General features: G+C 53.6%; 47 protein-coding genes, 2 pseudogenes and 1 riboswitch (1 of these 50 running past the window's edge). Of the genes and pseudogenes, 29 read left to right on the top strand and 20 right to left on the bottom strand.

Annotated features, from left to right (window positions below; all coding sequences use genetic code 11):
* The first annotated feature begins 293 nt into the window (after positions 1–293).
* A riboswitch (TPP riboswitch) is annotated at positions 294–390 on the top strand.
* Positions 391–424: 34 nt separating this feature from the next.
* The 3 genes from thiM to NNO04_RS12920 are packed head-to-tail and all read left to right on the top strand — an operon-like array spanning position 425 to position 2,800.
* Entirely contained in the window at positions 425–1,213 is a 789-nt protein-coding gene (gene thiM / locus NNO04_RS12910) for a hydroxyethylthiazole kinase (RefSeq protein WP_271444995.1), read from the top strand.
* Positions 1,210–2,010 carry a bifunctional hydroxymethylpyrimidine kinase/phosphomethylpyrimidine kinase gene (gene thiD / locus NNO04_RS12915; RefSeq protein WP_271444996.1) on the top strand — a complete coding sequence of 267 codons (801 nt, stop codon included), beginning with the start codon at positions 1,210–1,212 and terminating at the stop codon, positions 2,008–2,010. Before thiM ends, thiD begins: the two co-directional genes overlap by 4 nt.
* Before the next feature lie 43 nt (positions 2,011–2,053).
* The gene (locus NNO04_RS12920) at positions 2,054–2,800 is read left to right on the top strand and encodes a GntR family transcriptional regulator (protein ID WP_271444997.1); all 747 of its coding nucleotides are present in this window, start codon (positions 2,054–2,056) and stop codon (positions 2,798–2,800) included.
* Here the strand turns inward: NNO04_RS12920 and NNO04_RS12925 are convergent.
* From NNO04_RS12925 to NNO04_RS12935, 3 genes are read right to left on the bottom strand one after another with little or no spacing between them, the layout of a single operon-like run.
* Positions 2,774–3,739: a PfkB family carbohydrate kinase gene (locus tag NNO04_RS12925; protein WP_271444998.1), complete on the bottom strand. Its 966-nt coding sequence runs from the start codon at positions 3,737–3,739 to the stop codon at positions 2,774–2,776. The genes NNO04_RS12920 and NNO04_RS12925 overlap by 27 nt on opposite strands.
* Complete coding sequence (locus tag NNO04_RS12930) at positions 3,736–4,740, bottom strand: ADP-ribosylglycohydrolase family protein (RefSeq protein ID WP_271444999.1); 1,005 nt, start codon at positions 4,738–4,740, stop codon at positions 3,736–3,738. The genes NNO04_RS12925 and NNO04_RS12930 overlap by 4 nt, the downstream gene beginning before the upstream one ends.
* Entirely contained in the window at positions 4,737–6,014 is a 1,278-nt protein-coding gene (locus NNO04_RS12935; RefSeq protein ID WP_271445000.1) for a nucleoside permease, read from the bottom strand. The genes NNO04_RS12930 and NNO04_RS12935 overlap by 4 nt, the downstream gene beginning before the upstream one ends.
* Positions 6,015–6,266: 252 nt before the next feature.
* Between NNO04_RS12935 and fbaB the strand changes: the two genes are divergently transcribed.
* Complete coding sequence (gene fbaB / locus NNO04_RS12940) at positions 6,267–7,319, top strand: class I fructose-bisphosphate aldolase (RefSeq protein WP_271445001.1); 1,053 nt, start codon at positions 6,267–6,269, stop codon at positions 7,317–7,319.
* 48 nt (positions 7,320–7,367) lie between these two features.
* On the opposite strand, the gene yegS is transcribed toward fbaB, so the two are convergent.
* A complete protein-coding gene (gene yegS / locus NNO04_RS12945) occupies positions 7,368–8,267 on the bottom strand; it encodes a lipid kinase YegS (RefSeq protein WP_271445002.1) in 900 nt (299 codons plus the stop codon).
* A gap of 281 nt (positions 8,268–8,548) precedes the next feature.
* On the opposite strand from yegS, the gene NNO04_RS12950 reads away from it, so the two are divergent.
* The 3 genes and pseudogenes from NNO04_RS12950 to NNO04_RS12960 form a co-directional block, all read left to right on the top strand.
* Entirely contained in the window at positions 8,549–9,307 is a 759-nt protein-coding gene (locus tag NNO04_RS12950) for a hypothetical protein (protein ID WP_271445003.1), read from the top strand.
* Between the two features lie 78 nt (positions 9,308–9,385).
* A complete protein-coding gene (locus NNO04_RS12955; protein ID WP_271445004.1) occupies positions 9,386–9,814 on the top strand; it encodes a WapI family immunity protein in 429 nt (142 codons plus the stop codon).
* A gap of 33 nt (positions 9,815–9,847) precedes the next feature.
* Positions 9,848–9,967, top strand: a pseudogene (locus NNO04_RS12960) (tail fiber assembly protein); the annotation flags it as partial.
* A gap of 57 nt (positions 9,968–10,024) precedes the next feature.
* Here NNO04_RS12960 and NNO04_RS12965 read toward each other — a convergent pair.
* From NNO04_RS12965 to NNO04_RS13025, 13 genes and pseudogenes are all read right to left on the bottom strand, one after another.
* Entirely contained in the window at positions 10,025–10,339 is a 315-nt protein-coding gene (locus tag NNO04_RS12965) for a DUF1493 family protein (protein WP_271445005.1), read from the bottom strand.
* Positions 10,336–10,765 (bottom strand): annotated as a pseudogene (locus tag NNO04_RS12970) (STM2901 family protein). Before NNO04_RS12970 ends, NNO04_RS12965 begins: the two are co-directional and overlap by 4 nt.
* A 447-nt stretch (positions 10,766–11,212) precedes the next feature.
* Entirely contained in the window at positions 11,213–12,574 is a 1,362-nt protein-coding gene (trhP, locus tag NNO04_RS12975; protein ID WP_271445007.1) for a prephenate-dependent tRNA uridine(34) hydroxylase TrhP, read from the bottom strand.
* Positions 12,575–12,687: 113 nt separating this feature from the next.
* Complete coding sequence (locus NNO04_RS12980; protein ID WP_271445008.1) at positions 12,688–14,799, bottom strand: DUF4034 domain-containing protein; 2,112 nt, start codon at positions 14,797–14,799, stop codon at positions 12,688–12,690.
* An 11-nt stretch (positions 14,800–14,810) separates the two neighbouring features.
* On the bottom strand, positions 14,811–15,524 hold the full coding sequence (locus tag NNO04_RS12985; protein ID WP_442870735.1) for a DUF1266 domain-containing protein: 714 nt from the start codon (positions 15,522–15,524) through the stop codon (positions 14,811–14,813).
* Between the two features lie 2 nt (positions 15,525–15,526).
* Positions 15,527–16,726 carry a PcfJ domain-containing protein gene (locus NNO04_RS12990; protein ID WP_271445009.1) on the bottom strand — a complete coding sequence of 400 codons (1,200 nt, stop codon included), beginning with the start codon at positions 16,724–16,726 and terminating at the stop codon, positions 15,527–15,529.
* A gap of 26 nt (positions 16,727–16,752) precedes the next feature.
* Positions 16,753–17,511: a tetratricopeptide repeat protein gene (locus NNO04_RS12995; RefSeq protein WP_271445010.1), complete on the bottom strand. Its 759-nt coding sequence runs from the start codon at positions 17,509–17,511 to the stop codon at positions 16,753–16,755.
* Complete coding sequence (gene baeR / locus NNO04_RS13000) at positions 17,492–18,214, bottom strand: two-component system response regulator BaeR (protein WP_271445011.1); 723 nt, start codon at positions 18,212–18,214, stop codon at positions 17,492–17,494. Before baeR ends, NNO04_RS12995 begins: the two co-directional genes overlap by 20 nt.
* Positions 18,211–19,614 (bottom strand): two-component system sensor histidine kinase BaeS, encoded by a 1,404-nt coding sequence (gene baeS, locus NNO04_RS13005; RefSeq protein WP_271445012.1) that lies wholly within the window; start codon positions 19,612–19,614, stop codon positions 18,211–18,213. Before baeS ends, baeR begins: the two co-directional genes overlap by 4 nt.
* Positions 19,614–21,026 (bottom strand): MFS transporter, encoded by a 1,413-nt coding sequence (locus NNO04_RS13010; RefSeq protein ID WP_271445013.1) that lies wholly within the window; start codon positions 21,024–21,026, stop codon positions 19,614–19,616. Before NNO04_RS13010 ends, baeS begins: the two co-directional genes overlap by 1 nt.
* Positions 21,027–21,030: 4 nt before the next feature.
* On the bottom strand, positions 21,031–24,108 hold the full coding sequence (gene mdtC, locus NNO04_RS13015; RefSeq protein ID WP_271445014.1) for a multidrug efflux RND transporter permease subunit MdtC: 3,078 nt from the start codon (positions 24,106–24,108) through the stop codon (positions 21,031–21,033).
* Positions 24,109–27,231 carry an MdtB/MuxB family multidrug efflux RND transporter permease subunit gene (locus tag NNO04_RS13020; RefSeq protein ID WP_271445015.1) on the bottom strand — a complete coding sequence of 1,041 codons (3,123 nt, stop codon included), beginning with the start codon at positions 27,229–27,231 and terminating at the stop codon, positions 24,109–24,111.
* Positions 27,231–28,478 carry an MdtA/MuxA family multidrug efflux RND transporter periplasmic adaptor subunit gene (locus NNO04_RS13025; protein ID WP_271445016.1) on the bottom strand — a complete coding sequence of 416 codons (1,248 nt, stop codon included), beginning with the start codon at positions 28,476–28,478 and terminating at the stop codon, positions 27,231–27,233. The genes NNO04_RS13020 and NNO04_RS13025 overlap by 1 nt, the downstream gene beginning before the upstream one ends.
* A 277-nt stretch (positions 28,479–28,755) precedes the next feature.
* Here NNO04_RS13025 and NNO04_RS13030 point away from each other — a divergent pair, with 277 nt between their 5' ends.
* On the top strand, positions 28,756–28,815 hold the full coding sequence (locus NNO04_RS13030) for a type I toxin-antitoxin system Ibs family toxin (RefSeq protein ID WP_203361243.1): 60 nt from the start codon (positions 28,756–28,758) through the stop codon (positions 28,813–28,815).
* A 101-nt stretch (positions 28,816–28,916) separates the two neighbouring features.
* Here NNO04_RS13030 and yegD read toward each other — a convergent pair whose 3' ends face one another.
* A complete protein-coding gene (gene yegD / locus NNO04_RS13035; RefSeq protein ID WP_271445017.1) occupies positions 28,917–30,269 on the bottom strand; it encodes a molecular chaperone in 1,353 nt (450 codons plus the stop codon).
* A 134-nt stretch (positions 30,270–30,403) separates the two neighbouring features.
* Between yegD and alkA the strand changes: the two genes are divergently transcribed.
* Complete coding sequence (gene alkA, locus NNO04_RS13040; RefSeq protein WP_271445018.1) at positions 30,404–31,273, top strand: DNA-3-methyladenine glycosylase 2; 870 nt, start codon at positions 30,404–30,406, stop codon at positions 31,271–31,273.
* On the opposite strand, the gene NNO04_RS13045 is transcribed toward alkA, so the two are convergent.
* Positions 31,241–34,570 carry a diguanylate cyclase gene (locus tag NNO04_RS13045; RefSeq protein WP_271445019.1) on the bottom strand — a complete coding sequence of 1,110 codons (3,330 nt, stop codon included), beginning with the start codon at positions 34,568–34,570 and terminating at the stop codon, positions 31,241–31,243. The genes alkA and NNO04_RS13045 overlap by 33 nt on opposite strands.
* Positions 34,571–34,910: 340 nt before the next feature.
* Between NNO04_RS13045 and udk the strand changes: the two genes are divergently transcribed.
* The 3 genes from udk to asmA all read left to right on the top strand — a co-directional run bounded on the left by udk (position 34,911) and on the right by asmA (position 38,105).
* Complete coding sequence (udk, locus tag NNO04_RS13050; RefSeq protein WP_271445020.1) at positions 34,911–35,552, top strand: uridine kinase; 642 nt, start codon at positions 34,911–34,913, stop codon at positions 35,550–35,552.
* Between the two features lie 91 nt (positions 35,553–35,643).
* Positions 35,644–36,225, top strand: coding sequence for a dCTP deaminase (dcd, locus tag NNO04_RS13055; protein ID WP_162379963.1), 582 nt, complete (start codon positions 35,644–35,646; stop codon positions 36,223–36,225).
* A gap of 26 nt (positions 36,226–36,251) precedes the next feature.
* The gene (asmA, locus tag NNO04_RS13060) at positions 36,252–38,105 is read left to right on the top strand and encodes an outer membrane assembly protein AsmA (protein ID WP_271445021.1); all 1,854 of its coding nucleotides are present in this window, start codon (positions 36,252–36,254) and stop codon (positions 38,103–38,105) included.
* Positions 38,106–38,149: 44 nt separating this feature from the next.
* Here asmA and NNO04_RS13065 read toward each other — a convergent pair whose 3' ends face one another.
* A complete protein-coding gene (locus tag NNO04_RS13065; RefSeq protein ID WP_271445022.1) occupies positions 38,150–39,736 on the bottom strand; it encodes a TerC family protein in 1,587 nt (528 codons plus the stop codon).
* Positions 39,737–40,422: 686 nt separating this feature from the next.
* On the opposite strand from NNO04_RS13065, the gene NNO04_RS13070 reads away from it, so the two are divergent.
* The 17 genes from NNO04_RS13070 to wzxC all read left to right on the top strand — a co-directional run.
* A complete protein-coding gene (locus NNO04_RS13070; protein ID WP_271445023.1) occupies positions 40,423–41,562 on the top strand; it encodes a polysaccharide export protein in 1,140 nt (379 codons plus the stop codon).
* Positions 41,563–41,567: 5 nt separating this feature from the next.
* A complete protein-coding gene (gene wzb, locus NNO04_RS13075) occupies positions 41,568–42,017 on the top strand; it encodes a low molecular weight protein-tyrosine-phosphatase Wzb (RefSeq protein ID WP_271445024.1) in 450 nt (149 codons plus the stop codon).
* Positions 42,014–44,176: a tyrosine-protein kinase Wzc gene (gene wzc / locus NNO04_RS13080; RefSeq protein ID WP_271445025.1), complete on the top strand. Its 2,163-nt coding sequence runs from the start codon at positions 42,014–42,016 to the stop codon at positions 44,174–44,176. Before wzb ends, wzc begins: the two co-directional genes overlap by 4 nt.
* Positions 44,177–44,301: 125 nt before the next feature.
* On the top strand, positions 44,302–45,144 hold the full coding sequence (gene wcaA, locus NNO04_RS13085; RefSeq protein WP_271445026.1) for a colanic acid biosynthesis glycosyltransferase WcaA: 843 nt from the start codon (positions 44,302–44,304) through the stop codon (positions 45,142–45,144).
* 2 nt (positions 45,145–45,146) lie between these two features.
* Positions 45,147–45,635 (top strand): colanic acid biosynthesis acetyltransferase WcaB, encoded by a 489-nt coding sequence (wcaB, locus tag NNO04_RS13090; protein WP_271445027.1) that lies wholly within the window; start codon positions 45,147–45,149, stop codon positions 45,633–45,635.
* Positions 45,632–46,849: a colanic acid biosynthesis glycosyltransferase WcaC gene (gene wcaC, locus NNO04_RS13095; RefSeq protein ID WP_271445028.1), complete on the top strand. Its 1,218-nt coding sequence runs from the start codon at positions 45,632–45,634 to the stop codon at positions 46,847–46,849. Before wcaB ends, wcaC begins: the two co-directional genes overlap by 4 nt.
* On the top strand, positions 46,824–48,035 hold the full coding sequence (gene wcaD, locus NNO04_RS13100) for a colanic acid polymerase WcaD (protein ID WP_271445029.1): 1,212 nt from the start codon (positions 46,824–46,826) through the stop codon (positions 48,033–48,035). The genes wcaC and wcaD overlap by 26 nt, the downstream gene beginning before the upstream one ends.
* Before the next feature lie 32 nt (positions 48,036–48,067).
* Positions 48,068–48,814, top strand: a complete 747-nt coding sequence (gene wcaE / locus NNO04_RS13105) for a colanic acid biosynthesis glycosyltransferase WcaE (protein ID WP_271445030.1) — start codon at positions 48,068–48,070, stop codon at positions 48,812–48,814.
* Positions 48,815–48,829: 15 nt separating this feature from the next.
* Positions 48,830–49,378: a colanic acid biosynthesis acetyltransferase WcaF gene (wcaF, locus tag NNO04_RS13110; protein ID WP_271445031.1), complete on the top strand. Its 549-nt coding sequence runs from the start codon at positions 48,830–48,832 to the stop codon at positions 49,376–49,378.
* 29 nt (positions 49,379–49,407) lie between these two features.
* A complete protein-coding gene (gene gmd, locus NNO04_RS13115) occupies positions 49,408–50,529 on the top strand; it encodes a GDP-mannose 4,6-dehydratase (protein ID WP_271445032.1) in 1,122 nt (373 codons plus the stop codon).
* 2 nt (positions 50,530–50,531) lie between these two features.
* Positions 50,532–51,497 carry a GDP-L-fucose synthase gene (fcl, locus tag NNO04_RS13120; RefSeq protein ID WP_271445033.1) on the top strand — a complete coding sequence of 322 codons (966 nt, stop codon included), beginning with the start codon at positions 50,532–50,534 and terminating at the stop codon, positions 51,495–51,497.
* 2 nt (positions 51,498–51,499) lie between these two features.
* Positions 51,500–51,979 (top strand): GDP-mannose mannosyl hydrolase, encoded by a 480-nt coding sequence (locus tag NNO04_RS13125; protein ID WP_271445034.1) that lies wholly within the window; start codon positions 51,500–51,502, stop codon positions 51,977–51,979.
* Entirely contained in the window at positions 51,976–53,199 is a 1,224-nt protein-coding gene (wcaI, locus tag NNO04_RS13130) for a colanic acid biosynthesis fucosyltransferase WcaI (protein ID WP_271445035.1), read from the top strand. Before NNO04_RS13125 ends, wcaI begins: the two co-directional genes overlap by 4 nt.
* A 3-nt stretch (positions 53,200–53,202) precedes the next feature.
* Positions 53,203–54,639, top strand: a complete 1,437-nt coding sequence (gene cpsB / locus NNO04_RS13135) for a mannose-1-phosphate guanyltransferase (protein ID WP_271445036.1) — start codon at positions 53,203–53,205, stop codon at positions 54,637–54,639.
* A gap of 127 nt (positions 54,640–54,766) precedes the next feature.
* On the top strand, positions 54,767–56,137 hold the full coding sequence (cpsG, locus tag NNO04_RS13140; protein WP_271445037.1) for a colanic acid biosynthesis phosphomannomutase CpsG: 1,371 nt from the start codon (positions 54,767–54,769) through the stop codon (positions 56,135–56,137).
* A 62-nt stretch (positions 56,138–56,199) separates the two neighbouring features.
* Complete coding sequence (wcaJ, locus tag NNO04_RS13145) at positions 56,200–57,594, top strand: undecaprenyl-phosphate glucose phosphotransferase (RefSeq protein WP_271445038.1); 1,395 nt, start codon at positions 56,200–56,202, stop codon at positions 57,592–57,594.
* 9 nt (positions 57,595–57,603) lie between these two features.
* Positions 57,604–57,671: the start of a colanic acid undecaprenyl disphosphate flippase WzxC gene (wzxC, locus tag NNO04_RS13150; protein WP_271445045.1), read on the top strand. Its footprint extends 1,411 nt past the window's final position; the window shows 68 of its 1,479 coding nt (coding positions 1–68); the start codon lies at positions 57,604–57,606; the stop codon falls past the right edge of the window.

Consider the following 57,671-nt stretch of genomic DNA (forward strand, 5'->3'; position numbering starts at 1 on the left):
GTTCCATTAGATGACTTAAAGTAGGGTAAGTGATATTGATATGTAAAAAATATGCATAACATTAATCACGGATAGTATGCTCAATAACGTCATCGTTACGCTTTAACGAATGCCACAGGGTGTGATCCGGATGAAATATTGACGGTAAAAATGGGCATGATGCGTGCTGGCGTCATTTACCGTTTATGCTTTCTTGCTGACCCTGAAGCAGGGCTGGATATCAGCCTGCCAGCGAGTACTTGCAATCGCAAACTGCTTTCCTTACTCTATTAATATTAAAGAGATTTGTACTACTCAACGACTCGGGGTGCCCTTCTTTGTGAAGGCTGAGAAATACCCGTACTACCTGATCTGGATAATGCCAGCGTAGGGAAGTCTGACACTGCTCGTGTCTCATCTTCTTCACGCGGGCAGGAGCTGAACCATGCAGCCTGACCTGCACAGCCGCGCTCTGGCGGCTCACACCTTGCACCAATTTCGTATATTTTCTCCCCTTACACACTGTATGACCAATGATGTCGTACAGACGTTCACGGCAAACACCTTGCTGGCGTTAGGCGCTTCTCCTGCCATGGTGATTGAACCTGAAGAGGCGGGCCAGTTTGCCGCCATTGCCAGTGCGCTTCTGATCAATGTCGGAACACTGACACAGGCGCGCGCTGAAGCCATGCGTGCGGCAGTGGAGCAGGCGCGCACTGCCAATACCCCCTGGACGCTTGACCCTGTCGCCGTGGGCGGACTTGATTTCCGTCGTCGCTTTTGTCTGGCGCTGTTGGCGCTGCAACCTGCTGCCATTCGCGGTAATGCGTCTGAAATTCTTGCGCTTGCCGGGATGTCTGCGGGCGGACGTGGAGTGGACACGACCGATACAGGCGCCTCGGCGATACCCGCAGCACGTGCCCTGGCGCGTCAGTACGGAAGTGTCGTGGTGGTGACGGGAGAGGTGGATTATGTCACCGACGGCCAACGTATCGTCAGTGTCACCGGTGGTTCACCATTGATGACGCGCGTCGTGGGTACGGGGTGTGCTTTATCCGCCGTGGTTGCCGCCTGCTGTGCGTTACCGGGGAATACGCTGGATAACGTTGCTTCCGCCTGTAGCTGGATGAAGCAAGCCGGACAAATGGCAACCGCACGCAGTCAGGGACCAGGCAGTTTTACTCCCGCTTTTCTTGATGCTCTTTATAACCTGCACACAGAGGAATACGCATGAAACGAATCAATGCCTTAACGATTGCGGGTACGGATCCCAGCGGCGGAGCGGGAATCCAGGCCGATCTGAAAACATTCTCGGCGCTCGGTGCGTATGGTTGCTCTGTTATTACCGCACTGGTGGCGCAAAATACGCGCGGGGTTCAGTCGGTCTATCGAATCGAACCTGATTTTGTCGCGGCGCAGCTTGATTCGGTGTTCAACGATGTGCGAATTGATACCACCAAGATCGGTATGCTGGCAGAAACGGATATTGTTGAGGCGGTGGCCGAACGTTTACAGCGCCATCAGGTGAAAAATGTGGTGCTGGATACCGTTATGCTGGCAAAAAGCGGCGATCCGCTGCTTTCGCCTTCCGCCATTGAGACGTTGCGAACCCGCTTGCTGCCGCAGGTATCGATCATTACGCCAAATTTACCTGAAGCCGCAGCGCTGCTGAACGCTGACCATGCGCGAAGCGAGCGGGAAATGCTGGAACAAGGTCGCGCGCTGCTGGCAATGGGCTGCGGCGCGGTGCTCATGAAAGGTGGGCATCTGGACGATGCGCAAAGCCCGGACTGGCTGTTTACGCGTGAAGGCGAGGTGCGGTTTACCGCCCCCAGAGTAAACACCAAAAACACGCATGGCACGGGCTGTACGCTGTCGGCGGCGCTGGCCGCGCTTCGTCCTCGTCATCAAAATTGGGCAGAAACGGTGCAAGAGGCAAAAACCTGGCTTTCTGCGGCGTTGGCTCAGGCAGATACGCTGGAAGTGGGCGAGGGGATTGGTCCGGTACATCATTTCCACGCGTGGTGGTAAAGGTAGTATACTGGCGACAGACTCGTCTGCCTGGAAAAGATAAATGGAACAATCGCATACCCGGCTGATTGCGCAACTGAACGAACGAATTTCAGCGGCGGATAATACGCCGCTGTACATGAAGTTTGCAGAAACGGTCAAGAATGCTGTGCGTAGCGGTATTCTTGAACATGGCAATATTTTGCCTGGTGAGCGTGATCTTAGCCAGTTGACTGGCGTTTCGCGAATTACGGTTCGTAAAGCGATGCAAGCACTGGAAGAAGAAGGGGTAGTAACCCGTGCGCGCGGGTACGGAACGCAAATCAACAATATCTTTGAGTACTCCCTCAAAGAGGCGCGTGGTTTTTCTCAACAGGTGGTTTTGCGCGGTAAAAAGCCCGATACACTGTGGGTCAATAAACGCGTCGTCACCTGTCCGGACGATGTGGCGCAACAACTGGCGATTGCGAGCGGAAGTGATGTCTTCCTGCTAAAACGCATTCGCTATGTGGATGAAGACGCGGTTTCCATCGAAGAGTCATGGGTACCGGTGCATCTTATTCATGATGTGGATGCCATTGGCGTCTCACTGTATGACTATTTCCGCAGCCAGCACATTTTTCCCCAGCGTACGCGTTCTCGCGTTAGCGCCAGCATGCCGGATGCTGAGTTTCAGTCACATATTCAGATGGACAGCAAAGTGCCGGTGCTGGTGATAAAGCAGGTGGCGCTTGATCAACAACAGCGGCCCATTGAGTACAGCATCAGCTATTGTCGAAGCGATCTATACGTTTTTGTGTGCGAGGAGTAGTTCTTCGCGCCGTGGCGCGCAGTCTCCCCCGCGATGCCCAACCACCCAGGATGCCACTGCGTTGCCGAGCAGCACGGCATCCGCCAATGACCAGCCGGATGACAGTCCGGCCAGCACACCTCCGGCATGGCTGTCTCCTGCGCCGATAGTGTCTACAACCTCAACCGGAAACGCCGGGATGCAGTCCGCAGCGTGCTCGCTGAAATACCATGCGCCGTCTTTATCGTGGCGCACAACAACCGGTGCGGAAAACCGTGCCAGCCAGGCTGCGCCAAAGGCGGTCATTTCTGTACTGAGTTCAAAACGTTCGGCAGCGATTTCCGCCTCCTGGCGATTGAGAGATACCAGAGGACGCAGCGCCATAATCCGTGACATTAATGCGTCGGGAATATCGCCGATGCGTGGACCGAAATCGATAAAAGGTGTCACGTCATCTAAACTTTCCAGCCAGCATACCAACCGTTCACCACACGGAGAGGCGAGCTGATAGCCGGAAAGATAAAGCAAACTCTGGCGGGGGATGGATAACTGCGCCAGCCAGTCGCTATTCCACTGGTTTTCTACGCCGCTGAACGACATAAAGGTGCGTTCGCCATCAGGCTCCACCAGGGCCAGGCACCAACCGTTGTCGCCTTCGGCATTGTCGATCAGGCTCTGCAACCCCTCTTTTGCCATTCGGTTACGGATAATATCGGCCCATACACCCTGGCCCAGCGGCAGGGCATTGCTGGCTTCAATCCCCAGCCGTTTTAAGGCCACGGCGATATTCAGCGCGCAGCCGCCGACATGCACGCCTTGTTGCTTTAGCTCAATGTCGCAGCCGCGCCAGGGCAGAGTCCAGGCATCGGCAATCACGTCAATGACTGCCGCACCTACCACGGTGACAGGGCGGCGGGTGGTCAGGGTCGGTAACAGATCTCGCAGGTGCGCAGCATTCATGATACCTCCCGTCGTTGACGCAAACGCACCAGCCCGGTGGCGTAGCGAGCAAAATCCAGCTGATTAACGGCATCCAGTTCTTGTTTCAGGTTCGGGGAGATAGCCCCAACACCGTGAATAGCGCCGCAAATGGCGGTCGCCATCGCGCCAATGGTGTCGGTATCGCCACCGAGGTTGGCGCAGAGAATCGCGCAACGATTCGGGTCGGTCTGCGCCAGCTCCACCATCGCGATGGCGCAGGGGACGGATTCAATGGTGCTGGTCCCCGCCCCGACGACCTGATAGAGCTGTTCGCTGGCGGATTCAACGCCGTTGGCTTCACGAACGATCTTCAGCGCCAGTTCCAGGCGGGCCGAGAGCGAAGCGCTAAAGGTGGTGATGCGTTTTTGCTGGGCGTGATAGGCAATGGCAGGCAGTGAGTCGACAATTCCCTCCCAGGGCTCGCCATCAATCGCCCGGGAAATCGCCCACGCGACCACCACGGCGCCCGCCACCGCGAGATCGGACTTGTGCGTTGGACTGGAGGCCAGCGCCACCTCATCGATAAAGGTATCCAGAGAATGCGTCGGCAGCAGACAGCCTAACGGTGAAACGCGCATCGCAGCACCGTTAGTGACGCCGTTGTTCTCAAGTTCAGCCACCGGTTTACCGTCGCGGATGGCGTTAAGGGCAATTTTGGAGGTCGGGCCCAGCACGTTTTTGTTGAAAGCGTCGAAGCGTTCCGCCCACGCCAGAATGTTGCGTCCGATCACCTCAGGATTAATTTTCCCGTCACATTCGAGCAAGGCATCCGCCAGACACAACGCCATGGACGTATCGTCAGTAAACTCCGCCCTTCCAAAATAACAGGCGGCGTTGTTCTCCTCCGGACCTGCCAGGAAACGGTCAATCCAGCCAAAATGTGCTTTCACGCGCGTTCTTGGCCACAGTTCCGACGGCATTCCCATCGCATCTCCTAATGCTTGCCCGTAAAGCGCGCCGAGAATACGTTCAGCTTTCATTTTACTTCCCCTTTTGTCAGTGCAATATCGCGGTCGTCCACGTTAATCGCGGTGATTTCCTTATCGGATTCGCGAAAGAAAATCATAAACAGGACAGCAATCACCGCGATCATCACCGCGCCAAATGTCCACATACCCGCCCAGTTGAAGGTGAGGCCGTTGACAGGTTCTTTATACGCATACATCTTTTCCATCATCATGCCGCCAAGTCGATAACCCAGCAGACTGCCAAACCCCTGACAGCAGAGCGTAATCAGACCCTGAGCTGCCGTACGCATATGAACGGGCGCTTTTTTGTCGACATAGATGTAAGCCGTTACGTAGTAGAAGTCGTAACTCACCCCATGAAGCAGAATGCCGAGGAACAGCAGGGCGTAAGTGAAGTATTCCTCTGCGCCGCCGTAAATAAAGAATCCATAGCGAATGGCGGCGGTGATAAGACCCAGTAATAGAACCTTTTTAATACCAAAGCGTTTGGTAAAGAAAGGCAATGCCAGCATAAAGAAGATTTCAGAGAACTGTCCAAGCGTCATCCAGCCGGTCGCATTCTGCATCCCCACTTCCGTCAGATAGCCATTGGCGAAGATGTAGTAAAACGCCAGCGGCATGGCAAACAGGAATGAACAAAAGAAGAAGACCAGAAAGTTTTTATCACGCAGCAGGATAAGCGCGTCCAGACCCAGCATCACTTTGATATCCAGCTTGCCGGTGCTTTTTGGCGGCGTATCCGGCAGGAAGAGGGCAAAGACGCCCAGCAGTGCCGAGCTGGCAGCGGTGATAAGCAACGGAATATTGGTCGGCGAGATATCGCTGTAACCCAGCATCTGCGGTAAGAATCCGCAGGCCAGGCCGGAGGCAATCCAGCCAATCGTCCCCATGACGCGGATGCGCGGAAAGTCGCTTTCAACGTCCGGTACGTTGGCAAACGCAATGCTGTTGGTTAACGCGATGGTCGGCATATAGGTGAGCGAGTAGGCCAACAGCAGCGGGAAGAAACCGGAAAATGTTGTCTGCTGCGCGGCGAAATACATCAACACGGCGCCTGCAAACATCAGTACCGCTAACACTTTTTGTGCGGAGAAAAAGCGGTCAGTTAACGAACCGACGAGGATAGGGGAAAGGATGGCGGCGATGGCAGTACAGGCGTAAGACCAGCCGATTTCTCCGGCGGTAAAACCACTTTTACTCAGCCACAACCATAAAGGGACGAACCAGGCGCCCCAGATAAACCACTCAACAAACATCATGAACGACAGCTTCACTGTAGTTTTCATCTTTAAATCCTTCATGACAGGTAAGGTACGCTCAAACACTACCATTAAATAATACCTTTAAAATACCTTTGGGCTGCAAATTTGACCGTTGTAACACTTTTTCGTACGTGAATCGTGCCAGCAGATAGCGCTGAAAAGTGCCTTAAAGTTGGAAAAAATGCCCACCTGATACCAGGCTTATGGCTGCCCGCAAAAAGGCGGGTCAGGAAAATACACACTCCGATACGCAATCGGAATGACGGGAGCATAGCTATGACTGATATTGCGCAGTTGCTTGGCAAAGACGCCGACAGCCTTTTACAGCATCGTTGTATGACCATTCCTTCTGATCAACTTTATCTGCCCGGACAGGACTACGTTGACCGCGTGATGGTGGATAATAATCGCCCGCCCGCCGTCCTTCGTAACATGCAGACGCTGTACAACACCGGACGTCTGGCAGGGACCGGGTATCTTTCTATTTTACCTGTCGATCAGGGGGTAGAACACTCTGCCGGGGCGTCCTTTGCGGCGAATCCACTTTATTTTGATCCGAAGAATATTGTGGAACTGGCTATTGAGGCGGGCTGTAACTGTGTGGCCTCCACTTACGGCGTTCTGGCGTCGGTGTCACGACGTTATGCCCACCGCATACCGTTCCTCGTGAAACTCAACCACAACGAGACGCTGAGCTACCCCAACACCTTTGATCAAACGCTGTATGCCAGCGTCGAGCAGGCATTCAATATGGGCGCGGTAGCGGTTGGCGCAACCATCTATTTTGGTTCACCAGAGTCGCGCCGCCAGATTGAAGAGATCTCAGCCGCCTTTGAGCGTGCGCATGAGCTGGGAATGGTGACCGTGCTCTGGGCGTATCTGCGCAATTCAGCCTTCAAGAAAGATGGCGTAGATTACCATGTCTCTGCCGATCTGACCGGGCAGGCTAACCACCTGGCGGCGACCATTGGCGCGGACATCGTCAAACAGAAAATGGCGGAAAATAACGGTGGCTATAAAGCCGTTAACTTCGGCTATACCGATGACCGTGTTTACAGCAAGCTGACCAGCGATAACCCCATCGATTTGGTGCGTTACCAACTGGCGAACTGCTACATGGGGCGTGCAGGGCTGATTAACTCTGGCGGTGCCGCCGGCGGGGAAACCGATCTCAGTGATGCCGTACGTACTGCGGTTATCAACAAACGTGCAGGCGGCATGGGCCTGATTCTGGGGCGCAAAGCCTTTAAGAAATCGATGGCGGACGGCGTGAAATTGATCAATGCCGTACAGGATGTCTATCTGGACAGTAAAGTGACTATCGCCTGATGTCACTCATTCCTCTCTCATTACGGGAGAGGAATGTTTACCCTGACTTCAGCGAAGTAGAGGACAGTCTGGCGGCAACCGACAACGCAACGCGGCGGGCAGGATCTCAATGTGAAACTGTTGACCGCTGAGCGGTTCGCCATCCAGATTAAAGGTGATTTCATGGGGAGCCTGAATATCAAACCAGGATGACGCGCCGTCGATGATGTTCGGGTTTTCCTCGGGTTGCTTCAGTGTCGATAACAACGCAGGGAGGAGTTCTTCGCCCGTGAAAATCCGCAGCTGCAAAAGACCATCATTAATAAGCGCATCCGGGCAGAGCTGTTGTCCGCCTCCAGCCTGACGGCCATTTCCAATGCCAATGACCAGTGCGTCGCCTTGCCATTGAAAGTTTTCGCCACGGATTTCGCAACGGTCTGGTTTGAGGGTATCCATTCGCATCAACCCATGAATAAAGTACGACACGCCGCCCAGCGCCGCTTTCAGTTTTTCTGGCGTTTCGGTCGTGATCCGTGTACCGAATCCGCCGGTCGCCATATTAATAAAACAGGTTTTATCATTAACCTGTGCCATATCGATTTCCACCGCAGTACCGACGATGGCTAGCTTGAGAGCGTTGTCCAGCGCGTCAGGAATCCCCACGCTGGTGGCGAAATCATTGGCGGTGCCCAGCGGTAAAATGCCAAGGGCAGGGACGTTTGGTGTCTGACACTGGATAAGCGCGGTAGACACTTCATTAATCGTGCCGTCGCCTCCCCCCGCGATAACAGTCTCAACGCCTAACTGGCGGGCCTCTTCAACAAAACGTTGCGCGTCGCCTTTTTCCCAGGTAACACGGACGTGAATCACCACGCCTTCGTTACGCAGCAACGCAATGGCTTCGCGCAGAAGTGGGTTATCCGCACTTTTGCCATTCAATATCAGTAAGCTGGCGGGGAATTTTTCCATCCGTTATCTGCTCTTTTCATTAATCTGCTGAAAGTGTAGAGCAGAACGGGAAAGAGAGGTTCAGAACAGGATGAAATGCAGGATCAATTCATCGTAAAGGTCTGCTTGGCAGTAGTCGCAATCAGCAGCGCAATGCGGGTTATTCGGGTTTTAGCTCTTAGAGCGCTGGGCAATCAGCATCAGGAAACTGATATTCCCTTTTGTTACTCGTTGCCAATGCGACAACTTTTTCCGATACATGACCTAAACTCCCATCATATACGCCAGCGGTACGAAACCGATTGGCGCAGCAACTGGCTTTCGGTGCCAGTGATGATGAACAACGAGCGAGGCATTCGCAGATTGAAAATCGTCAATTACAGATATGTAAAGTGGATGAATGCAATAATGTCTATTATGATGCCCTGAAGGTAAAATCAAAAAAGGGAATTAAAGCAATGACTGTTGGATTAACGTCAGATGAGCCGGGATACAATTATACCTTCCAGTCAAAATTGCAGCCGGGAGAATATTTTGAATTCCGCCCCCGGAATCCTCCTCTGAATTCAAAACCCATCGTAGATGATGAAAGCGGTATGTGCATTGGCTATTCCGTCGTTCAGGCTGCGGGATTATGGCAAATTTATGATGCTGATGGTGTGTTCATCCGACTGGAAGAAGCACCGTTAGAAGCCCCTCTTATTGACCCAACAGACCTCGCCTTAATTGCGTTTGGTGCTTTTCGCCTTTTTCGGGCAGGTAGAGCAATGTTGGAGAGTGGTGTCAAAACTGCTCTGACAGTGAAACTCAGCGAGGCTACCGTCAGCATTTTGCGCGGTCGTCTTAAAATGGGATTATCAGCACGTACTCTAAAAATGACTGGAACGTCTGCAAAGCATATGCTCAATGCTGGGCGCTACGTCCCTTTGCAAATACAGGAGAAGGTTATTCGTTACGGTAAAAGAATGCCAGATCCGCGTAATGTTCATGGTTTTTTTCGTTACGAATCAGATTTGTATAAGCTTGTTGAGAATCGAGCAGAAAAAGGTACGTATATTTAAAAAATATAAAATTGAGGTTGTTGTTCGTGAAAGAGACTGGACGATAACTCACTTTTTATGCAAGTGATGGGGTGGGATATGGTTGAAATAGTCAACGATAGAAAAACATTACGAGTTACACCTTTCGACAGGGAAAATACACCCGATGCTCCAGAATATGACTGGATAAAGACTTATGTCGAGTACGAACTACCGGAGCTTAAAGCTCAATACCAGGCATCTTTCAACGTTGGCGAACTTAATACCCTGAAAGAAGAACTCAGAAATTTGCATGCTAATTTAGTTAATGGCGGTAAAGCTAAAGAGGTGGTTTTCGATAGTACCGAAAATCAGTTAAATCTGGTATTCACGCAGTCATCTTTCGGGCACGGCGTTCTGTTAACAATAACTCTCAGACCGGAAAACCCAGCCGAAAGTGTCGTTATTAGCGATAGTCTGGTGATTGATGAGAGCTACTTTCCTGCACTATTTGCTGGACTGGAAGAAATCATTAATTGGCCAGGTTAATACCCTATTTTGTCTGCACTGGTTGACCGGCCGCAGACTGAGCTGCAGCTCGGCATCATCAGCGATGATGACAAGGCCAGTCTTATTGCGTGGGTGGAGTATATTCAGACTTTATATGAGCTGGATACTACTTTCTTACCGGATATCGACTGACCGGAACAACCGGAATAAGTCGGGCGGGTGCTTGCCCGCCGTTAATAAAGAATGATTTTAACAATCGAGCCAGCGTCCGGCATCAGCAGAATCAATAAGCATTCTGATGGTTAATGGTTTAGGTTGATGATGATCCGTTTTCAGGCAATCAGGTAGAATTGAATTGGGTAGGAATCTTATACCTTCATTTGGAAAGTACTTTCGAAAATCAAATCCTGACGAATCAATATTAAGAGTTTCAAAGTATTCTTCAAAAAATTCAGAGGCATCTTCGGGTAAAACTGGCTCATCGCCAGTGCTGAGTGAAGTTTCTTCCGACATGTCCCAAAAATGCTTTTTGATAAGTCGTTTTACTGCCTCTGCCTGTCTCATGACTCAATATTCTCTTTGCCAACAATTAGCTGATAACGGTGTATCACGTTTCTTGTTATAACCGTGATATCCCACGTGGTCAGCACAGCACCCAGCCACGGTACCCAGCGTCTAACATAAGTACCATCTACCCTGTAACATTTGTTTCCAGATAATCGTACGGTGTTTTGTTTTGAATCGGTGACGGATTAAAGAGCGACTTCCCATTGACAAAGGGCTGGTTCCTTTAGTGGGCGCGCCACCAATCTTCCCCTGTACAGGGATAACCGGAAAACTCATCAGCAGAGAGGCTACTGCAAGCATATCTGTTATGCCACTGAATTGATTTTGGAATTCATCCAAAATCAACCAATACAGGAGCTCATCTTTATTGACACTCATACCGTCGAAAAAATATTTTCCATTCAGTTGCTCTATAGTATCCATCCTCACTACTCCATGTTTTTGCAATCAAATGAGATACTACCGAGCTCATCTTAGACAGTCTGCGATTATCAAACACTGGCAGAATAATATAAGAAAATAGCCCGGTGGATTTGGTGCTGAACTGACAGTGTATGATTAGCTCCGTTGTGACGAGCAGCAACAAATTCACTGGATGTGACAAACGAGAAAGCCCCGTATTTACGGGGCTTTTTGCATCAATGTGGTCAAAATGTGGACATAGCCTGAGATTAATTATTTTATTTCATTGAGATATTGAAAAAAATACGCCTGCGTAAGGGAGATTACGCAGGCTAAGGAGGTGGTTCCTGGTACAGCTAGCATTTATGGGTTATGTTTTTCAGCGGATGGATAATACCCTCAATAAACGAAGCGGTATGTGATCGGTTTCTAAAAATCATTCCATCATGAAAAAATAACATGAATTAATTACTTAGCATGCGGGTTACGCGTGGATTCACCTGCAAAATTACGCATTAACAATGCATAGTTAAGGTCGATATCCTGCGGGATTGGCATCCAGACCGTGTAACCGTCACCCGGTGCAACAGGCATTGCTTCGCCTTTGGCATTTTCCATCTGCTCAAGGGTAAAGTTCACATTGCCTTGCGGTGTCATCAGTTCGAGGCTGTCGCCGACGGTGAATTTATTCTTCACGATTACCGCTGCCAGTTCACCATTACGCTCGCCGGTAAACTCACCGACAAATTGCTGACGCTCTGAAACAGAGAATCCATACTCGTAATTCTGGTAATCGTCATGGGTGTGGCGGCGCAGGAAACCTTCGGTGTAACCGCGATGCGCCAGACCTTCCAGCGTTTCCAGCAGTTGAGGGTCAAACGGCCGACCCGCTGCGGCATCATCAATGGCTTTGCGGTACACCTGCGCGGTGCGTGCGCAGTAGTAGTAAGACTTGGTACGACCCTCGATTTTCAGCGAATGTACGCCCATCTGCGTCAGACGTTCAACGTGGGCGATGGCGCGCAGATCCTTCGAGTTCATGATGTAGGTGCCGTGTTCGTCTTCGAACGCGGTCATGTACTCACCCGGGCGCTGAGCTTCTTCGATCATGAACACTTTGTCTGTAGGCGCGCCAATACCCAGCGCCGGTTCAACATTCTGGACAGGGATCGGTTCGTATTTGTGGACGATATTACCGACCGCATCTTCTTTCCCTTCCTGCACGTTGTACTCCCAACGACAGGCGTTGGTGCAGGTTCCCTGGTTCGGATCGCGCTTGTTGATGTAACCGGAAAGCAGGCAGCGGCCAGAGTAGGCCATGCATAACGCGCCATGAACGAAGATTTCAATCTCCATTTCGGGCACCTGATTGCGGATCTCTTCAATTTCTTCCAGCGACAGTTCGCGTGAAAGGATCACCCGGGTCAGCCCCATCTGCTGCCAGAATTTTACCGTCGCCCAGTTGACGGCGTTCGCCTGAACAGAAAGGTGAATGGCCATTTCCGGGAAGTGTTCACGAACCAGCATGATGAGCCCTGGATCGGACATGATCAGCGCATCCGGACCCATTTCCACTACCGGCTTCAGGTCGCGAATAAAGGTTTTCAGCTTCGCGTTATGCGGGGCGATGTTAACAACCACGTAGAATTTTTTGCCAAGTGCATGGGCTTCATTGATGCCGAGCTGCAAATTTTCGTGGTTGAATTCATTGTTGCGCACGCGCAGTGAATAACGCGGTTGTCCCGCATAAACAGCATCTGCGCCATAAGCGAAAGCGTAACGCATATTTTTCAGCGTTCCCGCCGGGGAAAGGAGTTCCGGTTTAAACATAGTTTTCTCGTTCTGATGACAGGTCAGATCCGTCCCAACGGGTGGGACGGTTAGGGGAGTGCCCCCACTTTAAGGGCGGGCATTGTAGCGCTAGCAGGCGCGCGAGTAAACGGCTACACCATTGGGTTAACCTGGCCTGGTAATTCCGAAGCCGGGATACGCACGGTGTGCCAGGTATAACGCATGCGTTTCCAGCGCGTATCGAAATGCACCTTGTAGAGGCAATCTCTGACAATCTCATTATCGGGATATAGCGTGTCGGCAAAGTGGGTCCAGCGAGCGCTTTTCTTTATATTAAATAACTGCTTATCTTGCTCGTTACCGTACAGTCGCGCGAGCGTCACCATCGCCTGAAGCGTGCCTTTGTTCGCTTCCTCCTCGAGCATCGCTAAATGAGCATGTGCCAGCGTCAAATCGGAAACTTCAAAAATGTTGAGCAGGAACAAATCTTTAGCCTGTTCGTGACCCAACTGATGCGCCTGCCAGAGATTATCGAGGAGATTTTTTTCGTAGCTTGCCCACTTGGCGGAATCGTCATCTTCCATGCACAGTCGCTGATGACAAATTGCGAGACTGAAATAAATATCGCGTAAATCCGCTTCGTACTCGCTGTAGCCGCCATTGGCGATCAGACGCCAGGGCGTGTTGTCGCGCTGGGCGATGTGATCGAGAAGAATGCGCTCGGCGCGTTGATAATGCTTCAGCGCGGTGCGGGTTTGATAAGGCACGAGGGTGCCATTGTCCCGATTATTATATTCATCCGCCAGCCATTGAAGCGCGCCAGGAATATTACTCTCTGCGCCAACTTCCGCCAGCGGTACGCAATATTCAGGACGGTCAAGCCAGCCGAAGGAGCGAATGGTCCATTTCCAGGTCGCACTGTGTTGTATGGATGAAACGCGGTCCAGCCATGCATTGCCCCGTTCGGTATTTTTCTCAAAGCCAAACAGTCCCGCACTCTGGAAATAACCGCGATAAATTACCGCTGCCCAACCTTCAGCGTGCTCTGCATTCTGACAAATAAAATTATAGATCCAGTGGCTGTTGGGGAAATCACGTAGCGCAAACTTCAGGGCCTGATAAGTGAAGTAATTGTCTAACTTCTTTTTCTCCATGACCGCGTGTTGAATGCAGGCCCAGAGCGCCGCTTCATCATCTAAATCGTCATAGCAGTTAAGCAGCCACCCCAGCGCATTGTGGCGATCTTCCTGATTCCGGGCATGGCAGGCAACGGCTTGCGCTTTCGCGATGGTTTTGGTTCTGATCTCAAGCTCTTCAATCTCTTTGACGCTCAGGTCGCGATACTCATCCCACCAGATCAGTAGCTCCAGGTGTTCGCGTTCGCTATCAGAGAGATGAGCACAGGCTCCGGACGCCAGAAATTCATTAATCTCTTGATGGGTGCCGTTCCAGCGCGGCATGCGAAACGGAAGATACTCGCCCAGCGCAGAGTATGCCGTTGGGAAAATCCTCAGACATACGGTGAGCCAGTAGTTGAAGCTTAAGTCATCCACCGTGGTCAGCAGCACAGACGGTCGCGGCAGGGAAGGGCAAACGGCGTTGTCCAGCGACAAACCGGAAAAAGCCATCAGTGCATCGATTTCCTGCGGCGAGTGCTGATGGTAAGCGGCAAGTTTCGGGGCGCCAGGGATGCCGACGGTCTCGTTGCCTTGAAGATAATCCGCCATCCAGTCGGGAAAGCCAAATACCTGCGCGTTGGTGTTGGCGAGTGAAGCGGCCATCCACTGGCGCGGATCGCAGTCGATCGCGTTGATGGCGGCGATCATCATCTGTTCATTGCAGGCGCTGGCGCAAATCCACATCGCGTGCGTCGTGTCGCGCGCCCAGCCGTAGCTACGGTACAACCATGCGCGATGGTTCCAGTACTGCACTTCGGCAAGCCAGGCGTGCGTGGAACGCGGGCGAGCGTCTTGCCAGGCTTTGATAAGCTTGAGGCCTTCTGGTCCTGCTTCAACGAGCGGTTCCAGATCATAGAGGGGGTTACACATCTGCGTCCAGGCGAGGAAATAGCGTTTTTCCGCTTCCCGACTGGTGAAGCTTTCCGTCAGCGCATGGTTAAACAGTTCGTCCAGTTCGTCATAGCGCTTATGGCGCAGGAAACTGGCGATATCGGCGACGAACCACTCCCGTTGCCCGCTGTTTTCCGCCATTTTTTGGTAGCACATTGTCGCGGTAGCATTGAGTACGCGATCGTTCAATTCCATATGTTCGTCTCTCAATTGAGTTCAAAAATTTTAAAGTCATTCCACGGCAATTCTCGCCAGTGGCTGAGTGGATTTTCCAGATACTGCATGACTTCCTGGAGATCGCGCCCCACCACTGTTGTCGGGGTGTGGTGTAGCTCCAGCCATGTCTGGCGTGCGCGAACGTAAGCGGTAGCGTAATCTTCCCAACTGTGAAAACAGTCCTGAGCACGCTGGGCGTTGAGAAGTAAAACCAGCCATGCCTGCTCGTCGCGACACCAGCCTAATCCGGCGATGCAACGCGTTAAAAAGGCGGTACGTGCGCAGTCGAAAGCCAGCGCGTCACGCACCTGTCCCTGGGCGGCTAACTGATCATAAAACCCGCGTGGCGTTTTACCGACACCGGCAGGCCAGTGTTGCAAAATATCCGCAACCTGCTGGCGTAGTGTGTCTTCGCGAAGATTTTCCGCCAGTCCCAGTTCTTTTTTCACCTGCTGCGCCAGGTGATGACGTTTATGCTCATCAATGGGCAACGCCAGCGTGACATCTTTCGTTTTCAAACCGTTGCGTAAAATAAGAATATCCGCCAGCGCCAGCGCCCATTTGCGACGACGGGTGTCGCGGCGTCGTTCTGCCAGCCGCGCATGTTCTTGTTCCTGTGCGGTGGGTGTTTTTCTGCGCGTCGCTTTTTTGCATTTCCAGATAATCACCAGGATGGCGACCAGCAGTGAAAGGAGTAGATGCAATATCATTTCCTCTCGTCAGCGGTTAAATAGCGGGTGGTTTGCAGCGTGATGCTTTCAATTTCAAACGGTTCGCAGGTGGTGTTTTTTCCGGCAAGGGTGGGATGCCACAGTTGTTGCGGGTACAACATTTCGGCTGCCGTGGCGACCGTCGGGTCGATCGTCTGTAGCTGGTGTAGCTCGCCCGGCGCGCTGTGCAGCAGCAGCCACTGTAGCGCGATAGGCGGGTCCGGAACGTGTCGCAGTAAATGGAAGTTGTTGTGCAGCACACTGAGCAGAAAACCTTCATCGTGGATATCGGTAATGAATTTCCAACCCTCGTGTTCTGGCGTTTTTTCGTAAACAATTCCCATGCCTTCGCAGTCGGCATGGCGTGTCGGTTGTGGCGCGATGTGGCGCAGTAAATGCAGAACATCGGCGGCGTATTTCTTCACCGGATGACGGTTTTGTTTGCCTTTGATCTGCTCGATTTCCAGCCCGTCACGCTTTACCTGCATGCTCATGGTGACATGAGGAATATTATTTTCGTCGCGCAGGCTAAACAGGCGCATTGCCCCCTGTTCAATTTGCCTGGCGTAGTAGTCACCGTAGCCGCCAGCCAGCGTGTTGTTATCCTGAAATTGCCCCACGCAGTGCTGCATGTGCCAGGACTCATAGGCCATTTCGCAGCGTAGCGCCGGATGCATGGCGTCAAATTCAACCAGCGTCCCGCAAGTTACGCGGAGCACTTTTTTTAGCACCTCCTGGGTCGCGGGATGCCAGCCTTGTTGACGGCGGCGCTGCATTTTTTTGTGTTCCGCTTCGCGCATCGCCAGGGCGGTAAAACAGTTGATACGCTGCAATTTACCCGCCAGCCGGGTGTCATTTTGACGGGAGAGAAACTCCACTAAATTGCGCTCTGTGGCGTGCAGTTGCGGATGTTGTGGGTCGAGGTAGTAGAACGTTGCGCCGCCGGTCAGTTTTGGCGGCAACCAGTCGGGCATGTCAGTCTGCGCACCGAACCAGGTGGCATAATCAAGCGCGTTTCGAATGGGGGAAACGAGGGGAAAACTGCCGATAGCCCAGCGATAAAAGTGGTTGGTCAACCAGCGGCGAATGTCTTCACTGTCACCGCGCTGTTCACTGCGCGAAGCAATGGACGCCATGACATCGGTGGAATTGATGACATTGCGCGGTTGGTAGGTCTTAACGCTATCTGCATTCATGGCTTTCCCTGCCTGGTTGGGAAACGTCAGTCAACGCGCAGATAGCGCCCGTCGGCGCTGACGTTAGCACCAAAACCGCATTGGCTGGGATCATCTGTTTTCACGTCGATCGTGTCGGGCGATACGGTTAAAGAGATGTCACAATGGATATAATCGCCTTCTCTGAGTGCGATGACTCCGGCATTATTTTTTAGCGTGACCTTCTCAGAGAACTCGCCCATATTGGGACCGTAATATATCGCCATCATGCCAAAATAATAGCCCTGAAAATCTACCTGGTAGTCGGATTTATTTTCCAGCGGTTTTATGGTAAGCGTTTCCCACGTGCCCAGCCCTACGTAATTCCAGTATTCGCCCGCTGCAGTTGAGGGAACGGGCAGTGCCGCCAGGTTATCTTTGATCAGCCCCAGATTATAGACAGACTTACGATCGTCAGGTTTGATCATCAGCCAGGCGCGGGCTTTACGCCACTCGCCTTCGCGCATCCAGGTGAGCGCAACGTTGTTGTACGCCGTGGCGATGGCTTTGTCGTCAAGTTGACAGCCTTCACTCCAGATCACCTGCTTTTCAAACGCCTCACGCGCTTTAGCGTAGTTTTTCGCTTTGTAGAATTGTTCGCCCTGACGGGCATAGTCAGAGATTTTTGCGCAGTCGGCGGCAAATTGTTGCTCGGAGATTTCTGCGTGAGCGATGCCTGAGAAAAGCAGAAGCAGTAACGCGCTATTTCTTATATCCACGACAATCCCTTCGTTCTGGTGAATGATGTTACGCAATCCTACAGGCATCCGCTTCCCAGCGATAGCCAACACCATAGACGGCACGAATAAATGACTGCTCAGCGTCCAGAGACTCCAGCTTGCGGCGAAGGTTTTTGATATGACTGTCGATGGTACGGTCGGTCACCACACGATAATCGTCATAGAGGTGATTAAGCAGTTGCTCGCGAGAAAAAACCTTGCCCGGCTCGTGCGAAAGGGTTTTCAGTAAGCGGAATTCGGCAGGCGTTAAATCAAGCATCTTCCCGCGCCAGGATGCCTGAAAGCGGCCTTCATCAACAATCAGCGGGCTGTCGGCGTCCAGCTGCTGCATCTCTTTGTGTGGGCGGCAACGGCGCAGAATGGTTTTGACGCGGGCGACCACTTCACGCGGGCTGTAGGGTTTGCAGATGTAATCATCGGCGCCAATTTCCAGCCCCAGCAGTCTGTCGATCTCTTCAATTTTGGCCGTCACCATGACTATCGGAACTTCAGAAAAACGACGGATCTCCCGACACAGGGTTAAACCGTCGGTGCCGGGGAGCATGAGATCCAGCAGGATCAGATCGGGCGGTGTTTGACGCACGTAAGGCAGTACCTGATCGCCGTGACTGATTAGGGTCGGCGCATAACTTGCGGCTCGCAGATAGTCGATAAGCAGTTGTCCCAGTTTGGGTTCATCTTCCACAATCAAAATACGTGGCGTGTTTTCATCAATGGGTAACTCAGTCATATATCTCTCTGTATATCGCGTTCCAGCGGTAACTCTACTGTAATGCTCACCCCGCCAAAAGGCGAATGGGCGGCGCGGATGTGGCCATTATGCGCCTGTACAATGTTGACGCAAATCGCCAGCCCCAGCCCGGAACCGCCACTGGCGCGGTTGCGGGAGCCTTCTGTCCGGTAAAAACGTTCAAACAGCTTCTGCAACTGTTCGTCACTGACGCCGGGGGCGGAATCCGCGAAGGTCAACAGCAACGACTTGTCGCGTTGTTCAGCGGAAATATGCAGACCGCCACCGCTATCGGTGTAGCGCAGACTGTTTTCCAGCAGATTGTTGAATAACTGCATCAGGCGATCCCGGTCGCCAAATACGCAGACGCTGTCTGGCAACGAAAGCTGTAACGTCAGCCCCCGGCTGGCAAAACGCTCGCGAAACGCGCCGCCGGCGACTTCCAGTAGAGGAATAAGATCAACCGGGGTTTTCTGGTACGCGAGCGCGCCTTCATCAGACATCGACAACTGATGCAGATCGTCTACCAGCTTCGTTAATGTGCCGACTTCGGCCTGTAAGGACGCCACCGACTCCGGCGTAAATTGACGCACGCCATCCTGAATCGCCTCCAGTTCACCGCGCAGAACGGCCAGCGGTGTGCGCAGTTCATGAGAGATATCGGCCATAAAATCGCGGCGCATTTGCTGATTTTTTTCCAGCGTACTGGCGAGCTGGTTAAAGTCCTGCGCCAGTTTGCCCAGCTCATCTGCGCTGGTGGAGGCCACGCGAGTGGTGAAGTCACCGGCAGCCAGCTTGTGTGTGCCTTCCACCAGCCGTTTCACGGGCGCCAGCAGTCCGCGTGCCAGTGAAAAAGTCGCCAGCGCGGCCAGTAGTGTGGATAACGCCACAATCAACCAACTGGTTCGGCGCTGTTGTTTATCAAAATTAATGTCGGTATTGCGCGTTAAGCGTTCGACAGGGGAGGCAATGACCGCGCCGACTTCCATACCATTCACGAGGATGGCCCGCCGCGTGCCGTCGGGGGGAACAGGGGCTCTGGGACCGACCAGGACACGGGCATTTTGGTCGACGACCCAAAACTGGGTGCGCCAGCCGTGGGGGGGCATCCCCGGTCCGGGTTTGTCATCGTCATTATCATGTTCTAAAGAGCGCAGGATCTGGAACACAAAACGGTCGTTATTGCGTAAAAAACGCCAGTTGCCATGTAACTGGTACTGCTCGCCCAATGCGTCGCTCAGCAGTTGCAAACGCTGTTCGTTGCCCTGTTTGATGTAGTCAATAAATCCGCGCTCGAAGCTAATACGTACGGCCCAGTGCATGGTGATGAGCAAAACAATGCAGGTGGCGAAAATAGCCAGAAACAGTTTGCCGGTGATACCGGGTCGCCAGAATTTCATTACAGACTCCTTTTTCGCCGCGAAATGACCGTGTTTTTGTGTGTGTCGTTAGGGACCCTGGAAAAAATGATCGCCGGGAGTGCAATGATGAACGCCATGCAAAGCCAGCTGTACATAAAGACGGTTTGTGTTGCGCCTGCCTCAGCGATGAGGTGTTGTTGACCAAACATTCCCAGCAATAATCCGGCAATGGTCACGCCAATACTCATCGACAACTGCATGATCATCGACAACAAACTGTTGCCGCTGCTGGCTAAATCGTCCGGAAGGTCTTTCAGCGTCAGGGTGTTCATTGAGGAGAAACGAGTTGAGTTCACCATCCCTTGCAGGAACAGCACAAAAGGCAGGAGATAATACCAGCCCAGCAGCGCCGTGGTCATAAACACCAGGCTGACCAGCGCCAGACCGAGGGTAGTGGCGACCAGTACGCGGCGATAGCCAAACCGGTTGACCACCTGCACCACGATTCGTTTCATCCCCATACTGCCCAGCACCATTGGGATCATCATTAACCCGGCATGGAAGGGCGAGAAACCCAGACCAATCTGCAAAAATACCGGGGTCATGAAGGGGAGCATGCCACTGCCGATGCGTCCGGTGAAACTGCCAAGCAGCCCGAGCGAAAAGGTGTGAGTGCGAAATAAGTTGAGACTAAACAGGGCGCGCGCATTGTTCTTCGCATGCTGGAGATACAGCAGGATTGCCATGATACCGCTGGCGATGAGTACCGCCAGCGCGGCGTGAGAGATCCCCGACCCTTTACCGCCATCAAGCGCCAGCGTGAGGAGCGCCATACCGACGGCCAGCAGCAGAAACCCGGAGAGATCAAAACGCCGCGTTTGCATCGTGTAGTTTGGCATCAGCAGCAATGTGGCGATAGCGCCAGCGATCCCAACGGGAATGTTGATCAGGAAAATCCAGTGCCAGGAGGCGTACTCCACCAGAATACCCCCTAATGCCGGGCCGAGCAGCGGACCAATCTGACCGGGCAGCGTCACGAAGGTCATGGCGGCCATGTATTGTTCGCGCGGGACGATTTTCATCACCGTTAACCTGCCGACCGGCACCATCATTGCGCCGCCAACACCCTGCAGTACGCGCGCCATCACCAGTTCATTGAGTGTGTTGGAACCTGCGCAAAACAGCGATCCCAGCGTGAACAGGATGATGGCGGAAAAGAAAATGTTACGCACGCCGATTTTGTCCGCCAGCCAGCCGCTGGCGGGGAGCATCACGGCCACGGTCAGCACATACGACACGACAACCATGTGCATATGCAGCGGGCTTTCCCCAAGGCTTTTCGCCATCGAGGGAAGCGCGGTGTTCACAATCGTGGTATCCAGCGACTGCATAAAGAAGCCGAATGCCACAATCCAAAGTTGCCAGCGGGTGCTGTCGGGAAGTTCAGTCATTTTTCTATGCCGATACGGTTTTACGGTTTCTGCGCGAAAAACGCAGCCGCAGGCGGTCAAAAAAGAGATACACCACCGGGGTGGTATAGAGCGTCAGCAGCTGGCTCATGATAAGCCCCCCGACAATCGTAATCCCCAGCGGCTGGCGTAACTCTGAGCCGTCTCCGCCTGATAGCACCAGCGGCAGTGCGCCAAATAACGCCGCCAGGGTGGTCATCATGATCGGGCGAAAACGCAGTAAACAGGCCTGAAATATCGCCTGTTCCGGCGTCAGATTGCCATTTCTCTGCGCGTCCAGTGCAAAATCGACCATCATGATGGCGTTTTTCTTCACAATGCCAATTAATAGCATTATCCCTATCAGGGCAATTAGGCTGAACGGGGCATCAAAAAGCTCCAGCGCCAGTAGTGCGCCGACGCCAGCTGAGGGGAGCGTTGAGAGAATGGTCAGCGGGTGAACATAGCTTTCATATAACATCCCCAACACGATGTAGACCGTGGCGATTGCCGCCAGAATCAAAATCACCTGGGCGTTCATCGTGTCCTGGAATACCTGTGCGGTACCGGCAAAACTGCCGCGAACCGTGGAGGGCACCCCAAGCTGTGTCATGGCGCGGTTGATGGCGTCAGTGGCCTGGGAAAGCGATGTTCCGGTCGGCAGGTTAAAAGCGATGGTTGAGGCGGCAGATAAGCCCTGATGATTGACCGACAGCGGGGCGTTAGCGGGCCGCCATTTTGCAAAGCTCGAGAGCGGGATCGCTTTCCCGTCGCTGTTAATTACGAACATTTTATCCAGCGCGCTGATGTCCTGGGTATAGCGCGAGTCCACTTCCATCACCACTTTATACTGGTTCATCGGCTGATAGATGGTCGAAATCTGCCGCTGCCCAAAGGCATTGTTCAGTAAACTGTTCGCCGCCTGAACGTCGATACCCAGCCGTGACATGGTATCGCGATCGTAAATGAGATCCATCTCTGCGCCGTTGTCCTGCTGGTCGGAGTTAACATCGGCCAGTTGCGAAAGCGAGGAGAGCGATTTACGAATTTTGGGTTCCCATTCGCGCAGCGCCGCCAGGTCATCGGACAACAATGTGTACTGATAGCTGGCGTTGGCCTGACGTCCCCCGACGCGGATATCCTGCACCGCCATCAGAAACAGATTCGCGCCGGGCTCTTTTGCAAGCTTTACCCGCAGCCTGTCGATGACCTGCTGAGCGGTTTCATGCCGCTCATCGCGTGACTTCAGGGTGATAAACATCATGCCGCTGTTGACTCGCGAACCGCCGGTAAAACCGGTGACGTTATTCACCGCCGGATCGTCGCGGATGATTTTCATAAAGTCTTCAAGTTTGCCGCGCATCGCCTGGAACGAAATGCTCTGGTCAGCCTGAATGCCGCCCATCAATACTCCGGTATCCTGCTCAGGGAAAAAGGTTTTGGGGATTGAAATATAGAGCCAGATATTCAGTGCGATGGTACCAAGCAGAACAACGCCTACCAGACGGGTATGTTTTAACACCCACTTCAGTGAGTTGCCGTAACCCTGTTGTAAGGCGACCAGCAGGCGTCCAAAACCCCGCTTGCGTGTCTGCTCGCGCGGTTTGCCTGATTTGAGCATCCAGCCGCACATCATCGGGGTTAAGGTCAGCGAGACGAGCAATGAAATCCCGATAGCCACTGACAGCGTAACGGCAAATTCGCGCAGCAGCCTGCCGGGTAATCCCCCCATCAGCAGCAGCGGCAGGAATACCGCCACCAGCGAAAGACTCATGGAGAGCACCGTGAAGCCCACTTCCCGTGTTCCCTGTAGTGCCGCCTGTAAGGGTTTCATCCCTGCTTCAAGGTGACGGGAGATGTTTTCCAGCACCACGATGGCGTCATCGACGACAAAGCCGGTCGCAATAGTTAACGCCATCAGCGACAGGTTATTCAGACTAAAGCCGCACAGATACATGGCGGCGAAGGTGCCAATCAGCGAAACCGGCACGGCGACGGCAGGGATCAAGGTTGCACGCCCGGAACGCAGGAATAAAAACACCACCAATACCACCAGGGCGATGGAAATGATGAGCGTCTGTTCTACCTCTTCCAGCGAGGCCCGAATCGTCGGAGAGCGATCCTGCGCAATTTGTAAGTCGATGGAGGCTGGGATCAGCGTTTGCAGGTCGGGAATTTTCGCCCGAATACTGTCCACCGTCTGAATGATGTTGGCTTCCGGCAGTTTGCGGATCATCAACAATATCGCCGGTTTTGCGTTGGTCATCCCGGCATTACGCACATCCTGTACCGAGTCGGTGACCGTGGCGACATCCCCCAGTCGCACCGCTGCGCCGTTGTTGTAATGAATGATCAGCGGTTGGTATTCGGCGGCTGTTTTCAGTTCATCATTGGTCTGTATTTGCCAGCGTTGGTGCTCACCGTCGAGCGCGCCCTGGGGTTTTCGCACATTAGCATCACTGATGGCGGTACGCACATCGTCCAGCGAAACGCCCTGGTTAAACAGCGCCTGAGGATTCAGGCCAACGCGCACGGCGGGTAACGAACTGCCGCCAACATCAACATCGCCCACGCCGTCGATTTGTGCGATGGTCTGGGCAAGCTGCGTCGAGGCGAAGTCATACAGCTCGCCCTGGGACCAGGTATCCGATGTCAGCGTCAGGATCATGACCGGCGCGTCAGACGGATTGGCCTTCCGGTAGGTCGGGCGGCTGGGCATGCCACTGGGGAGTAAACTTTGCGCGGCGTTGATCGCCGCCTGCACGTCACGCGCCGCGCCGTTGATATCGCGGTCGAAATTAAACTCAAGAATAATGCGTGTGCTGCCCAGTGAACTGCTGGAGGTCATTTCAGTAATGCCAGCAATCCGCCCGAGCGAGCGTTCCAGCGGCGTAGCGACTGAGGAGGCCATTGTCTCCGGCGAAGCGCCCGGCAACGAGGCGCTTACCATGATCACCGGGAAATCTACCTGCGGCAATGGCGCGACCGGTAGCAGCCGGAAGCCCAGCACACCGCACAGGGTAATCGCGATAGCGATTAAAATGGTGGCGACCGGACGATAAATGAAAAGGGCGAAAAATTTCATTTACGCTTCCTCTTCCCGGCGCGAGAAGCGGCTTTTCATCGACAGCGATAAGCGGTCAAACAGCAGATAAATGACTGGTGTAGTGAACAGCGTCAATACCTGGCTGACCAGCAGACCACCCACCATGCCAATGCCCAGCGGACGGCGCAATTCAGCCCCGACGCCGGTACTTAACATCAACGGCAACGCCCCCAGCAATGCCGCCAGCGTCGTCATCAGGATCGGACGAAAACGCAGCAAACAGGCCTGGAAGATAGCTTCCTGCGGCGCCATGCCCTGTTCGCGCTCAGCGGCAAGGGCGAAGTCGATCATCATGATGGCGTTTTTCTTGACGATACCAATCAGCAGAATGATGCCGATGATGGCGATAACATCCAGCTCACTGCCTGCAATCATCAAGGCCAGTAGCGCGCCGACGCCAGCCGTTGGCAGTGTGGAGAGAATGGTGATGGGGTGAATAAAACTTTCGTACAATACGCCAAGCACGATGTACATCGCCACCACGGCCGCCACGATAAGCCAGACGGTGTTGCCGAGGGCGGCCTGGAAGGCGAGGGTGCTGCCCTGGAATTGGGTGGTGATATCCGCAGGCAGATTGAGCGTTTTTTCGCTGTCCAGAATCGCCTGTACCGCGTCGCCGAGCGCATAGTCGTCCGGTACGTTAAAGGAGATGGTGGTGACCGGGAACTGATCGAGATGGTTAATGGAAAGCGGGGCAAAACGCTGGCCGATACTGGCGATAGCGCTGAGCGGCACAATGCCGCCGTCGCGACTGGTCAGACGTACGGAATCTAACGCCGCCAGCCCTGGTGTGTTTTCCGTGTTGTGTTCAAGGACCACGCGATACTGGTTTGCCTGAGTATAAATCGTCGAAATCAGTCGCTGGCCGAACGCGTTATACAGTGCGTTATCGACATCAGCCATGCTGATCCCTAACCGGCTGGCGCTGTCACGGTCGACATTGACATACGCCACCAGGCCTTTGTCCTGCCAGTCGCTGCTCACGTCCGAAAGCTGCGGCAACTGTTGCAGTTTCTCCACCAGCGGCGGCACCCAGGTACTTAGCGCATCCAGCGATGTCGCCTGCAGCGTAAACTGATACTGCGTGCGGCTCACCTGGGTATCAATGGTGAGATCCTGCGTCGGCTGAAGATAGAGATCCACGCCCGGCACGGTGTCCACCGCTTGCTGCAGGCGCGCAATGACCTGCGAAACGCGATCGTCACGCTCATCGAGGGGTTTCAGGTTGATTTGCAGACGGGCGCTGTTCAGTGCCGGATTGGTGCCATCCACGCCGACAAACGCAGTCAGACTTTCGACGGCAGGATCATTGAGAATGAGGTCGGAGACCTGCCGCTGGCGCTGTGCCATGTTGGCGAACGAGCTGGATTGCGGCGCCTGCAGTGTTCCCTGAATAATGCCGTTATCCTGAACCGGGAAGAAACCTTTCGGAATAAATACCCACAACATCACGCTCAGTAGCAGCGTACCCACGGCGACGCTGAGCGTCAGCCAGGGATGATTGAGCACTTTCGCCAACAGATGGCCATAACCGGCGATAATGCGATTAAACATTTTTTCCGAAGCGCGGGAAAAACGGTTTTGCTTACGCAGTGATTCCTGGCTTAGCATCCGCGCACACATCATTGGGGTCAGCGTCAGCGATACCACGGCGGAAATCAGAATAGCGACCGCCAGCGTCACGGCAAATTCACGAAACAGTCTCCCGACGATATCGCCCATAAACAGCAGCGGGATAAGCACCGCAATCAGTGAGAAGGTTAACGAGATAATGGTAAAGCCGATCTCGCCCGCCCCTTTGAGCGCGGCCGCCAGCGGTTTCTCTCCTTTTTCGATATAACGCGAAATGTTTTCGATGACCACAATCGCGTCATCCACCACAAAACCGGTGGCGATGGTGAGCGCCATCAACGTCAGGTTATTGATGGAGAAATCGAGAAATACCATCACGGCGAAGGTACCGATCAGCGACAGCGGTACAGCGACGCCGGGAATAATGGTGGCGGGAATATTGCGCAAGAACAGATAGATAATCATCACGACCAGCGCAATAGCCAGCATCAGTTCGAACTGGGTGTCTGTCACCGAGGCGCGAATATTGGTGGTGCGGTCCGAAAGTACCGTCACTTTGACCGATTTCGGCAAACTGTCGGTCAGTTGCGGCAACATCTGACGAATACTGTCTGCGGTGGAGATAATATTCGCGCCAGGCTGGCGCTGCACATTCATCACGATGGCTTGTTCTTTATTGGCCCAGGCACCGAGCCAACGGTTTTCTGCACCCTGTTCAACGGTAGCGATATCGCCGAGGCGTACAGGCGCGCCGTTTTGATAAGCAACGATCAACTGACGATATTCATCCACAGACTGCATCTGATCGTTGGCGGAGAGCGTAACCGCGCGAGTGGGACCGTCAAGACTGCCTTTCGCTGAATTGACGTTCGCGCCGGTGATGGCGGTGCGGATGGTTTCGCTGGTGAGACCCTGCGCGGCAATAGCCTGAGCATTCAGCTTCACGCGGACTGCCGGACGTTGCCCCCCTGATAGCGTCACTAAACCCACACCGGAAACCTGCGAAATTTTTTGCGCCACCCGTGTTTCGACCATATCTTCTACCTGCGTCATCGGCAGGGCAGTGGAGGTGACGGCGAGCGTCATAATGGGCGGATCTGCCGGGTTAACTTTGCTGTAAACCGGTGGATTAGGGAGATCGTCCGGCAGCAGATTGGTGGCGGCATTAATGGCGGCCTGGACCTCCTGCTCGGCGACATCCAGCGGTAGTGAAAGCTGAAACTGTAGCGTCACTACCGATGCGCCGCCTGAGCTTTGCGACGACATCTGTTTCAGCCCCGACATCTGCCCGAACTGGCGTTCAAGCGGGGCGGTGACGGCGGAGGTCATCACATCGGGGCTGGCGCCAGGATAGAGCGTCACCACCTGAATCGTCGGATAGTCCACTTCGGGTAAGGCGGCAACGGGCAAGAACCGATAGCCGATAATCCCGGCCAGCAGAATCGCCACCATCAATAACGTCGTGGCGACAGGGCGCAGAATAAACAGGCGGGAAGGGCCGCCCGTTCTGCCTGGCGGTAACACCTGCATCAGGAGTTCGCTCCTTTTTTGCCATATTCTCGCGTGGTGGCTTTACTGTCAGTTGTGGTGGCGGATTGTGCCTCCACCACTTCAACTTTCGCCCCTTCCGTCAGGCGGTCAATACCGTCGGTGACGACACGATCGCCGACGGACAATCCGGCGCTAATCACCACTTGTTGGCTGTCCTGAATACCGGGTTGTACCTGATGTTTGCTGACCTTGTTTTCATCGTTCAGTACCCAGACAAAATGGCCTTCGTTACCCATTTGTACGGCGGCAGTGGGAATCACAACAGCATTGTGCTCGGTTCCTACCAGCATTCGCGCATTGACAAACTGATTCGGGAACAACGTATCATCCTGATTATTAAAGCGTGCTTTAATCTTGATGGTACCGGTAGTGGCATCAATCTGGTTGTCCAGACTCAGCAATACCCCTTCACTCAGTTTTTGTGCGTTGGTGCGATCCCAGGCCTCAACCGTGACGGGTTTCCCCGCTTTTTGCGCCTGCATCACCGTGGCGATATCGCTTTCCGGCAGGGTAAAAATCAGATCGATAGGGTGGGTTTGAGTGATAACGACGATCCCGGTGGTGTCGCTGCTGGAGATCTGATTACCGATATCCACTTGTTTCAAACCGACGCGACCGTCAACCGGTGCCGTAATACGGCTCCAGTCAAGCTGGAGTTGCGCGCTGGCGACGCTGGCCTCATCAGCCTTAATCGTTCCCTGAGTTTCACTGACCAGTGCCTGTTGGGCGTCCAGTTCCTGACGGGAAACGAGATTAGTTTTCGCCAGTTGTTGAAAGCGGGCTAAATCACGGCGGGCATTCGCCAGTGTGGCGTTGTCTTTTGCTAACTGTCCTTGAGCCTGCGCTAAGGCGACCCTGAACTGGCTGGGATCAATCTCCGCCAGCAGATCGCCTGCTTTTACCTGTTGCCCTTCCTGAAAGTGCAGCGCCATCAGTTGACCGTCCACGCGACTGCGCACTGTCACCGTATTGGCTGCAGTCACTGTTCCCAGTCCGGTCAGATAGCGTGGCACCGCTTGTTCTACGGCAGTCGCCGCCTGAACCGGCGCTAACGGGCCGGAGCGCATACCGCGTCGACCTTGCCCTGCGGGGGGCTGCGTATGCCCGGTGGCGTCTGGTGTGATTCCCGGTGTTTCGCCACGACTGTGCCAGAACCAGATTGCGGAAATGGCCGCCGCAGCGACCACTATGGCTATCACCCAGCGGGATGTGTTACTGCCTTTCATCGTTATAAGTTTTTCATCCTGAAACGTTTCGCGGAATGGTACTAGTTTAGCCATCTAACAAGGGAAAATAATGGAGGAATTATGAAACACGGTCTGGATTTGTCTGAATGGCGACGGGCTTTGCGAGGCGTTACGCAACAATTATCGGCAAAAATAGAGGGTGCTGGGTATTACGTTAAAGTGGCGGCACGGCGAAGGAGGTAAGCCACTCATTTCAGCAGGACGCTGAAACGGGAAAGCCCCTCCCGAGGAAGGGGCCTTAAATAAGGAAAGGGTTATGATGAGGTTAGTCATCATACTGGTGATACTCTTAGTTATCAGCTTCCAGGCATACTAAGACACCAGGGGGAGGGGAAAACCTCTCCCTTACCCTCACTCCTGACGTTAAGCGTTGGCAACGATAAAGTCAATCTACCCGCTGCTGAGCTTGCGAGACGGTTAGCGAAAAACCACGTCCGCCCAGCGCGCCAGACCGGCGGTCACTGAACCAAAATCATCGCCCCCGGCAATCGGAATTCCTGGTAGCTGTTCGGCCAGCGCCTTCTTGAGCAGCGGTGAACGCGCGCTGCCGCCAGTCAGGTAAATCACATCCGGTTTTTCCTGCGCGTTATCCAGCGCCAGTTGAACCTGCTCCAGAATTCTTGCCAGCGGCTGATTCAGCGCCGCTTCCAGCCCTTGCTGGCTTATCGCCGCCGCAAGTTCGTCGCTGATGAAAGGCAACGACGTGGTGACATTTGTCTGTTCCGAAAGCGCAATTTTGCTTTCTTCCGCACTGCGCACCAGGCGATAGCTCAGACGCTGACGCCAGACTTTAAGCAGCAGCGCGACTTTGTCTGCTTCACGCGCGTCACGAACCAGATCGTTAAGTAAGCGACCGTTGGCGGTGCTGTAAAAATCACTTTGCGCAGGGACATCGTTTATGGCGACGGCGTTCCACCACGGCAAAATTGGCAGCGCGATACCTTTTTCTGTTTCTCCACCCATACCGAGCAGCGGCATCAGGTTTTTAAACGCCAGCGCGATATCAAGATCGTTACCGCCAATGCGACAGCCGCTGTGGCCGAGCAGGCTGGTTTCACGATCGGCGCGTTGATGCCATTGGGGGCCCATCAACAGCAACGAGCAGTCTGTGGTACCGCCGCCGATATCTACAACCAGAACCCGTTTTTCTTCGGTCAGTGTGGCCTCATAATCCAGCCCTGCTGCAACAGGTTCATACTGAAAAACGACCTCCTGAAACCCCGCACGTTTTGCCGCACGTTCCAGAATCCCTTGCGCCTGAGTATTCGCGTCGTCTCCGCCTAATCCCTGAAAGTTGATCGGGCGACCAATGACCGCCTGAGTGATCGATTCCGGCAACTGACGCTGTGCCTGATGACGGATGTGCAGCATCATGGCGCAAACCAAATCCTCGAACAGCGCAACCTGCTGCGGCTTAAGTCCGCTGGCGCCTAAGAACGATTTGGGCGATTTAACGAAGTAAACTTCTTCAGGATCGTCAATGTACTGGGCCAGCGAGGCGAGTCCAAACTGTACGCTTTCCGGGTTGACATCAATGTCTTCTTCACGGTTATAGCGCATCGCGCGACGCAACAAGGCCTGCGTTTCGGTATCCGTTGCCGGGACATCGTGATGGCGGTACAACCATTCACTCACCGATTCGCGCGTTGGAGCGCAAAGCATGGAGGGCAACAACGTACTGTTATTTTCCATCCGCAGCAGGCGTGGTTGCCCGTCTTGCATAACGGCCACTGAACAGTTCGCCGTACCGTAATCAAAACCAATAAACACTGAAAAATCCCCATGCCAGTAAAGGAGGGGCGTGACTTTAACGGAATGTCGTCGTCCCGACAACGGGAATATGAAAGCAAGGCGTAACGTGGATAAACCGTTTATGCTGAAGACTCACTGTTAAAGGAGTCACAATGTATACCCTAAGCTGGCAACCGCCGTATGACTGGTCCTGGATGTTGGGTTTTCTCGCCGCGCGTGCGGTTGATGGCGTGGAAACTGTCAGTGCTTCGTCCTACGAGCGAAGTCTGGCTATTGGAGAGCATCGGGGGCTGCTGACCGCGGTACCAGACCTTCAGACGCATATGTTGCAGATTACCCTGAGTCCAGGTTTACAGCCTGTGGCAGCGGAATGTCTGGCGAAAATTGAGCGGCTCTTCGATCTTCGCTGTGACCCGTTGTTAGTGAGTGATGCGCTTGGCGAACTGGGGGCTGCGCGCCCGGGATTACGCCTGCCGGGCGCGGTTGATGCGTTTGAACAGGGCGTACGGGCGATTCTGGGGCAACTGGTCAGTGTGGCGATGGCGGCTAAACTGACCGCGAAAGTGGCCCGCCGTTATGGCGAGACGCTGGAAGATGCTGCGGAATATGTCTGTTTTCCCGGTCCTGAAACGCTGGCGGCTGCCGACCCGGTCGAACTTAAAGCTCTGGGGATGCCGCTCAAACGCGGTGAAGCGCTGATCCATCTGGCGCAGGCGACGCTTAATGGCGCATTAGCGGTCACGCCGCCCTCTGACATCGAGCTCGGCGTCAAAGACCTGCAAACGTTTCCCGGTATTGGTCGCTGGACCGCCAACTACTTCGCGCTGCGCGGCTGGCAGGCAAAGGATATCTTTTTGCCAGACGATTATTTGATTAAACAGCGCTTTCCCGGCATGACGCCTGCTCAGATTCGGCGCTATGCCGAACGCTGGAAACCCTGGCGCTCCTACGCGTTGTTGCATATCTGGTATACGGAGGGCTGGCAGCCGTCAATTAATGGCGAAATAGCTGGTGTTAAGTAGTTGATCCAACGGCTGGGCCTTGGCAATGATATCGCCATACATCAGGTCAATCCCGATGCCGGAAAGCGCATCCATGATTACCGGCGTCTGCACCGGGCCGACAAGTGTTTTGATTCCTAGCCGCTGTGCATTCCCCTGGATGATTGAAACCAGCATTTCGTCCATCAAATTACCGTGCAGGCTGGTGGCGAGTTCGCTTTCAAGCAGCAGATAGTCCGCCATGTGCGGGGTCAGATGGCTGAAGATTTCCAGATCGCGACCGACCTGGCTGAACATTATCCTACATCCCGCCTGGCGCAGTTTTTGAATCGCAGAAGCGGTTTCGGTTGGATGTGTGATCATGACATCGGCTGGCACAACCAGATGCAGCAGACGCGCCGGGAGCGGGCTGTGTTCAAGGTGTGTCAGCAACTCATCGATAAGGGGGGCGCTGCTTAACCCGGCAGCGGAGAAGGGGAGGGCGACGCTCAGCCCTTTGCGGGCAATCGCCGGGGCCGCATGATGGAAAAATTCCTGCAGTACGCGGCGGTCTAGCGCATGATTGAGCGCTGGTTCGACCAATCCTGCGCGGAAGGTCTGCTCTTCCACGACTTCGCCTTCACGGGTGCTCAGGCGTAATGAAATCAACCAGAAACTGCAGGTTTCAGGGATCCGCGGCGATGCCACTCCCTGTGCAATCATCAGCAAAGGATAGTCTTTAATCATTTGCGACTGCTCATCCAGCGACATCATTCCCCGTTCTTTGTGAGTCTCTTGTTGCTGAGGTTCATACACGGTAACGCGACCACGGCCATTGTTTTTGGAGGCGTAACAGGCGATGTCCGCCTGTGACATGACGTCCGTTGCCAGATAATTGCGTTCGTCAATCCGCGTGATCCCAGCGCTGGCGCCAATACGGTGCAGACGCCCTTCCCACATAAAGTGATAGTCGTTGATGGCGTTAATCATTCGCGTTGCGATGAAACGGGCGCTTTCGATATTACAGTCAGGCAGTAGCAGTCCAAACTCATCCCCGCCCAGACGCGCCAGCATGTCGCTGGAACGGATCATACTGAGCATCAGCGCCGAGATCTCACGCAATAACGCGTCACCGGCGGCATGGCCTGCACTGTCGTTGACGGCTTTGAAACGGTCAAGGTCAATAAAGATCAGGGCGTGACGTTGGTGGGCATCGCGAACGGTTTGCAGCAAACGCTTCAGGTGGTTTTCGAAGCTGACCCGGTTCGCGAGGTGGGTCAGAGCGTCATGGGATGCGCTGTAACTGAGCTGGCGCAGCATTTTACGCGACTCGGTGACGTCCTGGATAACCAATACTGACCCAATATTGCCGCCGTCCAGCGTACTGAGTGGGGTAATGCTGTAATGGATATCGTAGTTGCCGCCGCTACGACAATGCAGCACCACATCCTGCTCAATCGCGGAGCGAGACATATCCGCACTGTAGATGTTTTCCATTAACGGGCCGTTGTCGCCAAAGGTAATGCGCAGCACAGTCAGTAACGGCACACCCATTGCGTCTTTTTGCTGCCAGCCACTCATCTTCTCCGCCACCGGGTTCATAAACGTGACGTTCATGTCGACGTCAATACAGACAACGGCTTCCCCGATGGAATCCAGCGTAATGTGAAGACGCTCTTTTTCCTGGTACAGCGCTTCGTTCAGTTGCTTCACCTCGGTCATGTCCATATTGATGCCGAGTAAGCGTTCGACTTCGCCGTCTTTATTCAATACCCGGTTTGCCAGTGAGCGGATATGCCGGATTCCGTCTTTTACCGCAATACGGAACTCCAGTTTGAAGGGACGACGGGCAGCAAGAGCATCACGGATCTCTTTTTCAGCATCGTCGCGATCTTCAGGCAACACGCAGTCATACCAGACTTGCCAGGTGGGTTTTATGTGCGGAGGAATTTCATACAGTTCAAACATCCGTTTATCCCAAAGGTAGACATCAGACTGCAATTCCCACTCCCAGATACCGATACCGCCCGCTTCATTCGCCAGGGTAATTCGCTCCATCAGGCGCTTATTGACCCATTCGGTTTGTTTCAGGTCGTTGATATCTTCAATTTGAGCAATAAAGTAAAGCGGGGTGGTATCGCCATGACGCACCAGTGAGACAGTCAGCAGCGCCCAGACCACTTCTCCATCGCGGGTGTAGTAGCGCTTTTCCATTGAGTAACTGTTGATCTCGCCGCGTACCAGCATATTGAGCTGTTCAAGATCGTTATTGAGATCTTCCGGCCAGGTCAGTTGCTGGAACGTGAGCGCGCGTAGCTCATCCTGGCTATAGCCAAGAAACTGGCACAACGCTTTGTTTGCTTGTAGCCACTGGCCTTCGGTACCCACCAGCGCCATGCCGATAGCGGAGTATTCCATGGCGTTGCGAAAGCGCGCTTCGCTTTCGGAAATATGTTTACGCTCGGTCCGAAACGCATACATCACCATGGTCATCACGTTGGCAGGAATCAGAATCATTACAAACGGCAGCCAGGGGACGTTCGCCATGATGTGGGCTTTGGGTGTTGTGAGCAGCGAAGGATCGGCGGCCATCATTAATGAAACCATCATCACGGTCGCGAGGAAGATTAAAAAGGCTTCCACACGTGGCAGACGTACCGCGCTCCACATCAGTAACACGATGACGCTGGTAAACGGCCACGGCAGATATTGCATTGAGAGCCAACTCAGCACCAGCGTGACGGCCAGAGTAAGCAACGTTTCCAGCAATAAACGCGGATCACGGTGGCGCAACAAATAATGCGGTTTAAACAGCAAACCGAGGGGAACCAGCGCCAGCGCGCCGATGGATTCAGAAAGAACCCAAATAAGAAATGCGTTTAACTGTGCGCCTTCAGGCTCCAGCAGCCAGATGAGGAGCCCACCCACCAGAGGCGGGACCACCGCGCTGCCAATCGCCAGACGGATCCAGTCGTTAAGATTTTGTAATGGGTTGTACCAGGGCAGAAGTTTACGCAGCAATATTGCGCCAATGACGGCTTCGAAAATGTTAATTGCGGTATAGGTAAAGTTCAGCGAGGTGTCAGGGAAAAGCAGCAACGCCGCGCCGAGACTGCCGAGCGAGCAGGAGAGCGCAATACCTGGCCACATGCGCCCCGCGTGACGGTAAAACGCCACCGTCATAATCGAGGTCGGGAACCACAAAGGCGCCAGCTGTGTACCAAAACGCGATAATTCGAGCGAAAACAGCGTAAAGATAAAGGCCACCAGGCCCAAACTGACAATACGCAGTAAAGGGTGGGGTAGGGTAACTAAAACATGTTGAAATTGTTTACTCATTACCGCGTTATCCGAATAGCCCGTACCGTCACGGAACACCCGGACGCGTTAGTTTTTATCTGTGGTTATGCTAGTACAAACAATTGACCATTTACAGGTCAACTGCTCATAAAATGACACGATTAAGTTAATAATTCCTTACGATTGGAAATAATTGCCCTGCCTGATTTAAAGTTGACCATTTTAATTTGCGAAAGGGAAAATGTGGGGCGTAATTTAGCAGCCGCTGCGTCATCTGCTATCTCGACTGGTATCGCGCGCCTGAAATCCCTATAATTGCCGCGTTTGGCGTTTCTACGCCGCCCTCCCTAACATCCAGGTTAATCAGGTCGCTAAATTTATGACTGATCAGTCTCATCAGTGCGTCATTATCGGTATCGCAGGCGCGTCCGCTTCCGGCAAAAGTCTCATTGCCAGTACCCTTTATCGTGAGTTGCGTGAACAAGTCGGTGATGCACATATTGGCGTTATTCCCGAAGACAGCTATTACAAAGATCAAAGCCATCTGTCGATGGAAGAGCGCGTAAAAACCAACTATGACCATCCGAACGCGATGGATCACAGCTTGCTGTTTCAACATCTGCAAACGCTCAAGCGCGGCTGTCCGATTGAACTGCCAGTGTATAGCTATGTTGAACATACCCGGATGAAAGAAACGGTTCGCGTCGAACCGAAAAAAGTCATTATTCTGGAAGGCATTTTACTGCTGACGGATGCGCGGTTACGTGAAGAGATGAACTTCTCCATTTTTGTTGATACTCCGCTGGACATCTGTCTGATGCGTCGTATCAAACGCGACGTCAATGAGCGCGGCCGTTCTATGGATTCGGTCATGGCGCAATATCAGAAAACCGTACGCCCGATGTTCCTGCAGTTTATCGAACCGTCTAAACAGTATGCCGATATTATCGTGCCGCGCGGCGGTAAGAACCGCATCGCTATCGATATTCTGAAAGCGAAAATCAGTCAGTTCTTTGAATAAGCCCAGCGAATTGTGTACCGTTCAGTGATAACCTGGTTCGCCCTTGACGCATCAGGCGTCAAGGGATGGATGCTCAAAAGGAGAAAGCACCATGCGTTTGTGTGACCGAGATATTGAAGCCTGGCTGGATGAAGGCCGTTTGTCGATCAACCCGCGTCCTCCTGTAGAGCGCATCAACGGCGCCACAGTCGATGTACGCCTGGGCAATAAATTTCGCACTTTCAGCGGTCACACGGCAGCGTTTATCGACCTGAGCGGTCCTAAAGCTGAAGTGAGCGCCGCGCTGGATCGCGTGATGAGCGATGAAATCGTGTTGGATGAAGGCGAGGCCTTTTTCCTGCATCCTGGCGAACTGGCGCTGGCGGTGACTTATGAATCTGTTACGTTGCCGCCGGATTTGGTGGGATGGCTGGACGGTCGTTCTTCGCTGGCGCGTCTGGGGTTGATGGTGCACGTCACCGCGCACCGCATTGATCCCGGCTGGTCGGGCTGTATTGTGCTGGAGTTCTACAATTCCGGGAAATTACCGTTGGCGCTGCGCCCTGGCATGTTGATTGGCGCGCTGAGCTTCGAGCCGCTTTCCGGTCCCGCAGCGCGCCCTTACAATCGTCGTGAAGATGCGAAGTATCGCGATCAACAAGGCGCTGTTGCCAGTCGGATTGATAAAGACTAAGCCTGTTCTGATCCATTGAGGATAGCATGAGACGATTTCTGACGACGCTGATGATCTTACTGGTCGTGCTGGTGGCCGGTTTTTCTGCGTTAGTTATGTTGGTAAATCCAAATGATTTCCGCGCGTATATGGTGCAGCAGGTTGCTGCGCGTAGCGGATATCAACTCGAACTGGATGGTCCATTGCGTTGGCATGTCTGGCCGCAGCTTAGCATCCTCTCCGGGCGGATGACCTTAACGGCGCAAGGCGCAAGTGAGCCGTTAATTCGCGCTGACAACATGCGTCTTGATGTCTCTTTGTGGCCGCTTCTGAGTCATCAGCTCAAGGTTGAGCAGGTGATGCTGAAAGGGGCGGTGATCCAACTGACCCCGCAATCGGAAGCGATGCCCAGTAAAGATGCTCCGGTTGCGCCAAAAGACAATAGATTACCGGATATCGCCGAAGATCGCGGCTGGTCGTTTGATATCGCCAGTTTGCGCGTGGCAGACAGCGTGCTGGTTTTCCAGCATGAGAACGATGAGCAGGTCACGGTTCGCGATATCCACCTGCAAATGGAGCAGGATACCCAACATCGCGGTTCGTTCGAGTTTTCCGGACGCGTCAATCGCGACCAGCGCGATCTCAACCTCGCCCTCAATGGTACGGTTGATGCGTCTGATTATCCGCATAATCTTGCGGCTTCGATTCAACAGTTCACCTGGCAATTGCAAGGGGCCGATCTACCTAAACAGGGGATTCAGGGGCAAGGGCAATTACAGGCACAGTGGCTGGAAGAGGAAAAAAGACTCTCTTTTAGTCAGCTCAATTTGACCGCCAATGACAGCACGCTCACCGGAAAAACAGAGATAACACTCAATGATAAACCGGAATGGGTGATTGACCTTCAGTTTGGCAAGCTGAATCTTGATAATCTTCTCCCGCGCGCTGAAGAGGCACCAGGCACAAACGGTATTGCGCAGCAGGGGCAGAGCCAGCCAACGCTCGCGAGACCGGTTATCTCATCCCGGATTGACGAACCGGCTTACAATGGTTTGCACAGTTTTTCTGCGGAGATCTCGTTGCAGGCTGCCGATGTCCGTTGGCGGGGAATGGAATTTACCGACGTTGCCGCCAAAATGTCGAATCAGTCAGGGCTGCTGAATATCGAAACGCTACAGGGGAAACTCGATGGCGGTCTGGTTTCGCTGCCGGGCGAACTGGATGCCAGGGCGCAGGAGCCGGAGGCGGTATTTTATCCTCGTCTTGAGAATGTTGAGATTGGAACCATTCTTAAGGCCTTTAATTACCCCATCTCTCTGAGCGGGAAGATGTCGCTGACCGGGGAGTTTTCTGGCGCGGATATTGATGCTTGGGCGTTTCGTCACAGCTGGCAGGGTCAGGCGCGTGTCGAAATGAACGACACGCGCATGGAAGGGATGAACTTCCAACAGCTGGTACAACAGGCCGTGGAGCGGAACGGCGGCGATGTGCAATCACAGCAAAGCTTCGATAACGCCACGCGTCTGGATCACTTTGAGAGCGATGTCACGCTCAGAAAGGGTGAGTTGACGCTCAACGATATGCAGGGGCAATCCTCGCTGTTGGCGCTTTCTGGCAAAGGGACGTTGGATCTTATCGATCAGACCTGTGACACCGAGTTTAATATTCAGGTACTCGACGGCTGGACAGGGGACAGTAAACTGGTCACTTTCTTGCAAGAGACGCCGGTTCCGCTCAGGGTTTATGGGAACTGGGATTCACTGAATTACACCCTAAAGGTAGACCAGGTCTTGCGTAAACATATGCAGGATGAAGCGAAACGTCGGCTCAACAACTGGGCGGATCGCAATAAAGATAGCCGCAACGGTAAAGACGTGAAGCAGTTGCTTGATAAGATGTAAGCATTGACCGGATGGCCTCTATTTTGCGGGCCATCCGGTTATCATCACACCTCGTAGTCCAGATCTTCCTCATCATGACGTAGCGGAATCAACTGCACCTTTTGCACCCGGTGGCTTTCGACCTGTAGCGTTTTTAACAGATAATCGCCGACCTGGACTTCTTCACCCGGTTTCGGTACCCGTTGTAGATATTCCATCAGCAGCCCGGCGATAGTGTGGTATTCACGTTTCTCGTCCAGCGGCAACGGGACATACTGCACAAGGTCTTCCAGCGGCATGTGGCCATTGGCAGTCCAGGAGCCGTCCGCGTTCTTCTGAATGTCGTGACGGGCGTCGATCTCCTCGACTTCATTGGGCAGGTTCCCGGCAATCGTCTCCATCACATCACTGAGCGTGACAATCCCTTCGACAGAACCAAACTCATCCACCACAAAAGCAAAGTGGGTGCGCGCATTACGGAATTGCTCCAGGGCGGGGAGCAACGGCAGCGTTTCCGGGAACACCAGCGGCTGACGGATCAGCACCCGCAGGTCGAGCGGCTCGCCACGCAGCGATTGCTGCAACAGATCGATGACATGCACCACGCCAAGCAGATCTTCTTGCTCATTTTCTGCGGTGACCACCAGACGGGTATGCTGATTTTTCTCCAGCAAGGCGCGGACGTCTGCTTCGGGTGCGCTGAGATCGATATGCTCAATATCGTGACGCGAGGTCATGATACTGCTGACCGTACGTTGATTCAGGTTCAGCACCCGCTCAATCATCCGCCGCTCTTGCGGGTTGAAGATTTGTTGGTTGCCGTGATCTGCCAGCATTGAGGCGGTTTGTGCATCCAGTTCTGCGTCTTCTTTTTGTCCGCTCAGCAGGCGCATGACCGCCTCTGTGGTGCGCTGGCGCAAGGTATGGTTCGCGGAAAGAAAGCGACGGCGGTTAAAAATAGCCAGTTGGTTAAGGGCCTCTATCATTACCGAGAACCCGATGGCGGCGTACAGATAACCTTTCGGAATGTGGAAACCAAACCCATCAGCGACAAGGCTGAACCCGATCATCAACAAGAAGCTGAGACACAGAATAACAATAGTGGGGTGGCTGTTAACAAAGCGCGTCAGGGATTTGCTGGCGAGCAGCATCAGGCTAATGGCGACAATCACGGCGGCCATCATGACGGCGAGGTGATCGACCATCCCCACGGCAGTGATGACCGAATCGAGCGAGAAGATGGCGTCCAGTACCACGATTTGCGCCACCACACCCCAGAATTTCGCCCCCTTCCGCTGCGTGGGATTATCGCTGTCTTTCCCTTCCAGCCTCTCGTTCAGCTCCATAGTGGCTTTAAACAGTAAGAAGAAGCCGCCAAACAGCATAATCAGGTCACGTGCGCTGAAACTCAGCTCATGCACACTGAAGAGGGGAGTGGTTAAGGTGACCAGCCACGAGATTGACGCCAACAGCAGCAGGCGCATGGTCATTGCTAACAGCAGCCCGGTGACGCGCGCACGGTCACGCTGCGCCGGAGGCAGTTTCTCTGCGAGGATAGCAATAAAGACCAGGTTATCAATGCCGAGGACTAACTCAATCACAATGAGCGTGACAAGTCCGGCCCAGATTGACGGATCGGCAATCCATTCCATAGTAAACGTAATACCCCTAATGATATGACAATTGTCACAATTTGATCATGGATAAAGCTGGGCCAAATTGCAATGCCGCAACGCGATTTCTCTTCCTTTTATATCAAATGACGGCGGCGAAAAATTGACGTCAAAATAACCACACTGTTTTCGCAGTGAAAGCATAGAGTGCTAAATTATATTTAGGAAATATCGCAGGTAGTTGGCCGAAATAAATATTGTCAACATCAATAAAATCCTAAAATTATAAACGAGTAAGCCTTAATATTAATCTTAAAAAGAGTAAGGTACAGACTTGTTACCTTGCCTGCTATTACGTTAGCTGCAACAATTCTGGCAGCATTAACAATAAGCAATAAAATATTCTTTAGCGACGCAGCAGATGCTGTCTGTTCTTTATTATTTTCCGTGCTGTTGCTCCGTTGGCAAGAATATGAAAGTAAAGAGGATTGTAAAAACATAAATGAATCAGTGCATTGGTAGCTAAAAAGCCAGGGGCGGTAGCGTGCCTGGCTGCCTGAAGACGAGCCTCAATTATTCTGTCAATAGCCTGTGGACGAAAGCCGATTTTTTAGGACTGATGCCAGTTAAATTTTTATTCAATTAACTGCAAGGTAAATATGAACAGGTAAAGTCGCTATTTAAATTGCACAGGATAATTACTCTGCCAAAGTGATAAATAATCAATGATGAAATCCAAAATGAAATTGATGCCATTATTGGTGTCGGTAGCCCTAATCAGTGGGTGCACAGTACTTCCGGGCAGCAATATGTCTACGATGGGAAAAGATGTCATCAAACAACAGGACGCTGATTTTGATCTCGACCGAATGGTGAATGTCTATCCGTTAACGCCGCGTTTGGTTGAACAATTACGTCCGCGACCCAACGTGGCGCAACCCAATATGTCGTTAGACCAGGAGATCGCCAGCTACCAGTACCGGGTCGGTCCTGGCGACGTGCTGAATGTGACCGTCTGGGACCACCCGGAACTGACCACGCCGGCGGGGCAATATCGCAGCTCCAGTGACGCCGGTAACTGGGTGCAGCCTGATGGCACCATGTTTTATCCCTACATTGGCAAAGTCAGCGTGGTCGGAAAAACCTTGGGGGAAATCCGCAGTGATATTACCGGGCGCTTAGCGAAGTACATCGCTGACCCGCAGGTGGACGTTAATATCGCCGCTTTCCGCTCGCAGAAGGCGTATGTCTCCGGGCAGGTGAATAAATCGGGCCAGCAGGCGATCACCAACGTTCCTCTGACCGTCCTCGACGCCATTAACGCCGCTGGGGGGCTGACGGACGCCGCCGACTGGCGCAATGTGGTGCTGACCCATAAAGGGCAGGAGCAGCGCATTTCCCTGCAGGCGTTGATGCAAAACGGCGATCTCAGCCAAAACCGACTGCTGTACCCCGGAGACATCCTGTTTGTGCCACGCAACGACGATCTGAAAGTCTTCGTGATGGGCGAAGTGAAGAAACAGAGCACGCTCAAAATGGACTTCAGCGGTATGACGCTGACCGAAGCGCTGGGGACTGCGGAAGGTATCGACCTGACGACCTCCAACGCCAGCGGCATCTTTGTGATCCGTCCTTTGAAAGGCGAGGGTGGGAGTAACGGCAAGATTGCCAATATCTATCAGCTTGATATGTCCGATGCTACCTCTCTGGTGATGGCGACGGAATTCCGTCTGCAACCGTACGACGTGGTGTATGTCACGACCGCGCCGGTGGCTCGCTGGAACCGTCTGATCAATCAGTTGCTGCCGACCATTAGCGGTGTCCGTTACATGACGGATACGGCCAGCGACATTCACACCTGGTAATCGTCATGTTTAACAAAATCTTAGTGGTCTGCGTGGGGAACATTTGCCGTTCCCCAACGGCAGAACGTTTGCTGAAAAGTTATCACCCCGCGCTGACGGTGGAATCTGCCGGTTTGGGGGCGCTGTCTGGTCATGGGGCCGACCCGTCGGCATTCAGCGTCGCGAAGGCGCATAACCTCTCTCTGGAAGGGCACTGCGCGCGGCAGATTTCTGGCCGTATGTGTCGTGACTACGACCTGATTCTGACTATGGAGAAACGTCATATTGCCCGCTTGTGCGAGATAGCGCCGGAGATGCGCGGCAAAGTGATGCTGTTTGGTCATTGGGATAGTGAACGTGAAATACCCGATCCGTATCGCAAAAGTCGTGATGCGTTTGAAGCGGTGTACTCACTCCTTGAACGGTCTGCCCGCCAGTGGGCGCAGGCACTGAATGCAGAGCAGGGAAAACAATGACAGAAAAAGTAAAACAGGCTGCGGCACCGGTAACGGGCAATGATGAGATTGATATCGGTCGTCTGGTGGGGATCGTTATTGAGGCGCGTTGGTGGGTTCTGGGCATCACGGCGGCGTTTGCGCTGTGCGCCAGCATTTACACTCTTTTCGCTACGCCTATCTACAGTGCCGATGCGTTGGTACAAATTGAGCAAAATAACGGCAACTCGCTGGTCCAGGATATTGGCTCGGCGCTGTCGAATAAACCGCCAGCGTCAGACGCAGAAATCCAGCTTATTCAGTCGCGGCTGGTGCTGGGAAAGACAGTGGACGATCTGAACCTGGATATCGCCGTCACCAAAAACAGCTTTCCGCTGTTTGGCACCGGCTGGGATCGCCTGATGGGGCGTCATAACGACACGGTAAAAGTGACCACGTTCACCCGCCCAAAGGAGATGAATGAGCAGGTGTTTACCCTGCGCGTTCTGAGCGACAACAGCTATGAACTGACCAGCGACGGCGGTTTTAGCGCACGGGGTCAGGTGGGACAATTGCTGAGCAAAGAGGGCGTTACCCTCAACGTTAGCGCAATTCAGGCCGCGCCAGACAGCGAATTTACGGTGACGAAATTCTCCACTCTGGGGATGATCAACACGTTGCAAAACAACCTGACGGTGACGGAAAACGGGAAAGATACTGGCGTATTAAGCCTCAGTTTTACCGGGGAAGACCGGGATCAGATCCGCGACATTCTTAACAGCATCACCCGCAACTATCTGCAGCAAAATGTTGCGCGCAAATCCGAAGAGGCGGCCAAAAGCCTGGTGTTCCTGGCAAAACAGTTGCCTGAAGTGCGTGGTCGTCTGGATATCGCTGAGAACAAACTGAACGCCTTCCGCCAGGATAAAGATTCGGTCGATTTACCGCTGGAAGCGAAAGCGGTGCTGGATTCGATGGTCAACATCGATGCCCAGTTGAACGAACTGACGTTCAAAGAGGCGGAAATCTCCAAGCTGTACACCAAAGCGCATCCGGCTTACCGCACATTGCTGGAAAAACGCAACGCGCTGGAAGAGGAAAAAAACAAGCTAAATGGCCGCGTGACGGCGATGCCGAAAACGCAGCAGGAAATTGTGCGTCTGACGCGTGACGTGGAATCCGGTCAGCAGGTTTATATGCAACTGCTGAATAAACAGCAGGAGCTGAAAATCACGGAGGCCAGCACGGTAGGCGATGTCAGGATCGTCGACCCGGCCATCGCGCAGCCCGGTGTGCTGAAACCGAAGAAAGCGCTGATTATCCTCGGCAGTATTATTCTCGGCCTGATGCTTTCCATCGTTGGCGTTCTGCTGCGCGCACTGCTTCACCGTGGCATTGAAAGCCCGCAGGTGCTGGAAGAGAACGGGATCAGCGTCTATGCCAGCATTCCACTGTCTGAGTGGCAAAAAGCGCACGATAACGTCAAAACCGTGAAAGGCGTTAAGCGCTACAAGCAGAGTCAGTTGCTGGCGGTGGGCAACCCCACTGATCTGGCGATTGAAGCGGTGCGTAGCCTGCGTACCAGTCTGCACTTCGCCATGATGCAGGCGCAAAACAATGTGCTGATGCTGACGGGCGTGAGTCCTTCCATCGGCAAAACGTTTGTCTGCGCCAACCTTGCGGCGGTTATCAGCCAGACCCATAAACGCGTACTGCTGATCGACTGCGACATGCGCAAGGGCTACACCCATGAGCTGCTTGGTACCAATAATGTGAATGGGCTGTCCGATATTCTGGCGGGAAAAGGGGAGGTCGCCAGCAGTGCGAAGCCGACCTCCATCCCCCATTTCGATCTTATTCCGCGTGGGCAAGTCCCGCCCAACCCCTCCGAGTTATTGATGAGCGAACGTTTCGGCGAGCTGATTCGCTGGGCCAGCGCGAACTATGACCTTGTGTTGATTGATACGCCGCCGATCCTCGCGGTGACTGACGCCGCGATTGTGGGGCGTCATGCCGGTACCACGCTGATGGTGGCGCGTTACGCCGTCAACACGCTGAAAGAGGTGGAAACCAGCCTGAGCCGCTTTGAACAAAATGGGGTTCCGGTCAAAGGCGTGATCCTCAACTCCATATTCCGCCGGGCCTCCGGGTACCAGGATTACGGTTACTACGAGTACGAATACACGTCGGATTCAAAATAAAAAATCGTGAGTGGCCTGCTAATTCATAAGCAAAGCGCCATCAGGCATAGCTGCCGGATGGCGGCGTAAACGCCTTATCCGGCCTGCACGCTGTGCCATCAGGTAATACTTCTTGGAAAATGAGCATGAAAACAGACAATCCATTGATTTCAATTTATATGCCAACCTGGAATCGGCAACAGCTCGCCATCCGGGCGATTAAATCGGTCTTGCGTCAGGATTACCGTCACTGGGAGATGATAATCGTGGATGATTGTTCTACCTCGTGGGAACAGTTGCAGAAATTTGTTGAAGAGCTGAATGATCCTCGGGTGCGTTATATTCACAACGACGTCAATTCCGGCGCCTGCGCCGTGCGCAACCAGGCCATCATGCAGGCCAATGGCGCCTACATTACCGGGATTGATGATGATGATGAATGGACGCCGAACCGTCTCAGCGTCTTCCTTGAACACGCGCATCAACTGGTAACGCACGCCTTTTTATATGCCAATGACTATGTCTGTGAGGGGGAGGTCTACTCGCAGCCTGCCAGTTTGCCGCTGTACCCCAAATCGCCGTACTCGCGCCGCTTATTCTACAAGCGCAACATTATTGGCAATCAGGTGTTTACCGGGGCGTGGCGTTTTAAAGAGTGCCTGTTCGATACGTCGCTTTCGGCGGCGCAGGATTATGACATTTTTCTGCGCATGGTCGTCGAATACGGCGAGCCGTGGAAAGTAGAAGAAGCGACGCAAATTTTGCACATCAATCACGGCGAGATGCAGATCACCTCATCGCCGAAAAAATTCTCCGGCTACTTTCACTTTTACCGCAAGCACAAAGACAAATTCGACCGGGCCAGCAAAAAGTACCAGCTGTTTACGTTGTATCAGATCCGCAACAAACGCATGACATGGCGCACGTTGCTGACGCTCCTTTCCGTACGCAACGGCAAACGTCTGGCTGACGGACTGCGGGGGCGCTAAGCATGCTGGAAGATTTACGCGCAAACAGCTGGAGCCTGCGTCCGTGCTGCATGGTACTGGCGTATCGTGTCGCCCATTTCTGCTCCGTCTGGCGCAAAAAGAACGTACTGAACAATCTGTGGGCAGCCCCGGTACTGGTGCTGTACCGCATCATTACCGAAGGTTTTTTCGGTTATGAAATACAAGCAGCAGCCACCATTGGCCGCCGATTCACCATTCATCATGGTTATGCGGTGGTGATTAACAAGAATGTGATCGCGGGCGACGATTTTACCCTTCGCCACGGCGTCACTATCGGGAATCGCGGTGCTGACAATATGGCCTGTCCGGTGATTGGCAACGGCGTGGACCTGGGCGCCAATGTCATTCTGCTCGGCGGCATCACCATTGGTCACAACGTGACGATTGGCGCAGGCAGCGTGGTGCTCGACAGCATCCCGGACAATGCGCTGGTGGTGGGCGAGAAAGCGCGCGTGAGGGTCATAAAATGAACATTCTGCAATTTAATGTGCGGCTGGCGGAAGGCGGCGCGGCGGGCGTGGCGTTGGATCTTCACCAGCGCGCGTTACAAAAAGGGCTGACCTCTCGTTTTGTGTATGGCTATGGCAAAGGCGGCAAGAAAAGCGTTAGCCATCACCACTACCCGCACGTCATCAAGCACACGCCGCGTCTGACCTCGATGGCGAATATTGCACTGTTTCGTCTGTTCAATCGCGATCTGTTCGGCAATTTGAATACGGTGTACCGCAGCGTAACCCGCACTCCGGGCCCCGTGGTGCTGCACTTTCATGTGTTGCACAGCTACTGGCTGAATCTTGCCGGGGTGGTGGCATTCTGTGAAAAGGTCAAATACCACAAACCCGACGTGACGCTGGTGTGGACGCTGCACGATCACTGGAGCGTCACCGGGCGTTGCGCGTTTACCGACGGCTGTGAGGGGTGGAAGTCGGGCTGTCAAAAATGCCCAACACTGAGTAACTATCCGCCGGTCAAGGTGGATCGCGCGCATGAACTGGTGGACGAAAAGCGCCAGTTGATTCGCGAAATGTTGGCGCTGGGCTGCCAGTTTATCTCTCCCAGCCAGCATGTGGCGCAGGCGTTCAATAGTCTGTATGGCGCAGGACGTTGCCGGGTCATCAATAACGGTATTGATGTAGCAACCGAAGCGATTCTCTCAACGTTGCCTCCGGTCGTTGAAACCCAGGGCTGTCCGAAAATTGCTATTGTCGCGCACGACTTACGTTATGACGGTAAAACCAATCAACGGCTAGTCCGTGAGCTGATGGCGCTGGGCGACAAGGTGGAACTGCACACCTTCGGTAAGTTTTCGCCGTTTGCCGGGGCAAACGTCATTAACCACGGTTTTGAAACGGATAAAGGGACGCTAATGAGTGCCCTCAACCAGATGGATGCGTTGCTGTTCAGTTCCCGGGTCGACAACTATCCGCTGATCCTCTGCGAGGCGCTGTCCATCGGCGTGCCGGTTATCGCGACTCACAGCGAGGCCGCACGGGAAGTCTTGCAAAAATCAGGGGGGAAAACCGTCTCCGAAGAGGAGGTAATACGGCTGGCGCAGTTGAGCAAATCAGCGATCGCGAAGGCGGTATTCGGCACTACGCTTGCCGCGTTTCGTGAACGTAGCCGCGCGGCGTACAGCGGAGATCAGATGCTGGAGGAGTATGTCTCGTTCTATCAGAATCTGTAGTTATCTGCTGCTACCGCTTATCTATCTGTTGGTTAACGTTAAAATTGCGCAGCTGGGCGAAAGTTTTCCCATCACCATCGTCACCTTTCTGCCGGTTCTGCTGTTGTTGTTTGTGGAACGCATCAACCTCAAAAAACTGATGATAGCGTTAGGCATAGGGGCAGGGCTGACGGCGTTTAACTATCTGTTTGGTCAGTCGCTGGATGCCAGCAAGTACGTGACGTCAACCCTGCTGTTTGTCTATATCGTCATCATTATCGGCATGGTATGGAGTATTCGCTTCAAAACGATTTCACCGCACAACTACGGTAAGATCCTGCGTTTTTTCTACCTGGTGGTGGCACTGGTCGTGCTGCTCGCCGCAGCCGAAATGGCGCAGATCATTCTCACCGGCGGCAGCAGTTTAATGGAAGGAATTTCGAAATATCTTATTTACAGTAATAGCTATGTTCTGAATTTTATTAAATTCGGCGGTAAGCGAACGACTGCACTGTATTTCGAGCCCGCATTTTTTGCTCTGGCGTTAATCTCAATTTGGCTCAGCATCAAACAGTTTGGTATCAAAACACCTAAAACTGATGCTATGATTCTGGCAGGGATAATATTATCAGGATCGTTTTCAGGGGTAATGACATTTATTCTGTTTTACTTACTGGAGTGGGCATTTCAGTATCTGAATAAGGACGCGATAAAGAAAAAATTGCCACTGGCGATAATCTCATTAGCTGTGTTTTTGGTCGGGTTGATATTTGCATTTCCTTACATCTCGACCCGCCTTGGTGATTTAGGTACTGAAGGTTCATCATCGTATTATCGTATTATCGGTCCGTTAGTGATGGTGGGTTATTCGTTGAGCCATATTGATGGTGTTATCAGATTTGGCTCACTTTATGAATATGTTGCATCATTCGGAATTTTTAACGGTGCAGATGTCGGTAAAACAATAGACAATGGGTTGTATCTGCTGATTATTTATTTTTCCTGGTTCGCGGTGTTATTGACGCTGTGGTACATGTGGAAAGTCTTAAAAATGACATTGAATGCGTTTGGCGATAATCAGAATTTTCGGGTGCAGCTTTATCTTTTTACACCGCTGTCACTGTTTTTTACCGGTTCGATATTCAGTCCGGAATATGCATTTTTAATTGTGTGTCCGTTTATTTTGCGTAAAGCGCTTAGCGTCTGAGTCATCAGGCGTAATGTTACGAGGTCATTCACATGTTGCTCAGTATTATCACCGTCGCCTTTCGTAATCGGGAAGGTATCGTCAGAACGCATGCGTCATTAACGCATCTGGCCCAGGCGAACGATATCAGCTTCGAGTGGATCGTGGTGGATGGCGGTTCAAACGACGGAAGCCGTGAATTTCTCGAAAACCTGAACGGGGATTACCACTTACGCTTTGTCAGCGAGCCGGATAACGGTATCTATGATGCGATGAATAAAGGGATTGAGATGGCGCGCGGCCGCTTTGCGCTGTTCCTCAACTCCGGCGATATTTTTCATCCGCAGGCCGCCCGTTTCGTCCGCCAGCTGCAATCACAAAAAGATGACCGGATGATTATCGGCGATGCGCTGCTGGATTTTGGCGACGGTCATAAAATAAAACGTAGCGCGAAACCCGGTTGGTATATTTATCACAGCTTACCGGCAAGTCATCAGGCGATATTTTTTCCGGTGAGTGGTCTGAAAGTGTGGCGATATGATCTGCAATATAAGGTTTCTTCCGATTATGCGCTGGCCGCCAAAATGTATAAGAGCGGATACGCCTTTAAAAAACTGAACGGCCTGGTATCGGAATTTTCAATGGGTGGAGTGTCCACTACGAATAATCTGGAATTATGCCGGGATGCGAAAAAAGTACAGCGTCAGATTTTACGCGTGCCAGGTTTTTGGGCTGAATTGTCATGGCATTTACGCCTGCGCACAACGGGTAAAACGAAAACCTTATATCACAAAACGTAAATATAAGGAGATGTGATGCAGGACCTCAGTGGTTTTTCTGTGCCAAAAGGGTTCAGGGGCGCCAGTGCAATCAAAGTACAATTATGGTGGGCGGTACAGGCGACATTATTTGCGTGGTCGCCACAGGTAATGTATCGCTGGCGCGCCTTTTTATTACGCTTATTCGGCGCAAAAATAGGAAAAAACGTAGTCATCCGTCCATCCGTTACCATTACATACCCGTGGAAATTAACTCTGGGGGATTACGTCTGGCTCGGAGATGACGCGGTTTTATATACGCTGGGTGATATTACGATAGGTGCGCATTCTGTTATTTCGCAGAAAAGTTATTTATGCACCGGTAGTCACGATCACCGCAGTCAACATTTTGATATTAACGCCACACCCATTGTGATTGGCGAGAAATGCTGGCTGGCGACGGATGTTTTCGTTGCCCCTGGCATCACCATCGGCGACGGCACCGTGGTCGGTGCGCGCAGCAGTGTTTTTAAATCGCTACCGGCAAACGTGATTTGTCGTGGCAATCCGGCAGTGGTGATACGCGAACGCGTTCAGGCTGAATAATTTCTAATCAGTACAGAAGGAAAACAGACATGTCAAAAGTCGCTCTCATTACTGGCGTCACCGGGCAGGACGGTTCTTACCTGGCGGAGCTTCTCCTGGAGAAAGGCTACGAGGTGCACGGTATCAAGCGCCGCGCATCGTCATTCAACACCGAGCGTGTGGATCACATCTATCAGGATCCTCACGCCAGCAACCCGAAATTCCATCTGCATTATGGCGATCTGACAGACTCCTCCAACCTGACGCGCATTCTGCAAGAAGTGCAGCCGGACGAAGTCTACAACCTGGGGGCGATGAGCCACGTCGCGGTTTCTTTTGAATCGCCGGAATATACCGCTGACGTCGATGCGATGGGGACGCTGCGCCTGCTGGAAGCGATCCGCTTCCTCGGTCTGGAAAAGAAAACGCGTTTCTATCAGGCCTCCACCTCTGAGCTGTATGGCCTGGTCCAGGAGATCCCGCAGAAAGAGACCACGCCGTTCTATCCGCGTTCTCCGTATGCGGTGGCCAAACTGTACGCCTACTGGATAACCGTCAACTACCGTGAATCCTATGGGATCTACGCCTGTAACGGCATTTTGTTTAACCATGAATCTCCGCGCCGTGGCGAAACCTTCGTGACCCGCAAAATTACCCGCGCGATCGCCAATATCGCCCAGGGGCTGGAGAAGTGCCTGTACCTCGGCAACATGGACTCCCTGCGTGACTGGGGCCATGCCAAAGACTACGTCAAAATGCAGTGGATGATGTTGCAGCAGGAGAAACCGGAAGACTTCGTGATCGCCACCGGCGTGCAGTACTCCGTTCGTCAGTTCGTTGAAATGGCGGCGGGACAACTGGGGATCAAACTGCGTTTCGAAGGGGAAGGGGTGGACGAAAAAGGTATCGTCGTCTCAGTGACCGGTCATGATGCGCCAGGCGTTAAAGCCGGTGATGTGATTGTGGCGGTTGACCCGCGTTATTTCCGCCCTGCGGAAGTGGAAACCCTGCTGGGCGATCCTTCCCGCGCACACCAAAAATTGGGCTGGAAGCCGGAGATTACCCTGCAGCAGATGGTGTCAGAGATGGTCGCAAACGATCTGGAAGCAGCGAAGAAGCACTCACTGCTGAAATCTCATGGTTACGAGGTTGCCATCGCGCTGGAGTCATGAGGATGATGAAACAACGTATTTTTGTGGCGGGCCATCGCGGGATGGTGGGGTCTGCCATTGTCAGACAGCTGGAACAGCGCGGCGATGTGGAACTGGTATTGCGCACCCGCGACGAGCTGAATCTGCTGGATAGCAAAGCAGTGCAGGCATTCTTTGCCGACGAACGTCTCGATCAAGTGTATCTGGCGGCGGCGAAGGTGGGGGGTATTGTGGCGAACAATACGTACCCGGCTGATTTCATTTATGAAAACATGATGATAGAGAGCAACATCATCCATGCCGCGCATTTGCATAACGTCAATAAGCTGCTGTTCCTCGGCTCATCCTGCATTTATCCAAAACTGGCGACCCAGCCGATGGCGGAAAGCGAACTGTTGCAGGGAACGCTTGAGCCAACTAACGAGCCGTACGCCATCGCCAAGATTGCCGGGATCAAGCTGTGCGAGTCTTACAACCGTCAGTATCACCGCGACTATCGTTCGGTGATGCCGACCAATCTGTACGGTTCACATGACAACTTCCATCCGGGCAATTCGCACGTGATCCCGGCGCTGCTGCGTCGTTTCCATGAAGCGACGGTACAGAATGCGGCGGATGTGGTGGTGTGGGGCAGCGGTACGCCGATGCGTGAGTTTTTGCACGTGGATGACATGGCGGCGGCCAGCATCCATGTGATGGAACTTGACCGCGAAGTCTGGCAGGAGAATACCCAACCGATGCTGTCGCACATCAACGTCGGCACCGGCGTGGATTGCACCATCCGCGAGCTGGCGCAAACCATCGCGCAGGTGGTGGGTTACAAAGGTCGCGTGGTGTTTGACGCCACAAAACCGGATGGCACCCCCCGCAAACTGCTCGACGTAACCCGTCTGCATCAGCTTGGCTGGTATCACGAGATCGCGCTGGAAGCGGGTCTCGCCAGTACCTACCAGTGGTTCCTTGAGAACCAGCAGCGGTTTCGGGGGTAAGCATGTTTTTACGTCAGGACGATTTTGCCACCGTGGTGCGCTCCACTCCGTTGATTTCCATTGATTTGATTGTGGAAAACGCGCGGGGAGAATTTCTGCTGGGCAAACGCCTCAACCGGCCCGCACAGGGCGACTGGTTTGTACCAGGCGGTCGGGTGCAAAAAGATGAGCCGCTGCACGCGGCCTTTGAACGCCTGACGCAGGCTGAACTGGGCTTACGTTTGCCGATGTCCGCCGGCGAATTTTATGGCGTCTGGCAGCACTTCTATGACGACAACTTTTCCGGCGCCGGTTTCACCACGCACTATGTGGTGCTCGGTTTTCGCCTGAAGGTGTGTGAGGCCGATCTGCATCTGCCTGACACTCAGCATGACGACTACCGTTGGCTGACGCCAGCAGCGCTGCTGGCAAGCGCCGACGTGCATGACAACACTCGCGCCTATTTTATGCCGGAACGCCAGGCCGGGGAGCCGGGCTTATGAAAATCCTCGTTTATGGAATCAACTACTCGCCTGAACTGACCGGTATTGGCAAATACACTGGCGAGATGGTCGAATGGATGGCGCGTGAAGGCCATGAAGTGCGGGTTATCACTGCGCCACCTTACTACCCGCAATGGAAAGTCGGCGAACGCTACTCATCCTGGCGTTATCGCCGGGAAGAGGGTGATGCCACCGTCTGGCGCTGCCCGCTGTACGTACCGGCACAACCGTCAACGCTGAAGCGCCTGCTGCATTTGGGCAGCTTTGCATTGAGCAGCTTTTTCCCGTTACTGGCGCAACGGCGCTGGAAACCGGATCGCATCATTGGCGTGGTGCCCACGCTGTTTTGCACTCCGGGGATGCGTCTGCTGGCAAAACTCTCTGGCGCCCGCACGCTGCTGCATATTCAGGATTACGAAGTGGACGCGATGCTCGGCCTGGGTCTGGCCGGGAAGGGCAAGCATGGCAAAGTCGCCAGGCTGGCAACGGCGTTTGAACGCAGCGGCCTGCATCACGTTGACAACGTCTCCACCATCTCCCGCTCAATGATGAATAAAGCGCAGGAAAAAGGGGTGGCGGCAGAGAAGATTATATTCTTTCCAAATTGGTCGGAAGTTGCCCGTTTTCGCGACGTTTGCGACGACGATGTCCGCACACTGCGCGCGCAGCTTGAACTCCCGATTGATCACAAAATCATTCTCTACTCCGGCAACATTGGCGAAAAACAGGGGCTGGAAAACGTGATTGAAGCGGCGCTCCGTTTGCGCGAACAGCCGCTCATTTTTGCGATTGTCGGTCAGGGCGGCGGCAAAGCGCGGCTGGAAAAAATAGCCCGTGAACGCGGCCTCAACAACGTGAAATTCTTCCCGCTTCAGTCATATGACGCCTTACCCGCGCTGCTGAAGATGGGCGACTGCCATCTGGTGGTGCAAAAGCGTGGCGCGGCGGATGCGGTTCTGCCTTCCAAACTGACCAATATTCTGGCGGTGGGCGGCAATGCGGTGATTACCGCAGAAGCACAGACCGAACTGGGTCAGCTCTGCAACAGTTATCCGGGTATCGCCGTTTGCGTGGAGCCTGAATCGGTCGACGCGCTGGTAAACGGAATTACGCAAGCGCTCGCCATGCCCGAAAACAACACGGTGGCACGTGACTATGCCGAACGCACGCTCGATAAAGAGAACGTGTTACGTCAATTTATTGCAGATATTCGGGATTAAAAAATGAATCAGACCAAACTCTATCCGGTCGTGATGGCGGGTGGCTCCGGTAGCCGCTTGTGGCCGCTTTCCCGCGTACTTTATCCAAAACAGTTTTTATGCCTGAAGGGCGATCTCACGATGCTGCAAACGACTATTTGTCGTTTGAACGGCGTGGAGTGCGAAAGCCCGGTGGTGATTTGTAATGAGCAACACCGCTTTATCGTCGCGGAACAACTGCGACAGCTGGGCAAGCTGACCGAGAATATCATTCTCGAACCGGCCGGGCGTAACACCGCCCCCGCCATTGCGCTGGCGGCGCTGGCGGCAACGCGCTCCAGTCCGGATAGCGACCCGTTGATGCTGGTACTGGCGGCCGATCATGTGATTGCCGATGAAGAGGCATTTCGCACAGCGGTGCGCAGCGCCATGCCGTACGCCGATGCGGGCAAACTGGTGACGTTTGGGATCGTGCCGGATCTGCCGGAAACCGGTTATGGCTATATCCGTCGCGGTAATGTCACTCCTGGCATGCACGATGCCGTCGCGTTTGACGTCGCGCAATTTGTTGAGAAACCCAATCTCGAGACCGCAAAGTCGTGGGTGGCAAGCGGCGACTACTACTGGAACAGTGGCATGTTCCTGTTTCGCGCGGGGCGCTATCTCGAGGAGTTAAGAAAATACCGTCCCGATATTTTTGACGCGTGCGAGAAAGCGATGAGTGCTGTTGACCCCGATCTCGATTTTATCCGTGTGGATGAAGAGGCGTTTCTCGCCTGCCCGGAAGAGTCGGTGGATTACGCGGTGATGGAGCACACGGCGGATGCAGTGGTTCTCCCGATGGATGCGGGCTGGAGCGATGTGGGGTCGTGGTCATCGCTATGGGAGATCAGCGCGCATACGGCGGAAGGCAATGTCCACCACGGCGATGTGATCAGCCACAAAACCGAGAACAGCTATGTGTATGCCGAGTCTGGCCTTGTTACCACCGTCGGCGTGAAGGATTTGGTGGTGGTGCAGACCCGGGATGCGGTGCTGATTGCTGACCGTAACGCGGTACAGGATGTGAAAAAAGTGGTGGAACAGATCAAAGCCGACGGACGCCACGAGCACCATATTCACCGTGAAGTGTACCGTCCGTGGGGTAAATACGATTCCATCGATGCGGGCGATCGCTACCAGGTGAAACGGATCACCGTGAAGCCGGGCGAAGGACTTTCTGTGCAGATGCACCATCACCGCGCCGAACACTGGGTTGTGGTGGCGGGTACCGCAAAAGTCACCATTGAGGGTGACGTCAAACTGCTCGCGGAAAACGAGTCTGTCTACATTCCTCTGGGCGCAACTCACTGCCTGGAGAATCCGGGAAAAATACCGCTCGATTTAATCGAAGTGCGCTCCGGCTCGTATCTCGAAGAGGACGACGTGGTGCGGTTTGAGGATCGCTACGGGCGGGTGTAGGCCTGATAAGACGCGGAGCTTCGCCATCAGGCAATGACCGCCGGATCACTATCCGGCAAAAAACAACAATAACAATTTTGGCCATTAACGGGTCAGGGCTAACTGTTGCCTGAAGAAGGGTAAAAACATGACGAAACTAACCTGCTTTAAAGCCTACGACATTCGCGGCAGGCTGGGCGAAGAGCTTAACGAAGAGATCGCATGGCGTATTGGTCGCGCTTATGGCGAGTTTCTGAAACCGAAAACGGTCGTGCTGGGCGGCGACGTCCGTCTGACCAGCCAGGCGCTAAAACTGGCGCTGGCGAAAGGATTGCAGGATGCCGGTGTTGACGTACTGGATATTGGCCTGTCTGGCACCGAAGAGATCTATTTCGCCACTTTCCATCTTGGTGTGGACGGCGGCATTGAAGTGACGGCCAGTCACAATCCAATGGACTACAACGGCATGAAGCTTGTGCGCGAGGGCGCCCGGCCGATCAGCGGCGACACAGGGCTGCGCGATATCCAGCGTCTGGCCGAAGCGAATGACTTCGCGGCGGTGAACGACGCGAAGCGCGGCAGCTACACACAAATTAGCCTGCGTGACGCCTATCTCGATCATCTGTTCGGTTATATCAACGTCAACAACATCACCCCGCTGAAACTGGTGATTAACTCGGGCAACGGCGCGGCGGGTCCGGTGGTAGACGCCATTGAAGCACGTTTTAAAACGCTCGGCGTACCGGTTGAGTTCATCAAAGTCCACAACACGCCGGACGGCAACTTCCCGAACGGTATTCCGAATCCGCTGCTGCCGGAGTGTCGTGCGGATACCTGCAACGCGGTGCTTGAGCATGGCGCGGACATGGGCATTGCGTTTGACGGTGATTTCGACCGCTGCTTCTTCTTCGACCATACCGGACAGTTTATTGAGGGCTACTACATCGTCGGCCTGCTGGCAGAGGCGTTTCTGGAGAAACATCCGGGGGCGAAGATCATCCACGACCCGCGTCTTTCCTGGAACACTGTTGATGTGGTGACGGCGGCGGGCGGCACGCCGGTGATGTCGAAAACCGGTCATGCGTTCATCAAAGAACGGATGCGGCAGGAAGATGCCATCTACGGCGGCGAGATGAGCGCCCATCACTATTTCCGTGATTTTGCCTATTGCGACAGCGGGATGATCCCGTGGCTGCTGGTGGCTGAACTGGTGTGTCTTAAAGGACAGTCGCTGGGTGAAATGGTGCGCGACCGGATGGTGGCGTATCCGGCAAGCGGGGAGATTAACAGCCAGCTGGCAGAGCCGGTATCGGCGATTGGCCGCGTTGAACAGCACTTTGCACGCGAGGCGCTGGCGGTGGACAGAACCGACGGTATCAGCATGTCGTTCGCCGACTGGCGTTTCAATCTGCGCTCGTCAAACACCGAGCCGGTGGTGCGCCTTAACGTGGAATCGCGTGGCGATATTCCGCTGATGGAAGCGCGAACGCGCACGCTGCTGGCGTTGTTGAATCAGTAATGTCAGTGCTTCTCTTATCCAGTCAGGGAATGCCTGGATAAGGGCTAAGAACAGGAACAACGATGACAAATCTAAAAACGCGCGAGCGAGCCAAAACCAATGCATCGTTAATCTCTATGGTGCAACGCTTTTCAGATATCACCCTGATGTTTGGCGGGCTGTGGGTCGTCTGTCAGGTGAGCGGCTTGCCATTTCTGTATATGCACCTGTTGGTGGCCTTAATTACGTTGGTGGTGTTCCAGATGCTGGGAGGCATCACGGATTTTTACCGCTCCTGGCGCGGCGTCAAAATGTCGACGGAACTGGCGCTGTTGCTACGTAACTGGACGCTGAGCCTGGTGTTCAGCGCCGGTTTAATCGCCTTCAATAACGACGTTGAGAACCGTCCCGCGGCCTGGCTGGCGTGGTATCTGCTTTCAAGCGTTGGGCTGGTGGTCTGTCGTTCGTTGATTCGCTACGGGGCAGGCTGGTTGCGCCATCGTGGGTACAACAAACGGCGGGTGGCGGTGGCGGGCGATTTGCCTGCTGGTCAGGCGTTGCTGGAGAGTTTTCGCAACGAACCGTGGCTGGGCTTTGATGTGGTCGGCGTTTATCACGACGCTAAACCGGGCGGTGTGTCAGCGAACTGGGCGGGCAATCTGCGACAACTGGTGGAGGATGCCAAAGCGTCACGCATTCATAACGTTTATATCGCCATGTCGATGTGTGACGGCGCACGGGTGAAAAAACTGGTACGAGAACTGGCCGACACCACCTGTTCGGTGATCCTTATCCCTGACGTCTTTACCTTCAATATTTTGCATTCCCGCATCGAAGAGGTGAGTGGCGTGCCGGTGGTGCCGCTGTATGACACGCCGCTCTCGGGCATCAATCGTCTGCTTAAACGTGCTGAAGACATAGTGCTGGCGTCGCTGATCCTGTTGTTGATTTCTCCGGTGCTGTGCTGCATTGCGCTGTCGGTCAAGCTGACCTCTCCCGGCCCGGTTATTTTCCGCCAGACGCGCTACGGCATGGATGGCAAACCGATCAAGGTGTGGAAATTCCGCTCCATGAAAGTGATGGAAAACGATGCGGTGGTCACTCAGGCAACGCAAAACGATCCCCGCGTCACCCCGGTGGGCAATTTTCTGCGCCGCACCTCACTGGACGAGTTACCACAGTTTATTAACGTGTTGACGGGCGGCATGTCGATCGTAGGGCCACGACCGCATGCGGTGGCGCACAACGAGCAGTATCGCCAGCTTATCGAGGGTTACATGCTGCGGCACAAGGTGAAACCGGGCATTACCGGCTGGGCGCAAATCAACGGCTGGCGCGGTGAGACCGACACATTAGAGAAGATGGAAAAGCGGGTTGAGTTTGATCTGGAGTATATCCGTGAATGGAGCCTGTGGTTCGACATCAAGATCGTCTTCCTGACTGTGTTTAAGGGTTTTGTGAACAAAGCGGCTTACTGAGGAACGATGATGAGTTTACGCGAAAAAACCCTCAGTGGCGCCAGGTGGTCGGCGATGGCAACTGTCGTCATTATCGG

Origin of the sequence: Citrobacter sp. Awk 4, assembly GCF_028069725.1 — a bacterium.
Lineage (GTDB): Bacteria > Pseudomonadota > Gammaproteobacteria > Enterobacterales > Enterobacteriaceae > Citrobacter_D.

Bases quoted from the DNA above. Each gene is read 5' to 3' on its own strand.
- wcaA (WP_271445026.1), top strand. From the start codon at position 44,302: ATGAAAACAGACAATCCATTGATTTCAATTTATATGCCAACCTGGAAT.
- wcaE (WP_271445030.1), top strand. From the start codon at position 48,068: ATGTTGCTCAGTATTATCACCGTCGCCTTTCGTAATCGGGAAGGTATC.
- asmA (WP_271445021.1), top strand. From the start codon at position 36,252: ATGAGACGATTTCTGACGACGCTGATGATCTTACTGGTCGTGCTGGTG.
- alkA (WP_271445018.1), top strand. From the start codon at position 30,404: ATGTATACCCTAAGCTGGCAACCGCCGTATGACTGGTCCTGGATGTTG.
- trhP (WP_271445007.1), bottom strand. From the start codon at position 12,574: ATGTTTAAACCGGAACTCCTTTCCCCGGCGGGAACGCTGAAAAATATG.
- thiD (WP_271444996.1), top strand. From the start codon at position 1,210: ATGAAACGAATCAATGCCTTAACGATTGCGGGTACGGATCCCAGCGGC.
- dcd (WP_162379963.1), top strand. From the start codon at position 35,644: ATGCGTTTGTGTGACCGAGATATTGAAGCCTGGCTGGATGAAGGCCGT.
- NNO04_RS12925 (WP_271444998.1), bottom strand. From the start codon at position 3,739: ATGAATGCTGCGCACCTGCGAGATCTGTTACCGACCCTGACCACCCGC.
- NNO04_RS13070 (WP_271445023.1), top strand. From the start codon at position 40,423: ATGATGAAATCCAAAATGAAATTGATGCCATTATTGGTGTCGGTAGCC.
- wcaF (WP_271445031.1), top strand. From the start codon at position 48,830: ATGCAGGACCTCAGTGGTTTTTCTGTGCCAAAAGGGTTCAGGGGCGCC.
- NNO04_RS13010 (WP_271445013.1), bottom strand. From the start codon at position 21,026: ATGACTGAACTTCCCGACAGCACCCGCTGGCAACTTTGGATTGTGGCA.
- udk (WP_271445020.1), top strand. From the start codon at position 34,911: ATGACTGATCAGTCTCATCAGTGCGTCATTATCGGTATCGCAGGCGCG.
- baeS (WP_271445012.1), bottom strand. From the start codon at position 19,614: ATGAAATTCTGGCGACCCGGTATCACCGGCAAACTGTTTCTGGCTATT.
- fbaB (WP_271445001.1), top strand. From the start codon at position 6,267: ATGACTGATATTGCGCAGTTGCTTGGCAAAGACGCCGACAGCCTTTTA.
- wzb (WP_271445024.1), top strand. From the start codon at position 41,568: ATGTTTAACAAAATCTTAGTGGTCTGCGTGGGGAACATTTGCCGTTCC.
- wcaB (WP_271445027.1), top strand. From the start codon at position 45,147: ATGCTGGAAGATTTACGCGCAAACAGCTGGAGCCTGCGTCCGTGCTGC.
- wcaD (WP_271445029.1), top strand. From the start codon at position 46,824: ATGTCTCGTTCTATCAGAATCTGTAGTTATCTGCTGCTACCGCTTATC.
- NNO04_RS13045 (WP_271445019.1), bottom strand. From the start codon at position 34,570: ATGAGTAAACAATTTCAACATGTTTTAGTTACCCTACCCCACCCTTTA.
- NNO04_RS12935 (WP_271445000.1), bottom strand. From the start codon at position 6,014: ATGAAAACTACAGTGAAGCTGTCGTTCATGATGTTTGTTGAGTGGTTT.
- wcaI (WP_271445035.1), top strand. From the start codon at position 51,976: ATGAAAATCCTCGTTTATGGAATCAACTACTCGCCTGAACTGACCGGT.
- mdtC (WP_271445014.1), bottom strand. From the start codon at position 24,108: ATGAAATTTTTCGCCCTTTTCATTTATCGTCCGGTCGCCACCATTTTA.
- NNO04_RS12930 (WP_271444999.1), bottom strand. From the start codon at position 4,740: ATGAAAGCTGAACGTATTCTCGGCGCGCTTTACGGGCAAGCATTAGGA.
- NNO04_RS13025 (WP_271445016.1), bottom strand. From the start codon at position 28,478: ATGAAAGGCAGTAACACATCCCGCTGGGTGATAGCCATAGTGGTCGCT.
- cpsG (WP_271445037.1), top strand. From the start codon at position 54,767: ATGACGAAACTAACCTGCTTTAAAGCCTACGACATTCGCGGCAGGCTG.
- wzc (WP_271445025.1), top strand. From the start codon at position 42,014: ATGACAGAAAAAGTAAAACAGGCTGCGGCACCGGTAACGGGCAATGAT.
- gmd (WP_271445032.1), top strand. From the start codon at position 49,408: ATGTCAAAAGTCGCTCTCATTACTGGCGTCACCGGGCAGGACGGTTCT.
- NNO04_RS13065 (WP_271445022.1), bottom strand. From the start codon at position 39,736: ATGGAATGGATTGCCGATCCGTCAATCTGGGCCGGACTTGTCACGCTC.
- NNO04_RS12965 (WP_271445005.1), bottom strand. From the start codon at position 10,339: ATGAGACAGGCAGAGGCAGTAAAACGACTTATCAAAAAGCATTTTTGG.
- NNO04_RS12995 (WP_271445010.1), bottom strand. From the start codon at position 17,511: ATGCCTGTAGGATTGCGTAACATCATTCACCAGAACGAAGGGATTGTC.
- NNO04_RS12955 (WP_271445004.1), top strand. From the start codon at position 9,386: ATGGTTGAAATAGTCAACGATAGAAAAACATTACGAGTTACACCTTTC.
- wcaJ (WP_271445038.1), top strand. From the start codon at position 56,200: ATGACAAATCTAAAAACGCGCGAGCGAGCCAAAACCAATGCATCGTTA.
- fcl (WP_271445033.1), top strand. From the start codon at position 50,532: ATGATGAAACAACGTATTTTTGTGGCGGGCCATCGCGGGATGGTGGGG.
- baeR (WP_271445011.1), bottom strand. From the start codon at position 18,214: ATGACTGAGTTACCCATTGATGAAAACACGCCACGTATTTTGATTGTG.
- yegS (WP_271445002.1), bottom strand. From the start codon at position 8,267: ATGGAAAAATTCCCCGCCAGCTTACTGATATTGAATGGCAAAAGTGCG.
- cpsB (WP_271445036.1), top strand. From the start codon at position 53,203: ATGAATCAGACCAAACTCTATCCGGTCGTGATGGCGGGTGGCTCCGGT.
- NNO04_RS12980 (WP_271445008.1), bottom strand. From the start codon at position 14,799: ATGGAATTGAACGATCGCGTACTCAATGCTACCGCGACAATGTGCTAC.
- NNO04_RS12920 (WP_271444997.1), top strand. From the start codon at position 2,054: ATGGAACAATCGCATACCCGGCTGATTGCGCAACTGAACGAACGAATT.
- thiM (WP_271444995.1), top strand. From the start codon at position 425: ATGCAGCCTGACCTGCACAGCCGCGCTCTGGCGGCTCACACCTTGCAC.
- NNO04_RS13125 (WP_271445034.1), top strand. From the start codon at position 51,500: ATGTTTTTACGTCAGGACGATTTTGCCACCGTGGTGCGCTCCACTCCG.
- wcaC (WP_271445028.1), top strand. From the start codon at position 45,632: ATGAACATTCTGCAATTTAATGTGCGGCTGGCGGAAGGCGGCGCGGCG.
- NNO04_RS13020 (WP_271445015.1), bottom strand. From the start codon at position 27,231: ATGCAGGTGTTACCGCCAGGCAGAACGGGCGGCCCTTCCCGCCTGTTT.
- NNO04_RS12990 (WP_271445009.1), bottom strand. From the start codon at position 16,726: ATGAATGCAGATAGCGTTAAGACCTACCAACCGCGCAATGTCATCAAT.